Origin of the sequence: uncultured Polaribacter sp. (genome assembly GCF_947501385.1) — a bacterium.
In the GTDB taxonomy this organism is placed as follows: Bacteria; Bacteroidota; Bacteroidia; order Flavobacteriales; family Flavobacteriaceae; genus Polaribacter.
Map to the genome: position 1 here is coordinate 172559 of NZ_CANMVP010000002.1, position 57671 is coordinate 230229.

Sequence of the window (57671 nt, forward strand, 5' to 3'; positions counted from 1 at the left end):
TTGTAATTATTAACTTCTAAAAAGTGAAAAGCTAAACCGATTCCCCATCCAAAAATCGGGAACCAAAACCAGTGAAAACTTGGTGAAAATCTTAAATTTATAAATATTAAAAAAGGAATTACCAAGCAGTAAGATGCTAAATTCTGATAAAATTCTTTTAATTTCTCTACTTTTTCAACTGCTTTTACATAGTTGCTATTTTCTATATTATCTGGATACATCGTATTGTTCATTTTAATTAAGAGAGGTAAACTCACCTTAAATGTTTTGTTATTATTTTCTATTTTTACTCCTTTTTGAGTGATTAATCCATATCTATCAGCAATATTCTGCAAACCTACTTTGGTGCTTTTTCCTATTGCTTCTTTAGGATTGATGTTATTTTCTATTATTAAATACCTATCTTCTTCATAAATATTTATAGTTAAAGGTCTTGATGTTGAAACCACATTGTGCTTTACTGCATTTTCTAATAAAAGCTGTAAGGATAATGGCACAATTTTTAGCTCATTATTACTTATTGCCTCTGGAATGTTAAATTTTACGGCTTCTTCAAAACGCATTCCTAACAATTCCATATAGGTTTTTGCAAATTTTAGTTCTTCGGAAATTGGGACTAAATCTTTATTTCTTTGCTCTAAAACATATCTATAAACTTTAGATAATTTTGTGGTAAACCTTTCAGCTTGTAAAGGATTCTCGCCAATTAAACTCGTTAACACATTTAAACTATTAAATAAAAAATGTGGGTCTAACTGATTTTTTAAAGACTCAAATTTTGCAGTTTCTGTTTTTGCTACAATCTCTTGTTTTGTTGTTTCTTTGGTCATGGCAGTTTTCCAATTCTGCATAAAACCTCTTGCGTGTAAAAAAGTAGAAACTCCTAAGGAAAGAATGATATAGAAAAGATGAATCACAAGAAAATTACCAGAAAAAAAATCGTCTATACTATTGTTATTTAATACGATAAAAACTACATAATCAATCAATAATACAACAGGAATTGTATATAAAATAGTAGCAATAATACCTGCCCAAACTCTTTGGTTTGTCTGTGTAATCCAATCCCACTTAGAAGATAAATAGTTGTTTATAAAACCATTTCCAAAGCCCAATCCAAAAGAATACATTCCAGAGATAATGAAAGACCATACAATGCCTTCTAAAGTTCTTTGCCCGAATATTATACCAAAAATAATTCCGAATAGTATGGTCATTTTTAAACATAAGATTGCGGCATTCTTTAAGCTTCTTATGGTATAAATTTCTTGGTTTTTCATTATCTCTTATTGAATTTCAGCGTAATTTACTAAAATTTAATGTCTAAACTTAAATTTTCATCTTTCATCATAAATTTTGCATTTTCAAAAGAGGGTGGTGCAAAAGCCATTACATTATTAGAAGCACCATAATCTTCTAAAGGCATTCTGTTTGCAGAAAAATCCATTTTATCATTATCGTTTTTATCGTGGTAACATGTAATTGCATATTCACCAGGAGCAACATTTTCGAAAACGATGGTACTTTTACCATTTACAATTTTTCCATTTTTCCCTTGAATGGGTTCTTGCATAAAATTATCTTTATTAAATAATGCAAAACCTACTTTTCCTGAATCTGAAGTTGCATTTACAACAGTTACTGTAATTTTTTTGTTTTGAGCTGTTAACGAATTTGTTATTGTTAACAGTACTACTACTAAAATTGATACTAAAAATTTCATCTTATTTGTTTTTAAGTATTGAAATAAATTCAACACATGTTATTTAATGGTTCAAAGATGCAACACAACCACCCTTTTTAAAATTAAAGAATACCCAACTGTATTTTTTTTAGGACGAACTGTAAAAAAGCAAATAAATAGCTAAAACATTCTTATGATAGATGCACCTAATAATTTACCTAAAACATTATATACAAAATAGATATGCTAATAAATCTATTTCTTAACAAATCAATAATTATTAAAATGTTTTTTTATTAGATTGATAAAAGTTTAAAAAAAAAGTTCTTTTTTTATTGCTGGTCATAAAAATAGTATACATTTACAATATGTTTACTTCAAAAAATAAGACATTTATTATGGTTCCCAGATTGCGCTTCCGCAATACAATTCGCTAATTCTAAACTTTAGCAACAAACTGAGCATCCATAATTTTTTATTTTTTTATCATGTATTACAAAACAAATTTTAAAAGCACACAAAATAACAATATCTTTTTAGATAGCAACAAACCTGTACGCCGCTTTTTCTTGTTCCGCCCTTTGGGTGTGTAATAATCTACGGAATTAGGTGCGTCCAATTCTACATTTAAAAAAACCATTCAAAATACATTCAAACCCGTACTGAATTCATTTCAGTGTTTTTAAAAATCAATACAATGCAAATTGTAATTGCAAATAAATCACATAGTATCTATGCAGAAATTATCTGCAAAACTATAGAAGAAGCTTCAAAAGTTAGAGGAACTGGTATTGCTAAACGTAAACCAGCATACATTATCACTAAAATGGAAAATGGAAATGCTGTGATTGCTCTCGATGGAGATACCTTCGCTGGTTTCTGCTATATAGAAGCTTGGAGTCATGGAAAATTCGTAGCTAATTCTGGCTTAATAGTGCATCCTGAATATAGAAATTTAGGATTGGCTAAACAGATCAAGCAAGTAATTTTTAAGCATTCTAGAACCAAATTTCCGAATGCTAAAATTTTTAGTATTACCACTGGTTTGGCTGTGATGAAATTAAATACAGATTTGGGGTACAAACCTGTAACTTTTTCTGAATTAACAGACGATCAATCTTTTTGGAAAGGTTGCCAGACTTGTAAAAACTATGATGTTCTAACAAGAACAGAACAAAAAATGTGTTTGTGTACAGGAATGTTGTACGATCCAAAATTAAAAAATACTGAAACTCCAAAAGAGGTAAAGGAAAACGTGTTTAAAAGATTAAAAAATATAAAACAGACCTTGTTTTTAAAAAAAGATAAAAATGGCAAAAAATAATAAAAACGAAAAACCTGCTGATTTTCTCCCTTTGGGAGAAACGTCACAAAGTGACAAAGTGGGAGGGAAATTAGTCATCGCATATAGTGGCGGTTTAGATACTTCATATTGCGCAGTGAGCTTGTCTAAACAATATGATGTACATGCAGTAAGTGTAAATACAGGCGGATTTTCTTCAGAAGAAATTAAAAAAATTGAAAGCAACGCTTATAAAATGGGCGTTTCTACCTATAAAAATATCGATGCCGTTGCTACTTTTTATAAGAAAGTAGTAAAATATTTAATCTTCGGAAATGTGTTAAAAAATAACACGTATCCGCTTTCTGTAAGTGCAGAAAGAATTATTCAAGCCATAGAAATTATTGAATATGCAAAAAGTATTAATGCAGAATATATTGCACATGGAAGCACAGGTGCTGGAAATGATCAGGTTCGTTTTGATATGATTTTTCAGACCTTGGCGCCAAATATCAAAATTATTACACCCATTAGAGATGGCAGTTTAACAAGACAACAAGAAATTGAGTATTTAAAAGAAAACGGAGTAGATATGTCTTGGGAAAAGGCAAAATACTCGGTGAACAAAGGTTTGTGGGGAACAAGCGTTGGCGGTTCAGAAACCTTAACTTCAGAAAAAGCATTGCCCGAAACTGCCTATCCTTCTCAATTAGAAAATAAAGGGGAAGAAAAAGTAACGTTGACTTTTAAAAAAGGTGAATTGGTTGCTTTGAATGGTGTGATAAATTCGTCAGAAATTGTGATTGAAAGCTTAAATGATATCGCTTCTAAATATGCCATTGGTAGAGATATTCATGTTGGAGATACCATTGTTGGTATTAAAGGAAGAGTTGGTTTTGAAGCTGCTGCTGCATTAATTACCATTAAAGCGCATCATTTGTTAGAGAAGCACACGCTTACGAAATGGCAATTACAGCACAAAGAATATTTGGCAAGTTTTTATGGAATGCATTTGCACGAAGGGCAGTATTTAGATCCTGTAATGCGAGATATGGAAGCTTTCTTACAAAGTTCACAAACCAATGTTTCTGGTGATGTAACAGTTACATTAAAACCTTATCATTTTTCTTTAGACGGAATTGTTTCCAAGCACGATTTAATGAATGCAAAATTCGGAAGTTATGGTGAAGAAAACAAAAGTTGGACAGCAGATGAAGCCAAAGGATTCATAAAAATTATTGGGAACCAGAATAAAATTTATCAGCAAGTAAATAAGTAGTTTTTCCTGCAAGGTTTCTAAAACCTTGTAGGTATAAAATACATACCTACAAGGTCGGCAAGACCTTGCAGGATAAAAGGTATAATATGAAAAAATTAGAAGTAGGAATTATAGGAGGCGCAGGGTACACAGCTGGTGAGCTAATTCGATTATTATTAAATCACCCGAAAACAAGTATCAATTTTGTGTACAGTACATCAAATGCTGGTAACAAGTTGCATAAAGTGCATCAAGATTTAATTGGAAGTACAGAAATTTCTTTTACTTCAGAAATTAATAACAACGTAGATGTATTATTTTTGTGTTTAGGGCATGGAAATTCAAAAGTATTTTTAGAAAACAATTCGTTTTCTTCAACTACTAAAATCATCGATTTAGGTAACGACTTTAGATTAACTGCTGATAAAAATCTTGAAGATAAAGAGTTTATTTATGGTTTAGCAGAATTACAAAAAGAGGCAATAAAATCAGCGAAGTACATTGCGAATCCTGGTTGTTTTGCAACGGCATTACAATTGGCAATTTTACCGCTAGCTGCTAATAAGTTGCTTACAAATGATGTTCATATCAACGCCGTAACGGGGGCAACTGGTGCAGGAACTTCCTTATCCAAAACCACTCATTTTACATGGAGAGATAATAATTTTTCTCATTATAAAGCATTTACACATCAGCATTTGGGTGAAGTTAATCAGACTGTACACCAATTACAAACCAATTTTAATTCAGACATAAATTTTGTACCAAATCGCGGAAATTTTTCCAGAGGAATATTTGCAACGGTTTATACAAAATACAACGGTAGCTTAGAGGATGCAAAAAAAATATACAAAGCATTTTATAAAGATGCTGCTTTTACCTTTGTTTCAGATGAAGAGATTCATTTAAAACAAGTGGTAAACACAAACAAATGTTTGATTCATTTAGCAAAACACAACAACAAATTACTAATTACAAGCATCATAGATAATTTATTAAAAGGCGCTTCAGGTCAGGCAATTCAGAACATGAATATACTATTTGGCTTTGAAGAAACAGCAGGAATTAACTTAAAAGCGAATTATTTTTAACAAAATAGCCACTCCTAACTTCCCCAAAGGGGAGGAATTCTTACTCATATAAAAGTATGAGTGGTTTCCCCTCCTTTGGAGGGGTTAGGGGAGGATTCAAAATACAGATTCCTGCTTTCGCAGGAAAGACAAATTAAAGAACAAGTTTTCAACTTTGACAATCATATTATGAAAATAGCCATCATAGGAACAGGAAATTTAGGAAAATCTATTGCGAAAGGTCTAATTACCAACAACGCAATCACCTCTTTGTATTTAACTAAGAGAAATTTAACTGAAATCACAGAGTTTGAAGGATACAAAAACGTATTCTTAACAACTGACAATCTAGAAGCTGTAAAAAATGCTGATATTTTAATATTTGCAGTACAACCAGCTCATTTCGAAGGAATTTTACAACAAATAAAATCGCTTTTGACAGAAAAACATGTATTAATTTCTACCATCACAGGATTTTCAATTGCAAAAATTGAAGAGGAAGTTGGTGCAGATAAATACATTATTAGAGCTATGCCAAATACGGCGATTGCTGTTGGGAAATCAATGACCTGCTTGTGCACCAACTCACAAGGTGAAAAAAGAATTGGAATTGCAGAAGCGATTTTTAATAGATTAGGGCATTCTTTGAGTATTCCAGAATCTCAAATGCAAGCGGCAACGGTAGTTTGTGCAAGCGGAATTGCTTTTTGGATGCGTTTGATTCGCGCCACAACACAAGCTGCAATTCAGTTAGGTTTTGATGCGAAAGAAGCACAAGAATTAGCCATGTTTACCAGTGAAGGCGCTGCTAATTTATTAATTACAAACGGCAAGCATCCAGAAGAAGAAATCGACAGAGTTACCACGCCAAAAGGATGTACCATTACAGGTTTGAATGAAATGGAGCACAAAGGTTTGAGCTCTTCATTGATTCAAGGAATGGTGGCTTCTTTCAATAAAATTAGCAATATAAAAAAAGAACAGATTTAATGACTAGCAACGGGTTTCAACCCGTTGAAGTTGAAGAAGAAGAAGAAATACAAGGGGTTTAAACCCCTTGCCCAAAATAAAAAAAATGAGTTTATTTGATGTATATCCGCTATTTAACATCACGCCTGTAAGGGCAAAAGATGTGTATGTTTATGATGAAAACGATAATGAATATCTAGATTTATACGGTGGTCATGCGGTAATTTCTATTGGACATTCGCATCCTACTTACGTGAAAAACATCAGTGAACAAGTTGCAAAAATGGGCTTTTATAGCAATTCTATTCAAAATCCGATGCAAGTGGACTTGGCAAATAAGTTAGAAGCATTATCTGGTTGTAAAAACTATGAATTATTTTTATGCAATTCTGGTGCAGAAGCGAACGAGAATGCTTTAAAACTAGCTTCTTTTCATAACCATAAAAAGAAAATTGTAGCTTTTAAAAATGGTTTTCACGGTAGAACTTCTGCAGCTGTTGCAGCAACGGACAATCCTAAAATTATTGCACCGATAAATGCACAACAAGAAGTCGAAATTCTAGCATTGGGAGATTTGGTAGGTTTGGAAAAAGCGTTGGTAAAAAATGATGTTTGTGCAGTGATTGTTGAGTTCATTCAAGGCGTTGGTGGTTTAGATGAAAGTACTGCAGAATTTTATGAAGGTGCAGATGTTCTTTGTAAAAAATATAATACCTGTTTTATCGCTGATGAAGTGCAGTCTGGTTTTGGAAGAACTGGCGATTTTTTCGCTTTTCAGAAATACAATGTATCTCCAGATATCATTTCCATTGCAAAAGGAATGGGCAATGGTTTTCCTGTAGGTGGCATTTTAATTCATCCTTCAATTAAAGCCTCTTTTGGCCTGTTAGGAACCACTTTTGGCGGAAATCATTTGGCTTGCGCAGCCACTTTAACCGTTTTAAATGTTCTTGAGGAAGAAAATTTAATGGAAAATGCAAAAGAAATATCAGCTTATTTCATTAAAAAATCAAAGGAAATTCCAGAATTAAAAAAATTAAAAGGAAGAGGATTGATGCTAGGATTAGAATTTGATTTTCCGATTGCAGCACTTCGTAAAAATCTAATTTATAAACATAAAATATTTACAGGAAGTGCGAAGAATCCTAATTTAATTAGAATTCTGCCTCCTCTAACCATCCAGAAAAAACATATTGATGTATTTTTTGAGGCTTTGAAAAGTGAGTTGGCAGTTAGTAGTTTGCAATAGGCAGTAAAAAATATTCTGTAAGGTTTCTAAAACCTTTAAGTACGAAGAGTCCTAATTTGATTAGAATTCTACCACCTTTAACCATCCAGAAAAACATATTAATGTGTTTTTTGAAGCTTTAAAAGTGAATTGAAATAATAGCGATCTTGAAACCTCTCGACTGCGCTCGAGGAGACAGACTAATTTTTGTCTAGCAGAAAAGATTAATAAATATCCTACAAGGTTTTAAAAACCTTGTAGGTATAAAGTAAAAATATGAAAAAATACACACATATAAACGATATCGACGATATCCATTCTTGGATTGAAGAAGCAAAAGAGCTCAAAAAAAACCCTTTAAAGGATCTTCAATTAGGGAAAAACAAAATCTTAGGCTTGTTTTTTTTTAATTCGAGTTTAAGAACCCGTTTAAGTACACAAAAAGCAGCATTCAATTTAGGAATGAATCCAATTGTGATGAATGTTTCTGGCGATGCTTGGGGCATTGAATTTGGAGATGGAACCATTATGAATGGAACCACTGCAGAACACATTAAAGAAGCTGCAGCAGTGGTTTCTCAATATTGTGATATAATTGCAGTAAGAGCATTTCCTACTCTAACCGACAAAGAAAAAGACGAAAGTGAACAGGTTTTAGAATCGTTTGTAAAATTTGCTTCTGTGCCTATTATTAGTATGGAAAGTGCTACTTCTCACCCATTGCAAGGATTTACAGATGCCTTAACAATTTCAGAATTTTCTACAAAAAAGAAACCAAAAGTGGTATTAAGTTGGGCGCCACATATAAAAGCGTTGCCGCACGCAGTTGGCAATAGTTTTGTGGAAGCGATGCAAAAGATGGAAGTTGAATTTGTAATTGCAAATCCAGAAGGATATGATTTAAATCCAGAAATCACGAAAGACACAAGAATCTTTCACAATCAAGAAGAAGCTTTTAAAGATGCCGATTTTGTGTATGCCAAAAACTGGAGTTCCTATGAAGATTATGGAAAAGTATTAAAAACTCATTCAGATTGGATGATTACCAAAAATAAAATTGGAACAGCTAAATTTATGCATTGTTTGCCAGTAAGAAGAAATGTAGTGGTAGAAGATGCCGTTTTAGACAGCGATAGTTCTATTGCAATAGCACAAGCAAATAATAGAACGTTTGCCGCGCAATTGGTTTTGAAAAAAATACTAAAACAATGGGTTTAAATCCATTGTCAAAATAAAAAAAATGGAAAAATTATCAATCATAAAAATTGGCGGAAATATTATTGAAGATGAAGCTTCATTAGATGCTTTTCTACAATTATTCTCAAATTTAAAAGGAAAGAAAATTTTAGTACATGGTGGTGGAAAACGCGCTACAAGTATTGCCTCAAAATTGGGTATTGCCTCTAAAATGATTGACGGAAGAAGAATAACCGACAAAGAAACTTTGGAAGTAATTACCATGGTGTATGGAGGTTTGGTCAATAAAAATATGGTGGCAAAACTGCAAGCTTTAGGTATTGACGCAATTGGATTGACTGGTGCAGACATCAACAGTATACAATCTGATAAAAGACCTATAAAAGATATCGACTATGGTTTTGTAGGCGATGTAAAAAAAGTAAATCATAGTGCTATTGATAAATTAATTCAAGCGGATTTTACACCCGTATTTTGTGCCATTACGCATGATGGAAACGGGCAATTATTAAACACCAACGCTGATACGATTACAAGCCAAGTTGCCGTGGGAATGAGTAAAATTCACGAAACATCTATCTATTATTGTTTTGAATTGAATGGTGTTTTACAAGACTTCAATGATAAAGAATCTGTGATTCAAAATATCGATTCAAAATCATACGAAGAATTGCTAAAAAACAAAATAATTTTAGAAGGAATGTTGCCAAAATTAGAAAACTGCTTTGACGCTTTAAAAAATGGCGTACATAAAGTTCACATTGGTAGTACAGCAATGTTAGCAAAAGAAAATAATAACTTTACCACAATTACTTTATAAAAATGGAAATTCAACAATTAACAGAAAATGCGATTTCACTTTTAAAAAAATTGATTGAAACACCTTCTTTTTCATCCGAAGAAGAGTATACAGCAGTTTTAATTGAAAACTGGTTTACAACTCATACGATTCCGTTTAAAAGAACAAAAAATAATGTTTGGGCAACCAATAAATATTTTGACGAAAGTAAACCAACCTTACTATTAAACTCGCATCATGATACTGTAAAACCAAATTCTGCCTATACAAATGATCCTTTTAAAGCGATTGTAAAAGATGGAAAATTATATGGTTTAGGAAGTAACGATGCTGGTGGATGTCTGGTTTCGTTAATTGCCACTTTTACACATTTCTATCAGCAAAAAGATTTAAAATACAATTTGGTCATTGTGGCTTCTGCTGAAGAAGAAAGTAGTGGTAAAAACGGATTGAATAGTATGTTATCTATCATTCCGCATATTGATGTGGCGATTGTTGGCGAACCTACTTTGATGAATTTAGCCGTTGCAGAAAAAGGTTTGGTAGTTTTTGATGCTGTTGTGGAAGGAACGCCAAGTCATGCTGCACATCCGAATACGAACAATTCAATTTACAATACCATTAAAGTTTTAGAATGGTTCAACCATTATACCTTTGAAAGAACATCAGAAGCCTTGGGCGACGTAAAAATGACCGTCACTCAAATTACTGCAGGTTCTCAACACAATGTGGTTCCTGCACATGTAGATTTAGTGGTGGATGTTCGTGTTAACGATGCGTATTCGAATCAAGAAATTGCCGACATTTTACAAAAAGAATCGCCTTGTGCAAAAATTACACCGAGAAGTTTACGTTTAAACTCCTCTTCTATCTCTACCGATCATGATTTGGTAAAAGCAGGAATTGCAATGGGAAGAAAAACCTATGGGTCACCAACATTATCAGATCAATCTGTTTTAAGTTGCGAGTCCTTAAAATTAGGGCCTGGAGATAGCACTCGATCTCATTCTGCCGATGAATTTATTTATTTGGCAGAAATTGAAGAAGGAATTAAAATATACATTGAATTGTTAAATCGTGTAATTCTTTAGGAAAACTGATTTCCTGCAAGGTTTCTAAAACCTTGTAGGTCTTAAACCATGAAAATAGTATATCAATAAGGAATTAAATTATAAAATAATATACCTACAAGGTCTTTAAGACCTTACAGGATAAAAGAAAAAATTATGAAACTTTGGGACAAAGGATTTTCAATAGATAAACAAATAGAAAAATTTACAGTGGGTAACGATCGAGAAATTGACATGCACATTGCAAAATATGATGTGCAGGCTTCTTTAGCGCATGCAATTATGCTAGAATCTATCGGTATTATTACTGTGGATGAATTAAAAAATCTAAAAAGAGGATTGCATGAATTAGCCAAAGATATCGAAAACGGAACTTTCGAAATTGAAGCTTCTTTTGAAGATGTGCATTCTAAAATTGAATGGGAATTGACCAATAAATTAGGTGAAGTTGGGAAGAAAATTCATACTGCTCGTTCTAGAAACGATCAAGTTTTAGTAGCTTTACAATTGTATTACAAAGAGAATTTAGCTATCATAAATAATAAAACAAAAACACTTTTTAATACACTTTTAGGTTTGGCAGAAACACACAAAGCAAGTCTTTTACCTGGTTATACTCATTTGCAAGTTGCGATGCCTTCTTCATTCGGGTTGTGGTTTTCTGCGTATGCAGAATTACTCATTGATGATGTGTATATGCTAAACGCAGTTGCCAAAGTGGTAGACCAAAATCCACTAGGTTCTGCTGCAGGTTATGGAAGCTCCTTCCCTATTGACAGAGAATTAACCACCAAAGAACTGAAGTTTTCAACCTTAAAATACAACGTAGTTGCGGCACAATTAAGCAGAGGAAAAAGTGAACGCTCCATCGCTTCAGCTTTAGGTGGATTGTGCAACACCATGTCTCGTTTTGCGATGGATGTTTGTTTGTATATGAGTCAGAATTTTAATTTTATTTCTTTTCCTGACCAACTAACCACAGGAAGTAGCATTATGCCACACAAGAAGAATCCTGATGTTTTTGAGTTGATTCGCGGAAAATGTAATAAAATTCAGGCTCTGCACACCGAAATGCTACTAATTACCAACAATTTACCCACAGGATATCATAGAGATTTTCAATTGTTAAAAGAAAATATCATCAATGCTTTTGAAGATGTTAAAGACATTTTAGACATCTTTAATTATTCCATTCAACAAGTAATTGTAAAGGATATCGATTTGAATGATGAGAAATATCAATACTTATTTACTGTAGATAGCATTAATAATTTAGTGGTGGAAGGAATGTCTTTTAGAGATGCTTATCAAAAAGTTGGCGGACAAGTGCAAGCAGGAACCTACAAACCCGATTTAGGAAAACAACATACACATATTGGAAGTATTCATAATTTGTCTTTAGATAAAATTAAGGAAAAGTATCCTAAATAATTGATCTTTGACAGACTAAAACTTACATCTTTAAAACAATTGAAACTATCAATTTCCAAAAAGAGCTTGTTGTAGATTATAAAGAATAAAAAAAGCAGTTATTTTAAAATACCTGCCTTTTAACATTATAATAGTTTTAAATCCATCAATAAATTTTATTCATTCAATTCAAAAATATAGATTTACACCAATAGCAGTACTAAAAATATCGTTCAATTTAACTTCTTTAGATGTGATTGCATACCATAAATACGTTTCAACAGTACCTAATTCAAAATAAAAGTCAGCTCCTTTTATCATTTTTGAATTGGGAAATTTTTTATGAATTGAAACTCCTGTAAATAGTGTAAAATGAATTGCATTTGTAATATAGTAACCTTTGGGATATTTTTCTGGCACTTTAAGAAACGAATTGTTTCCTGTTTCAAGACTTGCTGTAAATCCCACAATTGGCGATAAAGTGAAATTAGTACCCATTTCTTTTGTACAAATAGGAAATGTGTTCTTAATAGTAATTAGATGTATTTTTTCTGCTTCTGATACTGATTCTGGTACGTAACCATATAAAAATTCTGAATACCATGCTCTGTGAATAATTTCATATCCTACTCCAACAGAAAGAAGCCCTATATTTCCTGCAAATTGAATTTTGGCATAGTCTGGTAGGTACCAAACACTATCTTTTGCTTTCGTATCATTTAAAAAAGATTTTTGTCCAAAAGAAATAGTAGAGAATACTATTAAAATTATGAACATTAATCTACTGCTGCTTTTCATTACCTATAACGCTATCATTTCTATTGTATAAGATTCATTCTGTACATTCACAATACAATATGTTGATTTTTTGATTGTAGGCACAGTTAAATAATCTACCGTATTTTTTTCATAAAAATAATTGTGAGTATGCCCATGTATGGACAATGAAACATTATTTTCGTACAACAAAGATTTGTATGTTTCTTTCATATCATCATTAAATTGCTCCGTAGAAGGTGGCATATGAGCAACTACAAATATCTGATTAAACATTTTGCTGTTATTCAATTCCATTGATAACCAGTCAAAATCAGGTTCTTTATTGCTTTCCCAGACTGTATTGTCGAAAAGTATAAATTTGTTGTTATTAACTTTAAAAGAATAATTATAATCTCCAAACATTCTTTTATAAATTACACCTCCATTTGATTTATAATCGTGGTTTCCAATAACTGTTAGATAAGGTTTCTCTAGGTTTTTAATAATATCATAAAAAAGCTGATATTCTTTTAACACTCCTTGCTCAGTAATATCACCTCCAACAAGTACAAATAAAATATCTTCTTTTTTATTTATATCATCAATTATGATTTTAAGATTATTATAAAAGTAATGAGTATCGGTAATAAAAGCGAATTTAAAGTCTTGGGAACTTACTTGAATATTGTTTAGTAATTCTAAATTTTTAAAAGTCGTATTTCTATTCTCTTTTGTAACGCTTGCCTCATAAACACTAAATTCAAAAAAAGTGTCACAAGATGAAAAAATACCTATAAGTAATATAATTCTTAGATATTTCATTTGTTTTATTTACATCTATAAATTAAACAAAGTTTATGATGAGCTGTGTGCGTTTATAATAAACTATTGAATTTTAATTCATAATGGGAATCAAGGGTTGAAAATATACACTGGTTATCAATCTATTATGAAACCGTTTTAAGTAATTCTGAATCTTTAAAAACATAAAATATAAAATACTGATATTCAGTGTTAGTTAAAGTTCAACTCTTGATTCGAATTGATAATTAATATATAACTGAAAGTTAAATTTTACAAGTTTTATAGGAACAAATTTAAAAACTTTTAGTGATATTTCAAATAACTAAAAGAATCTGCAAGTGTTAAAAATTTGCTAATTATCTAAATAATAGAGGTATATATCAAATTCATTATCAGAGTAATATCAGGTATAAATTCATAAAAGAATAAGAAGTCATAAAACCAATTGCTGTTGAAAACTAATTAGTTTAAGAAGAGAAAAGGAAAAATATAAGTTGAGTTTATATAATAATTTATAGATATTGTTTAAAATATTTAAAAGGTACAAACAACATTCCAAAACACTGGCTTTCTTCTTTTCCCATATTTTTATGATGAACTTTATGCGCTTTTCTTAAGCCTTTTAAATACCAATTATTTGTATTTTTAAACCATTTAAAACGTTGATGAATTAGTACATCGTGAATTAAAAAGTAAGCAATTCCGTAACATAAAATTCCCAAACCAATAAACAATAAATAGGTATGTGTTGTATAGGTTCCGAACAAAAAAAGTAACATGCTTGGTATTGCAAAAACTATAAAAAAAGCATCGTTTTTTTCAAAAACATTTGGATATCCTGGTTCGTGATGATCTTCATGCAAAAACCAACCAAAACCGTGCATTACATACTTGTGAGTGCACCAAGTTATACCTTCCATAGTTATAAAAACTCCTAAAGTAATTAAAGCATACAGCATCTTAAATCATATTTAATTTATACTTTACATAACTTCTAGCCAACAAATTTATTTTCATTGGGTCTGAAATTCGAATTCTTGTGTCCATAATTTCTTCAGATGGCACATTATTTAATTTCTTCAATAACCTTCTATAATATCTATAGGCCATATAAACACCGAATTTTGCTTCTACAGGCAATTTTAAGATTCCGTTTTTAAAAGCAAAATCAAAATCTGCTTCAATCTCATCTATTATTATTTGTTTAGAAGCTGCGTCTAATTTTCCTAAATCTATGTTCGGAAAATAAGACCTATTTAAAAGTTCAAAATCATCTTTTAAGTCTCTTAAAAAATTTACCTTTTGAAAAGCAGATCCTAAACGCATTGCTGCACCTTTTAATTCGTCAAACTTAGCATCATCACCTTTTACGAAAACTTTTAAGCACATTAAGCCTACAACATCGGCAGAGCCATAAATATATGCATCGTATTCCTCTTTTGTTTGATATGCTGTTTTATGCAAATCGGCTTTCATACTTTTTAAGAAAGCTTGTACCATTTCATCAGGAATATGATATCTATTTACCGTTTGCTGAAACGAATTTAAGATAGGATTCAAACTAATTCCTTCTGATTTTGCATAATAATAATCACGCTCAAAATGCGCCATTAACTCTTCTTTATTATAATCATGAAAAGTGTCTACGATTTCATCAGCAAAACGTACAAAACCATAAATATTGTAAATATCTTGTCTTATTGATGGTGACAACGTATTTACAGCCATCGAAAAAGAGGTACTATATCTTTCAGTAACCAATTTACTACAACTGTTAGAAACACTATCAAATAATTCTTTCATGCTACTATTTGTTTTTTTTAATTAATTCTGATGCTATTTTACCAGAAATTAGTGCTGGTGGAACGCCTGGACCTGGCACAGTTAGTTGTCCGGTAAAATATAAATTATTTACTTTACTACTCTTAATATTTGGTCTTAAAAAAGCAGTTTGTAACAATATATTTGCCATTCCGTAAGCATTTCCTTTGTAAGAATTATATTCTTTTTTAAAATCTTCCACACAGAAAGACCTTTTAAATATAACACTTTTTTTAATTTCTTGCTTGGTTAATTTTTCGAACCTATCTATTATTTTATCAAAATATTCTTCTCTTAATGCTGATGTATCTTCTATTCCTGGTGCCAATGGTATTAAGAAAAAACCAGCTTCTTTACCTTCTGGGGCAGATGTATTGTCTGTCATAGAAGTAAAATTTGCATAAAATAAGGGATCTGTAGGCCACTTAGGGTTATCATAAATCTCTTCTGCATGCAAATCAAAATCGGTATCAAAAAACAAGGTATGATGACTTGCATTTTTAATTTTTTTATCAAAACCTACGTAAAACAGTAAAGAAGAAGGTGCAAATGTTTTTTTGCTCCAATATTTTTCTGAATACTGTCTTAAATTTTCATCTAATAAGGTTTCTGTATGATGATAATCGGCACCACTTAGCACCAAATTAGTATCTATTTTTTGACCATTCACTAGTAGCCCAGAAACGTTTTTATCTTTGTCTGTAATAATTTTCTCAACGTCTGCATCTACCTGAAAATGGACACCTAAAGAGGTTGCCAAAGTAACCATACCTTCAATTACTTTATACATTCCTCCTCTCGGGTGCCAAGTTCCTAAACCAAAATCAGCATAATTCATAAAATTATAAAATGCAGGTGTATTGCTTGGTTTTGCACCTAAAAATAGAACAGGAAATTCTAAAATTTTAATTAATTTAGAACTCTTTATATTTTTTCTTACTTGTTTTCGAATCGTTGAAAAAAATTGCGTTACTCTTGCTATTGTGGTGGTTGTGACTAATTCTAAAGGTGAAATACCAGGTTTATAGACCAAGTCTAAAATAGCAGTTTCATAATTTGATTTTGCCGAATCTAAAAAAGTTTTTAAATGTTTTGCACTTCCTTTTTCTTCTGCTTCAAACATGCTATAGATATCCTCTAAATTATCTGAAATTTTTAAGGAAGAATTTTCGCCAAAATAAACTTCATATCCAGGACTCAGCTTGTCTAAAGTATAATAATCTGAAGGTTTCTTCCCAAAATCTGCAAAAAAACGTTCAAAAACATCAGGCATCCAATACCAAGAAGGACCTAAATCAAACGTAAATCCATCTTTTTTATATTGTCTGGCTCTACCTCCTAACGTATCGTTTTTCTCTAGAACAGTAACATTATAACCTTCTTTTGCCAAGTAACAAGATGCGGCCAAAGCAGAGAAACCAGATCCAATAATATGAATTTCTTTTTTCATGTAATTCTTAATTGTTTAACAAATGTAGTAAAAAATTAAACAATTTATTTAGGGTGAGAAAATCTTATAAAACTTTTAACAAATCTGTCACTTTATCGTAAAAAGATATATCCATTTTATAAGTATTGTCTTTTATTAAAGAGGTCTTTCTACCTATAGCGATAAACTGGTGTTTGGTCTTTTCTAATATACTTTCTATCTCATCAAAATAAGAAGCTATTTTATCATCATAAGGTTGAATTGTTAATGAGGTAATAAAACACAACTCTCTATCATTTTTAAAAAAATAATTCAAATTGTCTAATGGTAAACTTTGCCCTAAATAAATAGTATGATGTCCTCTTAGAACCAATTCATAATTTAGATACAACAACCCTAAATCGTGAATTTCATTTTCTGGTAGAAATAACACATAGGTTTTTTTAGAGTCTGATACGCCATGTTGTAAATTCTCTGTATTGATATGTATTTTTTGTGCAATTAAATTAGAGATAAAATGTTCATGTGCTGGCAAAAGTGTTTCTGTTTGCCAAAGAAAACCAATATGACTTAAGAAGGGTATAAATACTTCTTTAAAAATATCTCTAAAAGTTTTTTTATGAAGCAATCGATCATAAGTTGTATTAAACATTATCTTATCAAATTGCAACATAGACAGTTTAAAAGCATTGATGGCTTCATCATTTATAGCAGTAGAAAAAGCGACTTCTCTAGATTGAAGAAGAATTTCTTCTTCAGACATTTTCGCTATTTTAGATATTTTATAATTGTTTTTGTTTAAGAGGACTACATTTAATAGTTTTTGTAAATTTTTATGAGAATAGTATCGAATATTTGTAGTGGTTCTTTGTGGCTCCAATAAATTGTACCTTTTTTCCCATATCCGTATGGTATGAGCCTTAATTCCTGAAATATTTTCAAGGTCTTTAATCGTGAAATCTTGCTTAATATTGTTCAATTTCTATAATTTATTGTTCAACAAATGTAGCAGTTTTTCATGAAAAAAAATAAATTTTAGCAAAATTGTAACATTTTATACATTTGAGCTACTTATAATGAAACTAACTAAGATCAATTGGAGAAAGATTTAGAGACTAAATTTTTATCGGAATTTGAAGAAAATCAAAACATAGCGCATAAAATTTGTAGGTTGTATACTACAAATAAAGATGCTCATAATGATTTATTTCAAGAAATAACAATACAAGTTTGGAAAAACTACCCAAAGTTTAGGGGAGATTCTAAATTTAGTACGTGGATGTATAGAGTAGCTTTAAATACTGCAATTTCATTGTATAGAAAGTCTACAAGAAGAGTAAAAACACAAGACATTAGTGATTTTGCTTATAAAATTAAAGCTACAGCTTATGATGATACCGAAGAACTGCAACTAAAATCATTGTACAAAGCAGTTCATCAATTGAATGATATTGACAAAGCACTTATATTTTTATACTTAGAAGACAAACCTTATAAAGAAATATCGGAAACACTGGGTATTTCTAGCGTAAATGCAAGAGTAAAAATGAACAGAGCAAAAGAAAAGTTAAAAAATATTTTAAACCCATAACTTATGGATTTATTAGACAATTATAAAAAAGCCTGGGACAATCAACCAGAAGAAGTACATAAATTCTCTACAATAGAAATTTATAAATTGGCGCACTCAAAATCATCATCTATTGTAAAATGGATTTTTATTATTGGTATCGTAGAACTTGCCTTTTGGTTTGGAATTAATCTTTTAATTCCTGACAGTATTTATAAAATTTATGAGGATTTTAATTTGGAAACTGAATTAAAAATATTTATGGTACTTCATTATGTTGTGATTATTATTTTCTTATATTTTTTCTATTTGAACTATAAAAAAATCTCTATTGTTGGAAATACAAAAAAATTAATTCAAGGTATTTTTAAAACAAGAAAGACAATTAAATATTATGTATATTATAATTTAGCGATCGCTTTCTTAGGGAGTTTAGTTATGAACTCTGTAATGCTTAGTGATTCTGATAAGTTGATGGAAATTATGAATCCAGAAAACTTACCTGTAAATGTTAACCAATTAATTACGGTAACTATAATTAGTCAAATAATTGCTCTACTAATTTTTATGGTTTTATTGTGGTTTTTTTATAAATTACTTTATGGAATTTTATTAAAAAAATTAAATAAGAATTACAAAGAATTGGCTAAATTAGACAGCATAAATTAAAGTGTTTTTTATGAAAAAGATTTTATTCAGTTTGGTTTTATGTATTTCATTTGTAGGATTTTCACAAAAATCAGATTTTTGGGATCATGTTCAATATGGTGGTGGTTTTACTGTAGGTTTTGGCAATCAAACAACCATCGGTATTTCACCAAGTGCTATTTACAATTTTGAGAATGGTTTTTCTTTGGGTATAGGTGTAAATTATTTGTATACAGAAATTAATGACTTTACTACAAGCGTGTATGGTGCTAGTTTAATTTCTTTGTATCAAACAAAAATCGGAATTCAGCTTTCTGGTGAACTTGATTATTATTTTGCAAAACAACAAGATCAATTCGATGCTGTAAACACCAATTTCCCTGCACTGCATTTCGGAATTGCTTACAACCAAGGTAGGTTTGCAGTGGGCATTCGTTATGATGTTTTGTATGATAGCAACAAGAGTGTTTTTGCTTCGCCTATATCTCCAGTGGTTCGTTTTTATTTCTAAAAATCTTTCAATTCCTTTAAAAGAATTTTATGCATTGTATTTGTGTAATCTAAATGTGTAACAATTCTAATTCGCCCTTCTCCCATTGGAGTTAACAAAATATTTTTTGTTTTCATTTTATTGATAAAATTGTCTGCTCCTATCTTTTTATCCACATAAAAAATAATGATATTGGTTTCTATGGGTTCAATTTTAGTTACATAAGAAACCGATTTCAAAATCGCTCCGATTTCTTGTGCTTTTAAATGATCATCTGCCAATCTTTCAATATGATGATCTAAAGCATATACTGCTGCAGCCGCTAAAAAACCAACTTGACGCATTGCACCACCAAGTAATTTTCGAATTCTTAACGCTTTTGAGATGTGCTCTTTAGAACCCAATAAAATAGAGCCAATAGGTGCTCCTAAACCTTTAGATAAGCAAATTGAAATCGTATCAAACAATTCCCCATATTGTTTTGGAGTTTCGTTTTTTGCTACTAATGCATTAAACAAACGTGCACCATCTAAATGGAACTCTAAATTATTTTCTTTTGCTATTTTTTGAATTTTCTCTAATTCCGAAAAATCCCAACAAGCGCCACCGCCTTTATTTGTGGTGTTTTCTATACAAACCAACCTTGAATAGGGAACGTGAATATCTGATCTTCCGGAAATAGCTTCTTGCAATTGTGCTGCTGTAAACATACCTCTATTTCCGTCAATTAATTTACAGGTAACTCCAGAATTGAACGCTGCTCCTCCACCTTCATAATTATAAACATGCGCATATTTATCACAAATTAATTTGTCTCCTGGTTGTGTATGCAATTTGATGGCAGTCTGATTTGCCATGGTTCCTGAAGGAAAAAATAAAGCATCTTCCATACCGAACATTTTTGCTGCTTTTTCTTGTAACTCATTTACAGTCGGGTCCATTTTAAAAACATCGTCGCCTACTTTGGCTTGCATCATTGCCTCCAACATTTTTGGCGTTGGTCTGGTTACTGTATCTGAAATTAAATTTATATCCATTTTATTATTTTGTTAACACTAAAATACGTAAATTTATCTAGATAAATAGACGTTAATAATGAAGCAGTTAACTATATTCATTTACTTTTTCTTCCTACTTCTTGTTAATTCATTGGTGGGTCAACAAGTAATTTTCCCAGATTTAATGAATTCAAAACTTGAAACGTATACAAGGGATAATTATCCCGAAAAGATATTTATTCATACCGATAAAACATTTTACACTCCCGACAGTCAAATTTGGTATTCCACATATTTAGTAAATGGCATCTCTCACACTAAATCTAAGAAAAGTACAGTTGTATATGTGGAATTAATTAGTAGCAAAGACAGCATTCTTAATAAAAAAATGCACTACATCTCTGATATTAATGATGCTGGTGATTTTAAACTTCCTAAGAATATAAAACCTGGAAAATATTACCTTAGAGGTTATACCAATTACATGAGAAATACAAATTCACTCCATTTTTTTAAAAAGGAAATATTTGTATTAGCAACCGACAGTATAGCACCAGATGTAAAGCAGAAATCTACTGAACAATTGAGGCAAAAAGAATCAATCTCTCAAAAACCCATTTTAAAATTTTATCCTGAAGGCGGGTATATTGTTCAGGGATTACCGAATAGGATTGCGATACAACTACCCGAAAAGGTATTTAATGATACCGCTGTGGTTGTCCATATAAAAAATAAAAATAAAGAAGTATTATCTACCTTTAAAACCAGAAAGTTCGGTTTAGGAGAGTTTTATCTAGTTCCATTAGAGAACGAAACCTACGTTGCTGAAGTGGATATATATGGTAAAAAGTATCAATATCTACTTCCCAAAATATTACCTAAAGGATATATCATAAATGTGGTAAACAAACCAAACGGGGTGTATATAAATTTGCAATCAAATACCAATAGTGTTTTAAAAAACAGTACATTAGTCATACACCAAAGAGGGAAACCTATCTACAGTAAGCAGATTAAAGAGCGTATCAATACCAAAACTTTAAAAATACCAGTATCTGAACTGGATAGTGGTGTGCTTTCAGTTACATTGTTTAACAGTCATAATCTACCCGTTTGTGAGCGATTGATATATATAGAAAATTCCAAAAAAGGTATTGATGTTGCAATTACTACCCCAAAAGATTATTACTGTAGCCGAAGAAAAGTTAATTTATCAATCAATATAATCGATTTTCAAAAGGAGAATGTACCCAGCAATTTTTCATTAGCGGTAAAAGATAAAAAATCCGATCCTAATTATTCAATTGCTGAAAGCATAAAAACATGGTTGTTATTAAATTCTGATCTAAAAGGGCATATTAAAAACCCCAACTATTTTTTTGAAGATTCAAAAGACTTACTTCGAAAATACTTATTAGATTTAGTAATGCTTACCAATGGTTGGAGAAGATTTACTTGGCAGGAAATTTTAAATAACGAAAATAAAAAATTTGAATTTTTACCTGAAACGGGTATTGTTATTTTGGGGAAAACTTTGGAAATGAAATCGCCTTATGCACCAAAATCATTACCCACTCGACTTACTTTTTTAGGCAAAGAAATTATACAGGAGCCCGTTCAAATTTCAGATGAAAAAGGGCGATTTAAATATGGTCCTTATGTCTTTTTCGATAGCATTCCAATACTTATCGAATCTCGATTAACAAATTTTAAATCAAAGAAAAATAAAGATCGAAATGTATTGATCACTACTGAGAAAGAAAAAAGAAGTCCTGATTTTTTTCTTAAAAACGATAGTATTTACAGCGGTATTGATATAAATCCTTTTATTAAAAAATACCTAGAACATGAAAAATATATTCGTGAAATAGATAGTATATTTAAAAGTCGAGACAATATATTAGATGAAATTTTAATTACTGCAAAACTTGATGATCCCGAAACAATTCGTGAAAACGAAATGAATAGTAGAGCTTCATATGGAAGTACTTTTAATCGCTATGATATAGAAAAAGATTACGACTTTGCAGACCCAAATATTTATAATCTTTTTTACGAAATGCCAAGAGTTAACGTAGAAGACGATACACTTTACGTTGGTCTTGGATCAAATAGTAAAGCACTAATATTGCTAGACGAGAGACAAATTGAAATTGCAGAATTACAGAGCTTAACTGTTGGTGACATCTCTTTTATTGATGTACTACTAGGACCAGATGCATTGATGTTTTCTAGCTCTGGTCCAGTTATTTCTATATATACAAGGAGATTTGGAAGCAGTGTTTCTAGTACCCGAAATATCAAACGGAAACCAGGAATCGTCGATTTCAATGCTATTGGCTTTTATACAGCAAAAGAATTCTATAAAACCGACCATAAAGACGGATTGGAAGAAAAAACGAAACCCGACACAAGAACTACTTTACACTGGGAACCAAAATTAAAATCCGACGCAACTGGAAATGTAAATCTGTCCTTTTTTACTTCCGACATAAAAAATGAATATGTCATTGAAATACAAGGCATTACAAATACAGGAATTCCTTTTTTTAAAACTACTTCAATTTATGTAAAATAATATATTATTCGGTACTGCTTCCAATAGGAGAACCGTCTGGTATTTTTGGTGTAGATTGTTTTTTAAATGCTGAAGGATTGTTTTGAAAATTAGTGATCATGCTAAGCATATGTTGATTCATCATTTTTTGAGTACCCTCACCTTTTAAATCCTTTAAATAAACTTTCACTTCTTCTAACATAAACAGTACAATGGCATTTACCTGTGTATATTGGTTTTTTGTAGCTCCTAAATTAAATAATGCTTCTAACACCTGGATATTAATAGTATTTTGATTTTCCTGATAATAAGCGTCTTTATGTGTTTTTTTTATCGTTCTTGAAATCAATTCGTTTAGCAATTCATCCAGTCCTAACTGATTTTTATGCATACTTTTATAAGCAACTAATCGTGAAGCTCTTTGTGGATGTAACAATAAATGTAAGGTCATTTCACTAGCGGTTTCTGTTGCTGAAATGGCATCAAATGCAACACCTAATTTGCTGTTAAATGACTCTCTTGATCTACCATACCCCATGGCTCTAGGTGGGAATAAGGCTAGTTTTTCTTTAGGAATTGCTAACTCTTCAACTTGTAAAGTTTGTAAAACTGCTTGTAAAGCAATTCTTTCTGTAGTTCCAGAAACTCGTTTTACAACGGTTTGATGATCGCCTTTTACGGCATAGCTATAATCCAATCCGCCAATTAATTTTACAGTGGCTTCTGTTTGATAACGATGGAAAAAATACAGCGGTACAAAAACATCTTCTAACACAGAATAAGGTTCATTTGTTTTAATATTATCTGTAGAAAAATTATGAATTGCTGTTTTTCTTATTTTTAAAACATTGTACAATTCATCATAAATATTGCCTCCATTGTCCCACAAATGAGCAGAAGCACTCGCACTTCCTTGAGATCTGGCATCAGCATCTGATAAATATTTCAGTCCACTTTTAGTCGCATTTTCTAAAATAGATTTTAATTCATTTTCTTCATTTGTATCCGAAGAAAAATCTTGATAAAAATAAGCAACGGTTACTTTATCCCAAGCACCAATTTTAGTGTCATAAGCATCAGAAAAATCAATATTGCCATCTTCTTTTAAAGTAAATTTTGGGTGTGGATAATCCATCACAGAAGCTCTACCATTGGTACTTGCCGCAAAATTATGAGCAAAACCTAAAGTATGTCCTATTTCATGCGCAGATAGCTGTCTAATTCTTGCAACAGCCATTTTTAGTGCAAAATCATCATTAGTTGTATTATTTTTATAGGGAGCTTGCAATGCTTGTGCAATTAAAAAATCTTGACGAATTCGTAAACTTCCCAAACTCACGTGTCCTTTTATAATTTCACCTGTTCTTGGATCAGAAATACTGGCACCATAACTCCAACCACGAGTGGATCTATGCACCCATTGTACCATATTATAGCGAATATCTAAAGGATCTGCGTCTTCTGGTAACATTCTCATTTGAAATGCATCTTTATAACCAATGGCTTCAAAAGCTTGGTTCCACCAGCGTCCGCCATCTAATAAAGCAGAACGAACAGGTTCTGGAGTTCCTCTATCTAAATAATAAATAATAGGCTCCTTTGCTTCGGACATTGCAGCCTCTGGGTTTTTCTTTTCTAAACGATGTCTGTAAATAAAACGTTTTGTAATCGATTCATTCACAGGCGTTGCATAATCTAAATAAGACATCGCATAACCTCCAGAACGCGTATCGAACTTTCTGGGTTGGTATTTAGCATCTGGCAGTTCTATAAACGAATGATGTTGATGCACAGTAACCAAACTCGCATCTGGAGTAACACTTCTTAAATTATATCCTTTTGGTGAACCCTTAAAGGTTAATAAAATATCAAATTCAACATTCTTTGGAAACGCTTTTGTTCTCTCTATATTAAAAGCAGATTTACTTTTGTCTAAACTATAGCTTCCTTGGTTGTTTCTTGCCAAAGTTTTGGAAACTCCATGCGCATCTCTGATAAAAAAAGAAGTCGCATCTACTAAAAACTGTCCGCTTTTTTCTTCTTTGATAGTAAAACCATGTAAAACAGATTTTGCAAATGCTTCTTTTACAGATTGTTTTTCTTCTTTATTATCTGTAATTGCTCTATAATCTTGATTTGGCTGCATCAATAATAACTTATTCCCCGCTTTTTTAAAATGCACAACCACTCCGCTGCCTAGTTGCCCTCTATCTAAACCAATATCGTTAGAACCAATTCCTTCAGAAAGCGAACGCACATAAAGAAATTCTTTGGCTACATCTTTAATCTGGAGAAAAATTTTATCCGTATTTTCATCATAATAAAAATCAAAATAACCTTCGTATTTTGTTATTCCTTTTTGAAAATTATTGCCTGATTTTTCTTTAAAAAATTGTGAAAATCCATTCAAAGAAAATAAAATAAGAAATAGAATAAGTAGTGATTTTTTCATGGTTAGAATATTTTCTATAAATCTATAAAATAAGAATCAGCTTTTAAAAGAAGATATCTTAAAATTTCATTTATTTTTGTGAAGAAATTTATATTAAAAAATTGCCACGAATTCACCAATAAAAAAACGAATTAATTTTATTCGCGAATTTGTGGCATTTATAAATAACTAAGTGTAATTTTTCTTTGTACATGACAAAAATTTATCAAATAGTTTCAAATGTCAGGTCGAGCGCAGTCGAGACCTCATGTTTCTCGGTAATTTCAATAAAAACTACCTCTCGAGAAACTACGTTTTATACTTTCAATCAAAATATATTTTGATTTCAGTAATGCTCGAGGAGACATTTTAAAAAATAAAATAACGAACTATTTTAAAGGCGTTTATAGTTTAAATACTGTTTTTTGTCATGTACTGAAGTAATTTTTATAATTTACCTTTATTAAATCTATGATTACACAAGACCAACTTAAAGATATTGCTACAAGAATTGAGAAATTAAAATCTTATTTAGAGATTGATAAAAAGCTCATAGAAATTGCAAATGAAGAAGAAAAAACGGCAAATCCTGATTTTTGGAATGATCCTAAAAAGGCAGAAGTTGTTATGAAAGAACTCCGTTTTAAAAAGAAATGGGTAGAAGATTATAAAAAAACAATTTCTTTAAATGAAGATCTACATGTGTTGTATGAGTTTTATAAAGAAGGTGAAGTCGAAGAAACTGAAGTAGTTGAACAATTTGAAAAAACAAGCACTTTTTTAGAAGATTTAGAGTTTAGAAATATGCTTTCTGAAGAAGGAGATTCTTTGTCTGCAACCCTACAAATTACAGCTGGTGCTGGTGGAACAGAAAGTTGCGATTGGGTAGAAATGCTCTCTAGAATGTATACCATGTGGGCAGAAAAGCAAGGTTTTAAATTGAAAACACTCAATTACCAAGCCGGCGATGTTGCAGGGATTAAAACAATTACCATAGAAATTGATGGTGATTATGCTTTTGGTTGGTTAAAAGGAGAAAATGGTGTGCATCGTTTGGTGCGAATTTCACCTTTTGATTCTAACGGAAAAAGACACACAACATTTGGTTCTGTCTATGTTTTTCCTGTGGCAGATGATGCTATTGAGATTGATATCAATCCTGCCGATGTAGAAATTGTAACGGCACGTTCAAGTGGTGCTGGAGGGCAAAATGTAAACAAAGTAGAAACCAAGGTTCAACTGACACACAAACCTTCAGGAATTCAGATTTCTTGTTCCAATTCACGCTCTCAACATGACAATAGAGCCACTGCAATGAAAATGCTAAAGTCTCAACTCTATGAAATTGAATTGCAAAAAAAACAAGCCGCAAGAGATGAAATTGAATCTGGTAAATTAAAAAACGAATGGGGAAGTCAAATAAGAAATTATGTAATGCACCCTTATAAATTGGTAAAAGATGTAAGAACTGCGCATGAAACGGGCAATGTAGATAATGTTATGAATGGAGATATTGATCCATTTTTAAAATCTTATTTAATGTTGAATGGGCAGAAAAAAGAGAGCCTATCTTAATCTTCCCAAAGGGACAAAACACGCTTGTGCTTAAAGTAGTATGAAAGATAACAAATTGGTTTTGACAATCAACCTTTCAAACAGTATAAATTAACATGCCATAAACTAAAAGAAATAAATGACTAAAAAAGAAAATTTCTTCCCTTTGGGAGAAAGGGGGCTTATCATATACCACAATCCGCGTTGTAAAAAATCTAGAGAAGGTCTTGCTATATTAGAAAACTCAGGTAAAGAGTTTGAAGTTGTAAAGTACTTAGATGATACTTTGTCAGAAAAAGAGTTATCAGAAATACTTAAACTGTTAAACATCTCTCCTATGGACTTAGTTAGAAAAGGCGAAAAAATCTGGAAAGAAAATTACAAAGGAAAAGAACTATCGGATGCAGAAATTATTTCAGTAATGGTAGAAAATCCGAAGCTAATTGAACGCCCCATTGTCATTAATAATAAAAAAGCAGTTGTTGGGAGACCTCCTTCAACCATTTTAGAAATAATCTAAATAAGGTCATAAAACATTGTTTAACTTTTTTTTAACCCTTTTAAACTAAACTTAAAAGGAACTTTGCAGTCATATAAAAAATCAATACAGTTTTGACGCAAAAAATCTCACTATTCATTTGTTGCTTATTTACAATAACAACATTATTTTCTCAAAGTCCAATAAACGATGCTAATATTATTATCTCTGGAAAAGTTGTAGACGCTAAAACCAATCAGCCTTTAGAATATGCTACCATTATTTTAAAAGATCTTGAGACTCAGAAAATTTCTGGAGGTATTACAGATCTAAATGGAGAGTTTTCTATAAACGCTTCAAAAGCTACCTATGCTATTAGTGTAGAGTTTATCTCTTTTAAATCCGTAAAATTTCCAGCAGAAAATATTACTTCAAACAAAAATTTCGGGATTATAAAGTTAGCAGAAGACACGAATAGTTTAAATGAAGTTGTAATTATAGCTGAAAAAACCACTGTTGATATTCGTTTAGATAAAAAGGTTTTTAATATTGGAAAAGATTTATCAATTAGAGGTGGAAATGCAAGCGATGTGTTGGGCAATGTACCGTCTGTTCAAGTAGATGTAGAGGGTACGGTGAGTTTAAGAGGTAATGAAAATGTAACCATTTTAATTGATGGAAGACCAAGTGCTTTGGTTGGTATGAATGGCGCAGAAGCATTAAGACAAATACCAGCAGAAGCTATAGAAAAAGTAGAGGTAATTACCTCACCATCTGCAAGATACGATGCAGAAGGGACCGCTGGGATCTTAAATATCATACTTCGAAAAAATAAATTAGTGGGTTTTAATGGCTCTTTACAGCTAGATTTAGGAGTTCCGGCAAGAGTAGGAACCGCATTTAATGCAAACTGGAGAACTAAAAAATGGAACTTATTTACAAATACTGGTTTTAGATACAATGAAACTCCTGGGAATGCTTTTAGTGATTCACAATATTTTGAAACAGATACCCAAGATGCAAGGAGAGTTATTGAAAGTAGAAATTTTGGAAGATTAGGCAGGTCTCTATTTACAAGTTTTGGTGCTGAATATTATCTCACCAAAAATTCAAGTATTATTGGAAATATTGTTTTTAATAGTGGTAATGATGATGATGTAAACACAAATAACATTAGTAGATTTGACGAAAATGCCGATATCATTGAAAAAACGCAGAGAATTGAAAGTGAAAGCGAAGATGAAAAACGCATTCAATATACCGTAGATTACGTAAATAATTTTGATGGAAATGGGAGAAAACTATCGGTAAACACTCAATATTCTACAGAAGTCGAAGATATTTTAAATGATATTCCTGAAATAAATTCGCTTACAAATAGTGTAGATGAGATTGAGAAAGTGGTTGAAAATCAAGAAGAAGATCGTGCTTTATTACAAATTGATTATGTACATCCTGTAGGAGAAAATATTCAATACGAAGCTGGTTACAGAGGGAATTATAGAGATATTTTCAACGGTTTTTTTTTAGAAGAAACAAATTTTAAAAACGGTGGAACTCCTGAAGTACTCCTAGACAATTCATTTAATTATAAAGAATATATAAATGCTGCATATTTTCAATATGGACAGAAATTCAATAAAATTTCATTGTTAGCAGGTTTGCGTTATGAATATACAGCTGTGGAAATTGATCAAAGAACTTCTTCTACTCCATTAGACAAAAATTATGGGTATTTATTTCCAACTCTAAACCTTGGTTTCGAATTTAAAGATGGCGAAAATATTACATTAGGATATAATAGAAGAATTAGAAGACCTAGAGGAAGAAGTTTAAATCCATTTCCAAGTAGATCAAGTGAAGCTAATATTTATACGGGAAATGTAGATTTAAACCCTGTTATTACAGATGCTATAGATTTAGGATATTTAAAACGTTGGGATAAATTCACATTAAGCACATCCATCTATTATAATATTAGTGATGATAACTGGGAGAGAATTCAAGAGGAAACAGGTGAATTTACAGATAATGGAGACCAAATTACAAGAAGGTTTCCTGTTAATTTATCTACAGAAGAAAGAGTTGGTTTAGAGTTTACACTAAATTACAGACCTTTCAAAGTGTGGAATATCAATAGTGATTTCAATTTATTTCATGTCACAACAGATGGAGATTATGAAAATCCAGATACTGGTAAAGTAACAAATTTCGATTTTGAAAACACGGCTTTTTTTATCAGATTAAATCAAAAAATTACCTTACCTGGCAAAACCGATTTACAGATCAACATGAATTATAGAGGTGCTTCACAAAGTGCACAAACTGATAGTCAGGGAGTTTTTAGCACAAATTTAGCAGCAAGTAAAGATTTCTTCGATGAAAGGGCATCTTTAAGTTTAAATTTTAGTGATGTTTTTAACAGCTATCGAAGCCAAAGAACAACATTCATTCCTGGGTTTTTAGAACAATATAGTGAGTTTCAATGGAGAGAGCCACAATTTAGAGTAAGCTTCGTATATCGTTTCAATCAGCAAAAGAAAATAGAAAGACAAGAAAGAGAAGATGGTGGTGGAGAAGATTTTGAAGGATAATTATTCTCCATTCAAAATTGCGAAAAACAATTTCGATCTCCCTAAAGGGAAGATAAGTTTAGAGATTATAAAAAAAAATTAAATTTTACTTGTAGGTTTTTTTATAATTTGTGCGTACAAAAGGGCTTTGAGTTTATCTTGAGCATAGTCTAAGTTTTCCAATCTTTTGCTTCATCGTCTCAAGAGGATTTCCTCTTGAATATCTAACAACCTTACATTACCCCATAAAAAAAACTCAATTACAAAAATTGTAATTGAGTTTTTTAATTTTATATCTAAAATTTACGGATGTAAATTATAAAATTACTTTCCTTCAGCAGCTTTTCTTGCTTCTTTCTTTAATTTCATATTTTCCCAAATGGTTCCACCAATCCAATAAGGTACCACAAAAGTTAGTAAGAATATCAACAGCCAAAAACCAGCTGTAAAAATAAACATGAATAAAACTAAACCTGAAAATTGAGAGAAATCTAACATTTGTTTCTATTTGATTAATTAACTATGCAAAAATAAGACATATTTTTAAAAATTGCTATCAAAAATTATTTTTTTTCAACAGTATTTAAAAAGGATTGTTTAGACCGTTTTCGCTTACTTTTTGTAAATTTGTTCAATCTAAATTCAACTTAAAATGTCAACATACAGAATAGAAAAAGATACCATGGGATCCGTAAATGTTCCTGCAGACAAATATTGGGGCGCACAAACAGAACGCTCAAGAAATAACTTTAAAATTGGCGCACCAGGTTCAATGCCTTTAGAAATTGTTTATGGTTTTGCGTATTTAAAAAAAGCTGCAGCGTATACTAATTGTGAATTGGGCGTTTTAAAAGAAGAGAAAAAAGACTTAATTGCACAAGTGTGCGACGAAATTTTAGCAGGAAAATTAGATGACCAATTTCCATTGGTAATTTGGCAAACAGGTTCTGGAACACAATCTAATATGAATGTAAATGAAGTAATTGCAAACAGAGCGCATGAAATTGCAGGAAATGTAATTGGTGAAGGTGAAAAAACCATTCAACCCAATGATGATGTTAATAAGTCGCAATCTTCTAACGATACCTTTCCAACAGGAATGCATATTGCTGCCTATAAAAAAATTGTAGAAAATACCATTCCAGGAATTGAACAATTAAGAGATACTTTAAAAGCAAAATCAGAAAGCTTTAAAGATGTTGTAAAAATAGGGCGTACACATTTAATGGATGCAACTCCCCTCACCTTAGGTCAGGAGTTTTCTGGTTATGTGGCGCAACTAAATTTTGGTTTAAAAGCAATAAAAAACACTTTAGAGCACTTAGGTCAATTAGCTTTAGGAGGTACTGCAGTGGGTACAGGATTAAATACTCCGGCTGGTTACGATGTTTTAGTCGCAAAATACATTGCCCAATTTACAGAACTACCTTTTATTACTGCAGAAAATAAATTTGAAGCGCTAGCTGCTCATGATGCCTTAGTAGAAACACATGGCGCTTTAAAGCAAGTTGCCGTTTCTTTAAATAAAATTGCAAATGATATTCGTATGATGGCATCTGGACCAAGATCTGGAATTGGAGAAATTGTTATTCCTGCAAACGAACCAGGTTCATCAATTATGCCAGGAAAAGTGAATCCAACCCAAGCAGAAGCCCTTACGATGGTTTGTGCGCAAGTGATGGGAAATGATGTTGCTGTAACCGTTGGTGGAACTCAAGGCCATTATGAACTAAATGTTTTTAAACCAATGATGGCAGCAAACGTTTTACAATCTGCTCAGTTAATTGGAGATGCTTGTATTTCTTTTGATGAAAATTGTGCGGCAGGAATTGAACCAAATCACACAAGAATTACAGAGTTGGTAAATAATTCTTTAATGTTAGTTACTGCATTAAACACCAAAATTGGTTATTACAAAGCCGCAGAAATAGCAAACACCGCACACGCAAACGGAACCACTTTAAAAGTAGAAGCGGTACGTTTGGGATATGTAACGCCAGAACAATATGATGAATGGGTAAAACCTGAGGAAATGACTGTAGGGTTGAAATAAGTTGACAGTAATTCAGTTTTCAGTTGCAGTTTTTACTAAGGTCTACGCTGAATTTTGAATATTTAATTTTGAATTTTAAATACAAAGGATGAGTAATCACGAAGAATTTATGAATGAAGCGGTAAAAGCTGCTTTAAAAGGAATGAGTAAAAATGAAGGCGGTCCTTTTGGATGTATTGTTGTAAAAGACGGAGAAATTGTTGGAAGAGGAAATAACAAAGTTACTTCTACCAACGACCCAACCGCACACGCAGAAGTTACAGCCATTAGAGATGCTTGTAACAATTTAGGTTCTTTTCAATTAGATGGTTGTATCGTCTATACTTCTTGCGAACCTTGCCCGATGTGTTTGGGTGCAATCTATTGGGCAAGACCAGATAAAGTATATTATGGTAGCAATCAACAAGATGCTGCAGATATTGGTTTTGATGATGAATTTATTTATAAAGAAATTCCATTACCTTATGAAAAAAGAAGTATCCCTTTCGAACAAGTTGGAAGAAAAATTGCTTTAGAGCCTTTTCAAAAATGGACTAAAAAGCTAGACAAGACAGCCTATTAAATAAAAAAATCCGAAGTTTGCAATAAAGCTTCGGATTTTTTATTTTACAAATACCTTTCTTTTATAATATTTAGATGATGCATTTGGTGGCCCGAAAATAAATACCCTAAAGCTCTTACAGACATTTTATTATTAGAAGCTATTCCTACTCTTAACAATGCGTCGTCAGAAAAACTTTTATATAACTGTATCGTAGATTTTCTTAAAATGTTCATTTCATCTAGTAAGTCAAAGTAGTTTCTTTCATTTGCATTGTCATTTTGCACAAAGACGTCTTGATCAAAACCCGGTAACGGTGTTTGATCATTTCTTGCAAAACATAAGGCTCTGTAACAGAAAACTCTTTCTGTATCGATTGTGTGTTGTATCAATTCTTTTAAAGTCCATTTGCCCTGTTTGTAAGCAAAATTGTGCTTTTCATTAGGTAAAGTTCTTAATAAAGTATCAAAGTCTTTTTGTGAATCTAATAAATATGCTAACAAAGATTTTTCTTTATAAGGAACTAATTGAATATATTGTTCAAAATAAGGTGCATATTCAGTTTCTGATAACATAAAATTTTATTTTTTAGGTTTGAACAGACCAAATAGTTTTCCAAAAAAACCAGTAGGTTCTTCATTTTCGTGATAGCCATAACCATATTTTCCATAACCGTATCCGTAGCCATAGCCATAGCCGTAACCATAGCCATACCCATATTTATTCTTTATGGAAAAATCATTTAAAACATAACTAATATTCGTTACTTCTTTGTTTTTATATTTATCGTCAATCATTCTCATCATTCCTCGTTCTGTGTAATTTTGACGGACAACATAAATTACAGCATCAGAATATTTAAATAACTCTAAAGCATCAGAAACCAGACCAACAGGAGGTGTATCTACAATTATATAGTCATAATCTTGTTTTAGCTGTTTCATCATCTCATCGGTTGCGCTATTTAATAACAGTTCTGAAGGATTTGGAGGAATAGGGCCTGATAAAATTAAGTCTAAATTCGGAATTTTTGTTTGTGTAATGACTTCCTTAAGCGTTTTCTGTTTTATTAAATAATTTACAATTCCAACATTATTTGGCAAATCAAAATCATCATATATTTTTGGTTTTCTTAAATCTAGCCCTAATAAAACCGTTTTCTTACCACTTAAAGCAAATACCGTTGCCATATTTACAGAAACCATTGTTTTCCCTTCTCCACTAACAGAAGAAGTAAGTATTATTGTTTTAGATTCATTTTCATCTGCATTTTTAAATAAAAATTGAATATTCGATCTTAATGCTCTAAAAGATTCTGCTACAGAAGATTTTGGTCTTTTAAAAACAGCTAAATTATTACTTCCGGGATTTCTACCAACAACTCCTAAAACAGGTATTGTATAACTGTTCTGAATTTCTTCTACGGTATGAATTTTATTGTCTAATAATTCTCTTATTATGATGTAAAAAAGCGGAAATATAAAACCTAACATGATAGCCACTAAATAATTAAAACTTGGTATTGGATAGGTTGGGCCATTCCCTAAATCTTTAGCGGTGTCAATAATTTTAACGTCAGAAACATTTGCTGCAATTGCAGTACCTGCTTCATATCGTTTTTGTTTCAAATAATTATAATTGGATTCAGATAATTCATAATCTCTTTGAAAAGTTATTAAACCTTGCTCTTGTTTTGGAAGCTTTTTCTTTTTAGAATTGTAGATATTTAAACTTGAATTTAATTTTCTTAATCTATTGCTATTGACTCTTTGGAGTGAGGAGATATTTTCTAATAAATTATTTTTAATAATCTCTATTTCTCTAGAAATTTGAATAACATCAGGATGGTTATCTTTCACCATATTTCTCAAGCTTTCTCTAAAACTCGATTTGGCGACTAAATTATTTATAAGTTCTGTAATTTTAGCATCCTCAATTTGAAGCGATGCCGGGACAAGGTTATCTTTATTATAACTATTATTAGAATTTAAGTAACTCCTTAGATTTCTTAAATAATCATTATAGCTTAATAGATCTTGTTTCTCTTTTTCTAAAGTAATGGTTTCACCAAATATTTCTGATCCTTGCGTAGATAAGTCAAAAATATTATTTGTTTCTCTGTAGTCACCTAACTCTTTTTCTAATCTTCTTAATCTTTTTTCTTCGGCATTAAAAAGCGTGTCTATATAAGCTCTAGTTTTCACTGCATATTCTATTTTCTGAATTTGTTTTACAGAATCTAAAACTTTAACAGTCGCATTCAAATAATCTTCAATCCTCTTTTTATTACCTCCTTGCTTTTGAAGTTTTAACATCGAAGCAGCATTTGTAATACTGTTTACACTAATATTTCTATTATTACTAACGGTACCATCAAAACTAGAAAATTGAATGACATATTTTTCTCCAACAGTAAACGGACTAATTTGTTGTAATGAGAAATTTAAAAAAGGCGTTTGTATTGTGTCTCTTATATTGTATTCTTTGGAAAAACTTATCTCTCTTGAAGGCAAATTAACGATACTGTTGGTTTTGTAATTTATTAAAGAATTCATTCCTGAATCATCAAAATCAAACGAAATTTTAAAAGTTTCATCACCAGTAAATTCAATATCAATAAACCTATTATACAATTGTGGTTGGTTAACATTTAAATTTACGGTAAAGGGAGCATACCCATATTTATCTTCTTTTCTAAATCGTCCTTCTTGAAGATAATTAATATAAAAATTTAGTCTTTTAACGACTATTTCGTTATGAGATCTAGACTTTAAAATTACTTTTACTGTTTCTAGCTCATCGCTTGATCCTCCCCAGTTAAAAGCGATGTTTGTACCCGTAGAAAATAAAGGGTTGTTTTCTTCTTTTACAGAAATTATAGTTTCTAAACTATAGATTTTCTGTGTATAGCCATTCATAAATTTCGCAACAATCAGCGCAATAACAATGGTTATTAAAAATAATTTCCAGTAGGCTAAAACTTTAAAAACATATTCTTTAACATCTATATTACCAGATGTTGAAGAACCAGAAGAATTTAATTGATTGTTCATCATCTTTTATAAATTTCTTGCTAATATTATAGTAGATGTTACAAGTGATAAAACAGAAATAACAGTAGTTAAACTCTGCAAACCTGTAGTTCCTGTTCCCCAAGATTTTTGTTTTAAAGGAGGTATGTTAATTAAATCATTAGATTTTATATAAAATATTTCAGAATTTAAAGCATCAATATTTGTTAAGTCGATAATATGTTTTTCAGTACCATTAGTTGACTTTCTAATAATTTCTACTGCCTTTCTATTACCTACATCTGTAATATCACCAGAAATAGCAATTGCGTCTATAATGGAAACTCTATTTTGACTAACAATTTTTACTCCAGAATTTGTGATCTCTCCAATAATTGTATATCTAATTCCTGAAAGTTTTACCGAAATAAATAAACTTTCATCTTCATTAATAAATTCTTCTTTAAGTTTATTTTCTATCTTTTCTCTTACTTCTAATTCAGTGTATCCTAAAACATTAATTTCTCCAAGAGTGGGAATTCTTATATTGCCATAATTATCTATACTATAGTCAGAAAAATAAGCTTGGTTATTCTCAAAGTCTCCATTTTGATTTAATCTTGAATTATTCTCCAAATCATTTTTTTGAAAGACAGCGACAATTTCTTTATTATTTGAAGTTATTCTTATATTTAAAATATCATCTATTTGCAATTTATAGGGGATATTATTGATCCTTTTGATCTCAGAATTTGAAACCGGTTTGCCTTGTAAGTAAGTTACTTCTTTATTAGAAATGCAAGAACTTAGAAAAAGAATTAATAAAGCAAAGTATAAGTATATTTTCATTATAAATTTTAATAACAAGAATTACAAATATACTTTTTATAAGTGTAAAGCTATAATTTTATTTTATTTTCGTTTTTCATTTACAAAGCATGTTTTTTCAACAAATAGAATACCTAAAATTTTTATTAAAATCTACAAATCAGCATGGAGTTCATTCCCCTTTTATTTTCAAATTCGTAACAGCTGGTTTGTATAAAAAGAAATCTAAAAAAGATTGGAACTCTTTTAGAAATATCAAAAATCAACTTTTAAAGAACAAAAAAACTATAGAAATCACCGATTTTGGGTCAGGATCTAAGGTCTTTAAAAACAACAATCGTCAAATTTCTAAAATTGCAAAAATTGCAGGAATATCTAATAAAAAGGCAAAATTATTAATTAAAATTGTAAATTATTTTATACCAATTACTATTTTAGAAATAGGAACTTCCTTAGGATTAGGAACTTCAGCGATGCATATCGGCCATCAAGATGCTAAAATAAGAACTTTAGAAGGTTGTGCAGAAACGAGTAAGATTGCGAAAGAGCTGTTTCAAAACAACCATTTTAAAAATATTGAATTGATTACTGGTAATTTTCAAAAAACACTCCCAGCAGCTATTCAAAATAAACAATTCGATTTGATTTATTTCGATGGCAACCACACTAAAAAAGCAACGCTGAGCTATTTTAAAACTTGTTTAACATCTATTCACAACAATTCCATCTTTATTTTTGATGATATTTATTGGAGCGAAGAAATGACGTCAGCTTGGAACGAAATTAAAAAGCATCCAAAAGTAAGGGTAACGGTAGATGTTTTTTATTTTGGAATTGTTTTTTTTAGAAAAGAACAAGAAAAAGAACATTTTAAAATTAGGGTTTAGTAACTTTGAATTTTAAACGCAAAACTTTGAATTCTTAGCATGAAAATATATACAAAAACTGGTGATAATGGAACAACTGCTCTTTTTGGAGGAACAAGAGTAAAAAAATACAATGCCCGAATAGAAAGTTACGGAACTGTAGATGAATTAAACTCTTACATCGGTTTAATAAAAGATCAAGAAATTTCTTCTTCAGTAAAAGAATCATTGCTAAAAATTCAAAATGAATTGTTTACGTTAGGCGCTATGTTAGCAACTCCGCCAGAAAAAGAAACTTTAAAAAGTGGAAAAGAACGTCTAAATATTCCGAAAATAGACGAGAATTCAATTCTTTTTTTAGAAAATGAAATAGATCAAATGGATTTAGAACTTCCTCAAATGACTCATTTTATTCTTCCTGGTGGGCATCAAGCTGTGTCATTCTGTCACGTTGCAAGATGTGTTTGTAGACGAGCAGAAAGACTTTCTGTAGAATTAAATGACCAGGAAAACATAAATGAAGACATTCTAAAGTATTTAAACCGACTTTCTGACTATCTTTTTGTGTTGGCACGAAAGTTGTCTAAAGACTTAGAAATAGAGGAACTTAAATGGATTCCTGAAAAAAAATCATAAGTTCTTTTTTTTATCGATTAGAAGAAGTTGAAAATTTTATTGCAACATAAATCATTGATTTTAAGTAAATAATGAAATTTAAAATTTACTTCACAATAAATTTCTTAAAAAAGACTTGCATAATTCAGCAAAAAAATTATTTTTGCACAAAATTAAACAATAAGAAATGTATTGGACATTAGAATTAGCATCTTATTTAGCAGATGCGCCTTGGCCAGCAACCAAAGATGAGTTAATAGATTACGCCATTAGAACTGGAGCTCCTTTAGAAGTAGTAGAAAACCTACAAGATATCGAAGATGAAGGTGATGCGTACGACTCAATTATAGAGATTTGGCCAGATTATCCAACCGAAGATGATTATCTTTGGAATGAGGATGAATACTAAACATAACAATTAAATTTAAAAAGTCTCATCAGAGGCTTTTTTTTTGTTTTTTTTTAGCCTAGAAAACACCCTTTTTTGGGTTTTTAAAAACCTGATAAACAACCAAATAATACAGCTTTTATTTTAGCTGATAAAAACATATATATAATGAGTATTTTAAATTCAGTAATTAAACTTTTTGTAGGAGACAAACAGCAAAAAGATTTAAAAATTTTACAACCCGTTGTAGAAGACGTAAAGAAATTTGAAGCAGCATTTTCTAAACTTTCTAATGATGAATTAAGAGCAAAAACATTAGAGTTTAAAGAAAGAATTAAAACAGCTACCAAAGAATTTGATGATAAAATTATCGCTCTAGAAGAAGAAGCTGTAGAAGCAAACATCGATAGAAAAGAAGATATTTATACTGAAATTGATGCTTTAAAAGATGAAGCCTACAAAGTTTCTGAAGACACATTATTAGAAATAATGCCCGAAGCTTTCGCAGTAGTTAAAGAAACTGCAAAACGTTTTGTAGAGAACGAAGAAATCGAAGTAACAGCTACTTCTTTTGATAGAGAATTATCTGGAGAAAGAGATCATATTTCTTTAGAAGGCGACAAAGCATTTTGGGCAAACTCTTGGGATGCAGCAGGAAAACCTGTTACTTGGGACATGGTGCATTACGATGTACAGTTAATTGGTGGTTCTGTTTTGCACCAAGGTAAAGTTGCAGAAATGATGACTGGTGAAGGAAAAACCTTAGTTTCTACTTTACCCGTTTATTTAAATGCGTTAACAGGAAACGGCGTGCATTTAGTAACGGTAAATGATTATTTGGCAAAACGTGATAAAGCGTGGATGGGACCTATTTTTGAGTTTCATGGTTTTACTACAGATTGTATCGATTACCACCAACCAAATTCAGACGCTCGAAGAAAAGCATACAATGCAGACATCACTTATGGAACAAATAACGAATTTGGTTTTGATTATTTACGTGATAATATGGCAAGTTCTAAAGACGATTTGGTACAACGCCCACCAAACTATGCCATTATCGATGAAGTAGATTCTGTTTTAATTGATGATGCAAGAACTCCGTTAATTATCTCGGGGCCAGTTCCTCAAGGAGATAGACATGAATTTAACGAATTAAAACCTTTAGTAAGCGATTTAGTTGCGATACAAAGTAAATATTTAATTGGCGTTTTGGCAGAAGCCAAAAAACTAATCGCAAATGGAGATACCAAAGAAGGTGGTTTTCAATTGTTAAGAGTTTATAGAGGTTTGCCTAAAAACAAAGCACTAATCAAGTTTCTATCTCAAGAAGGAATCAAACAAATTCTTCAAAAGACAGAAAATTATTACATGCAAGACAATAACAAATTAATGCCAGAAGTAGATGAAGCTTTGTGGTTTGTTATTGAAGAAAAAAACAATCAAATTGATTTAACCGATAAAGGAATCGCACATTTATCAGAAAAAACCGACAATGATAATTTCTTCGTTTTACCAGATATTGGTGTAAAAATTGGTGAAATTGATAGCGCTGAGATTTCAAAAGAAGAAAAAGCAAAACAAAAAGAAGAATTATACAAAGACTTCAGTATAAAAAGTGAGCGTATTCACACCATGAATCAGCTTTTAAAAGCATACACTGTTTTTGAAAAAGATGTGGAATATGTGGTGATGGAAAACAAAGTAATGATTGTTGATGAACAAACCGGTCGTATCATGGATGGTCGCCGTTATTCAGACGGTTTACACCAAGCCATTGAAGCAAAAGAGAACGTAAAAATTGAAGATGCTACGCAAACTTTCGCAACCGTAACATTACAGAATTACTTTAGAATGTATCGCAAACTTTCCGGGATGACAGGTACTGCGATTACAGAAGCTGGTGAATTGTGGGAAATCTACAAATTAGATGTTGTAGAAATTCCTACAAATAAACCCATTCAAAGAGACGATAAAGAAGACTTAGTATACAAAACTGCACGTGAAAAATACAATGCAGTAATAGAAGATATTGTAAAGTTAGTGGCAGAAAATCGTCCTGTTTTAGTCGGTACCACTTCTGTAGAAATATCCGAATTATTAGGTAGAATGTTGCAAATGCGTAAAATTCCTCATAATATTTTAAATGCAAAATTACACAAGCGTGAAGCAGATGTTGTTGCAGAAGCAGGTAAATCTGGTGTAGTAACCATTGCAACCAACATGGCTGGTCGTGGAACAGATATTAAGCTTTCACCAGAAGTTAAAGATGCTGGTGGTTTGGCAATTATTGGTACAGAAAGACATGATTCTCGAAGAGTAGATAGACAGTTAAGAGGGCGTGCAGGAAGACAAGGTGATGTTGGTTCTACACAATTCTACGTTGCTTTAGATGACAATTTAATGCGTCTTTTTGGTTCTGATAGAATTGCAAAAATGATGGATAGAATGGGATTAAAAGAAGGCGAAGTTATTCAGCATTCTATGATTTCTAAATCTATTGAAAGAGCACAAAAGAAAGTGGAAGAGAATAACTTTGGTATCAGAAAACGTCTATTAGAATATGATGATATTATGAACTCGCAACGTGAGTTTGTCTATAAAAGAAGACGTAATGCTTTAGATGGTAAACGTTTGCAAGTAGATATTGCAAATATGATTTATGATACTTGCGAATCTATCATCAATGGTAACAAAGCCCTTAAAGATTTTCAAAACTTTGAATTTGAACTGATTCGTTTTTCTTCAATGACTTCTCCTTTTTCTGAAGAAGAATTTGAGAAAATGTCTGAAAAAGAATTGGCAGATAAATTGTATGATATTGTTTCTGCACACTATAAAAACAAGATCGAAAGAAATGCCGTTTTAGCATATCCGGTGATTAAAGATGTCTTTGAAAATGAAGGTGATAGATATGAGCGAATTGTAGTTCCTTTTACAGACGGAATAAAATCTCTGCAAGTAGTTACAAATCTTAAAGAAGCCTATGAAAGTGAAGGAAAAAGTTTGGTCACAGACTTCGAGAAAAATATTACGTTAGCAATTATAGATGAAAATTGGAAAGAGCATTTACGTAAAATGGACGAGTTAAAACAGTCTGTTCAAAATGCCTCTTACGAACAAAAAGACCCTTTGTTAATTTACAAGTTTGAAGCTTTTGAATTATTTAAGAAAACAGTCGACGAAATTAACAAAGAAGTATTGTCTTTCTTATTTAAAGGAGAATTGCCAACACAAGATTCAAATCAAATTTCTGAAGCTAGAGATCAAAGAAGAGAGCGTTTAAATACAAGTAAAGCAGCCGTACAAAACTCTAGTGAACAAGCTATCTCTAGCTCTCGTCAGCAACAACAAGAACCGGTTGAAACCATCGTGAGAGAACAGCCAAAAATTGGTAGAAACGAACGTATTACTATTAAAAATGTAATGAGTGGTGAAGAAAAAGAAGTGAAATTTAAACAAGCCATTCCTTTGATTGAAAAAGGAGAATGGGTTTTAGTGAATAAGTAAAATATTTTTATCTGTCATTCCTGTGACAACAGGAATCCATAATAGTCAAATTTAGATTCCTGTTTTCACAGGAATGACGAAACGTTTAAAAATTATATCATAAAAAATCCGTTTAGAAAATTTCTAAACGGATTTTTAAACTAACTCAAATAATTTTTATTTTTTCCTCAAATAAATATTCCCCAAACCTGCATTCAACTTCATTGTTACTTTCCCTGAATTTAATTTTAATTTCATTTTTTGCAAGCCTTCCACTTCCTTTTCATCTTGCACATTAAAATCAATATCACTAAAAATATCACTTGCGGTTGCATCTAAATTTAAACTAGAATTAGAAGGAATTGTAATGTCTATAAAACCATTGTTAGAATACACAGAGTATAATTTCCTAGGTGTTTTTTTATCGAATTCAATGGTTATGTTTCCTCCTATTGAATTGATAGAAACAGGCCCCGTAACATCTACTAAACGCATGTTATTTAAAGAAGTTGATATTTCTACTTCACCATTAAAATTAGATAAAGAGGAAGCTTTAGAATTGAAGAAAACATATTTTCTTGTATTTTCTTTTTCCTTTTTACAGCCATTTGTTTCCCAGTTCAATTTTAAAGTATTCGGAATTTTAATCTCATACTGCTCGTTTGCAATCATAACATATTGATTTTCTGTATCGTCTTTAAAAACCAATTCATCTCCAATTCTCTCAATGATAAAATATATGCCTAATTCTTTATTTTCATTCTCTTTACCTAACTTCTTTAATCCTTTTTTACGATTGCTATCTGTACTATAAATAATAAAATTATTTTTTTCTGTACTATCTAAAACCCTTCCAAATCCTCTATATAATTTATTCATTCGAGTCGAATCAGTTCTTACTTGGTAATTGATAGAAGAACTAATAGCAGACCCTTTCAACCTTTTTCCTGTTCCTACTTGAGGATACCTTAAATTGTTCCGACTTCTAAAAAAATGACTCGTGCTTTTATCATGAATGCTTTTAATGATGACTTCATCACCGTCATAACCTTTTACCGAAAAGTTTTTAGACGAACAGATTTTTAAAGTTCCTTTGTTAAATTTTATCTTTTTCTCTTGTGCATTGACGTTTAAAAACGAAAATGCAATTGCTAAAATGAATGTATATTTTAAATTTTTCATGTTGTTATTGGTTTATTTCTACCATAGCTAAAGTTGCATTGTTCTTTACTATTGGATAGGTTTGTTCATTATTTATGATCTTTTCAAGAGGTTTTCGTGCACGATTTTCCCTTAAAATGCTCAATGCTTTTATCAATTTAATTTGTACTAGTGGTGTTGTTTCGTTTTCTAAAGCTGTTATTAAATTCTTTCTTATTTTTTCATTCGACGGAAATTTTAAAAGTGCATCTACCGTTGCAATTTTTACATTTGCATTTTCGTCTTTGTGTAAAATGGTAAGCAATCTATTGATGATTTTCTCGTCTTCTTTTTCATACTCATCATTAAATTTATAGACACCTTCTAATCTTTTTCCAGCAGAATCTGCATTTAAATTGGCTAACAATGCTGTTTTATCATTATGAGATACTTCAGAATTTTGAACCCAAAAAAGTGAGGCAATGATCACTGCAAAGCAAGCTGCAACAGCAATGTATTTTAAATAATAGACTGTCTGTTTTTTTGGTGGATGTAATTTTTCCTTCAACAACTTCTCAAAAGCAACTGTTGCTTTATTAGGCATTTTTTCTTCTCGAAAAGATGCTTTGTTTTTTTGTATGAATTCTTCTAATTTCATTCTTCCTTGTTTTTTAACAACGCTAAAAGTTGCTCTTTTCCTCTTTTGTATTGGTTTCTAACCGTACTTTCTTTTAAATCTAATAAAGCTCCTATTTCTCTATGATTATACTCTTCAATCATATATAAAACAAGAATAATGCTGTATTTTTCTTTTAATTTATGGATGCATTCCTTTACAAATTCAACTGAAATAGTTGGCACTATATCATCTTCAATAAGTATATTTTCTTGTTCTAAAAGCAACGTTTCTTCCACCCAAATCATCTTTTTTTTATGCCTTACAACATCTAAAGATTTGTTTATGACTATTCTTTTTAACCAAGCTCCTAAATTGGCATCATCATCAATCTGATGTATTTTCTCAAAACCTTTTATAAAACAATCGTGTACAATATCTTCTGCTTCTTCCCTACTCTTTACGATTCTTAGAGCGCTACCAAACATCATGTTTTTATATGCATGATATACTTCCAATTGAGCGGAGTATTCATTCTTTTTACAATTTTGTATGATATTTTTCGAATTCAAAAAAAGCTTGGTTGGTTTTCTCTTACAATATAAGAACGTAAAAGTTTTAAAAGTGTCTCAAAAAAATTTGTTTTATTTTGATTTTGTATTTCTGAAAGCTAGCTGTGACAGGAAAGTGGGCTTTTTCAAGCTTTCAAAATTTTGGTAAAAAAATCACTCAATTAAAAAATATGATCATTTTAAATAAATGAAGAGCTAAAAACACGCAGTATGTTTTCTTATTTTGCGTAGAAGTAAAAAAACAAAAACCCGTTCTGAAGATTTCAAAACGGGTTCTAATAATATAAATCCTAAAGTTTAGAATTTTGTATCCATTTGTAAATATTGTAAAAATTCTTTTCTAGTTGTTTTCTCTTTAAACTTCCCTCCAAATTCTGAAGTTACTGTAGAACTCTCGATGTCTTTAATTCCTCTTGAATTTACACATAAATGCTTTGCGTCAATAACACAGGCCACATCTTGTGTTCCTAAAGCCTCTTGCATTGCTTGCACAATTTGCATGGTTAAACGCTCTTGTACTTGTGGTCTTTTAGAAAAATACTCTACAATTCTATTCATTTTAGAAAGCCCAATTACCTTTCCACCAGAAATATAAGCAACATGTGCTTTTCCAATAATTGGTAATAAATGATGCTCGCAGGTAGAATACACCACGATGTTCTTTTCTACCAACATTTCACCATAATTATAATTATTGTCAAACGTAGATGGTTTTGGCATATTTTTAGGGTTTAAACCCATAAACATTTCATTTACAAAAGCTTTGGCAACTCTTTTAGGCGTCCCCTGCATGCTATCATCCGTTAGATCCATTCCTAAAGTGATCAAGATTTCTTTTACACTTTCTTGGATTCTATTAATTTTTTCTTCATCAGAAATATCAAAAGCATCGTCTCTCACTGGATTTTGAGCAGAAGTTGCCACGTGGTTTTCACCTATTTCGTCAATTCTTTCGTCATTCATTTTGCTGTTCAGTTCAAACATTTCAATCGTTTATTAAAGTGCAAATTTACGGGTTTACAATGTATTATTATAATTTTTGCATCAATTATAATTATACTTCAATAAACTTCGGCAAGCTTAATTACAACATCTAGAATGTTCATTATACGAACCTCTACCTGTCCCGATATTTTGAAAGACTATTTTAATTTCGCTATTAATTCTGATAATGAACAATTTGTTTGCTCGCCAGAAACCATATTTTTTAAGGTAAATTCTTGTTTTTCTATTTCTTCCGACCCCACAATAACAACAAATTCAATTTTACGCTTGTTCGCATAATTCATCTGTTTTTTCATTTTTGCGGCATCCGGAAATAATTCTGATTTGATATGCTGTTTTCTCAATTTAGAAATTGCTTTCATTGCATACATTGCTTCTTCTTCACCAAAATTCACAAAGAGTACTTTTGGTTTTGGCAAATCGACCGTTTTAAACAGACCTAATTCCTCTAACACCAAATAAATTCTATCCAATCCGAATGAAATTCCAACACCCGAAACGTCTTTTAAACCAAAAATGCCTGTTAAATCGTCATATCTTCCGCCACCACCAATAGAACCCATTTTTACGCCTTCTGGTGCAGCAACTTCAAAAATGGCACCTGTGTAATAGTTTAAACCTCTTGCTAAGGTTACATCTACTTCTAAATTAGTAGATTTTAATTCCAATTCTGAAATTGAACGAATTACAAAACGTAATTCTTCTACGCCTTTTTTTCCTTCTTCGGAAGTTTGCAACATACTTTCTAAAGAAGCTAATTTCTCTACATTAGATCCTGAAAAATCAAACAAAGGTTGTACTTTTTCAATCGCATTTGCTGTAATTCCTTTAGCAAGCATTTCTTTGACAACACCTTCTTTACCAATTTTATCTAACTTGTCTAGAGCGACTGTAAAATCGATGAGTTTGTCTTGCGCACCAATTACTTCTGCAATTCCAGATAGTATTTTTCTATTATTAATTTTGATGGTGGTTCCCGCCAAACCTAAATCGGTAAAAACAGTATCATACAATTGTATAAACTCTACTTCTTGCCATAAAGATGTACTGCCAACAACATCTGCATCACATTGAAAGAACTCTCTAAAACGCCCTTTTTGTGGTCTATCTGCTCTCCAAACGGGCTGAATTTGATATCTTTTAAAAGGAAAGGTAATTTCGTTTTGGTGTTGTACCACATATCTTGCAAACGGAACTGTAAGATCGTAGCGCAATGCTTTTTCGGAGATTTGAGAAGTTAGTTTTAAACTATCCTTTTCTGATAATAATTTTTCATTAGCTTTTGATAAAAAATCTCCAGAGTTTAAAATCTTAAAAATCAACCGATCCCCTTCATCACCATATTTCCCCATTAAAGTAGAGGAGTTTTCAAAACTTGGCGTTTCAATTGGCTGAAAACCAAAAGTTTCAAAAGCCGTTTTAATCGTGTTCATAATATACGTACGATTGGCAACTTCTGTTGGCGAAAAATCTCTGGTTCCTTTTGGGATGCTTGGTTTCATAAATTACTGTTTTTTAATGTGTCTCCTCGAACGGAGTCGAGCGATTTATTAAAATCTCGACTTGGCAGGAATGACAAACACAGCAAAAAGGCAAACTTTCACAAGAGTGAAATACCTAAACGCTCTGCGCGGACAAATATCGTGAAAAAGTTATAATTTTTTAGGAGTTACAAAGGTTTTATTTCGTCTTCTTAAAGAGTAAATTGTAGCATTTAATTCAAAACCTAAAAGTAAAATAATGGCATTTAACCAAATAAAAAGCATCAATATTAAAAGTGTACCAATGGAGCCATATAGCTCATTGTATTTTGCAAATTCATTTACGTAATACCCAAAAAGATAAAATGTTAAGATTGATAAAATAGTCGTAAATACAGCTCCTGGAGAAAAGAATCCTGAATGTTTTCCTTCTTTAACACCATAATGATACAGCATAGAAACGGTCAAAAAAATCATGATTAAAAACATAAGACCTCTGGCTAACTGTATCCAAATTAAATTGTCTTCTAACCAGCCTAAAGTAACCATATCTTTTAAAACCAATTCAAAAAATATAATTAAAAGTACGGTCACCAACAGAAATAAAACAATTACAATAGAAACCAACATGGCAACAAAGTAAGATCTAAAAACGTTTCTCACTATTTTTACGTGGTACGAATATTCAAAACCACCAAAAATGGCATTCACACCATTTGTCATTAAAAAAATAGAGCCTATAAAACCAAAAGAAAGCAAACCACCGTACTGATTTTTAATAATATCTACCAACACAGAATCTACGGCATCAAAGGTTTTTGGAGGTAAAATATCTGAAATTATAGAGAGTAAACTTTCTTGAACTCCTGGTATGGGCATAAAAGGAATTAACGTTAATACAAACAACAAAAAAGGAAAAATTGCCATAAAGAAACTGTATGCAATTCCGCCTGCTCTTGTAGTGAGTGCACCTTCTATAATTCCTATAAAATACATTTCTAAAAGGTCATATAAAGACATACCTTCTAGACCAGGAACTTTCATTTTCTTCCCAGTTCTTACCAAAACATTTACGATTGGTATTTTGTCTAAATTGTCTTCTACTTCTTTTGTCATTGTTTGAACTACAAAGTTAAATTTAGTGGCAAAGTAACTAAGTTTTTAAAAATATTATTCGATATGAATTTTATTCATCTCTAAAAAGATTCCTTTAAAAATCAATTCTTTATCATTTGTTGAAACGGAATCTTTTAAAAATAAAAAATCAGCGCCATAAGCTAAACTTGCTAAAAGACCATATTTTGAATTGAAAACCAAAGATCTATCCTGTTCTTTACTATTTTTTGATTGGTACATTTTAAAGTTTAAACTTTTAGAGTCATAACTTTTGTCAATGTGCTGGAAAGTATCTAATTCTAAAATCAGAACATCAATTTCAGGATTATATTTTAGAAAAATCTCTTTGACTGTATCTTTTTCGTGAAGATATTCAAAATTTATTTGGTTCTCTTTTTCATTAATACCTAATTTTAATTTTTGAACTCCCTCTTTCTGTAGCTTGTAAGAAAAAATGGGAATATTACTTTTATTTCGATCACAAGAGAACATAAAAAAACTTAATAATAGCACATAAAAACTTACTCTTTTCATTCAATACTAATTTTATATTCAGATAGCAATCCATCAATAGCAACACGCTAAAGCGAATTGCTATTCATGGGTGTTACGTTTATCTGCCTTTTTTTATTATTTTTCATTTTCATTTTCAGCCAGTTAAAGCTGGATGCTATTGAAATTTTTAAATCCTTTTTCTAAACGGCTTTCAAACTCAAATCTAAATTATAAACCGAATGTGTTAATGCCCCAGAAGAAATAAAATCGACCCCACATGCTGCGTATTTTCTAATTGTTTTTTCATTGATTCCTCCAGAAGATTCTGTAAGACAGGTATCTCCAATTAAAGAAACTGCTCTTTTGGTATCTTCATAATTAAAGTTATCAATTAAAATTCTATAAACACCTTTATTAGACAAAATTTCTTTGATTTCATCTAAGCTTCTCGCTTCTACAATGATTTTAATATCCAAATTTTTTTCTGCTAAATATTGCTTTGTTTTGGTGATTGCTGCAGTAATTCCGCCCGCAAAATCAATATGATTGTCTTTGATCATCACCATATCATACAACGCAAAACGATGGTTTTCTCCGCCACCAATTTTTACCGCCCATTTTTCTAAAGCTCTAATTCCTGGAGTGGTTTTTCGGGTATCTAAAACTTTGGTTTTTGTTCCTTTTAACAAATCAGCAAAAGATGCGGTTTTTGTGGCAATTGCAGACATTCGTTGCATTGCATTCAACACCAAACGCTCTGCCATTAAAATAGATTGCGATTTTCCTGAAACATGAAAGACAATATCTCCATAAGCAACTTTTTCACCATCATTGATAAACGTTTCGACCTCTAAATCGGCATCCACATAGGCAAAAACTTGTTTTGCGAATTCAACTCCAGCAATAATTCCTTCATCTTTTACCAATAATTTTGCTGTTCCTTGCGCATCGGCAGGAATGCAAGAAAGTGATGTATGATCTCCATCACCCACATCTTCTCTAATGGCATTCGCAATAATTAATTCTAATTCTTTTTCAAATTGTGTTTTTGATATCATATTTGTTCTAATTCTGATGTAAAAATAACAATGATTTTCAATTTTATGTAAGTTCTGATGATTTTATGTTTTAAAACAAATAAATTTGTAACGACAATGATTGTCACCTCGAGCATTATTGAAAACTGAAATATATGTAAGTTTGAAGATAAAAGCGCCGCTTGTGAGAGGTTTTTAAAAAGGTTTCGACTGCGCTCAACCAAACATAAAAAATGAAAATTAAACTACTCGCTATTGGTAAAACGGACAATAAGAACCTAATTCAATTAATTGAAGCATATCAAAACCGTCTAAAACATTATATAAAGTTCGAATTAGAAATCATTCCAGATATTAAAAATGTAAAGCATCTAAGCGAGGTTCAGCAAAAAGAAAAAGAAGGTGAACTCATTTTATCGAAACTACAAAACACAGACCAGTTGGTTTTATTAGACGATAAGGGAAAAGAGTTTACTTCGATTCAATTTTCTCAATATTTACAAAAGAAAATGAATTCTGGAATCAAGCAACTGGTTTTGGTGATTGGTGGTCCTTATGGATTTTCTGATGCGGTTTATAAAAAAGCAACTGGGAAAATTTCATTGTCTAAAATGACCTTTTCTCATCAAATGATTCGTTTATTTGTTGTAGAGCAGCTGTATAGAGGTTTTACGATTTTGAAGAATGAACCGTATCATCATGAGTAATTTCTAAACTGACTCTTTTAGAACTAAGCCAACTCTATAGATTAATATGATTTCAAAAATTTCTACGATAAATTGTGTCACCACACCAATTGGAGATAAAATAACGGCTAACAAACAAATTCCTGTAATAATTTCAAGTATTCCAGTCCATTTTGCCAAGTCTCCAAAATCTACCAACCTTCTGATAGCAATTCCCAATAAAATACTTAAAACACCATAGGCAATAAGTTTTGCCATTCCGAAAACACCTAAAAATTCTTCCCAAACATATAATGAAGTTACATCTAAAACTGAAAAGAAAAAGACAAAAACAATGATTAAGAATGCGCTTATTTGTAATAAATAATTTTTAAACATTGCCCCTATTATCACAAAACCTCTAAAAAATAGAAATAGAGAAATAATTGATAGTGTTTTAATTGCGATGTAAATACTTTTAAAAATACTACTTTCTTTTTCAAAACTTAAAAACTCAGCACCAACTTCAAAAAAACCAACTATAAAATAAACAATTCCAAAAATCATAGCAATGTTTAATTGCTTATAAATATTGTTTTTATCGATTCCTAAAATGGTATCAAATTTTCCAGGAATGTATTTTTTGTCAAAAATTTCTGAATAATCAAAACCTAGCACTTCTAAAATAGCTTTTATGGTATAACTTCTGGGGGCAACATCACCAGCTTCAATTCTCTGAATTGTACGAACATTAATATTGCATTGTTCTACCAATTCTTCTTGAGTAAATCCTTTTTGTTTTCTTAGTTCTAATATTTTTTGTCCTAATTCTGGCTGTTTCATAATATGTTGATTTTTAAATTCTATACAATGTTAGTGTTGTAAATTAAGTTGACAAATTTTTTGAAGCCTTTTTAACCCGACATTTTCACGACAAATCAATGATATCAATAGTTTTAACGTTTTTAAATTTTTACAATTTACGGTATCATTTTAATCTATTGAGCTTAAAAAACAATAAAATAACATTTATAAAATGATTACATTTGTGAAAAATCAACTTATTTTTAATGAAACTTGTCTTTGCCACCAACAATTTAAATAAATTAAAAGAAGTACAAGAAATGCTATCCAATTCTATAGAAATATTGAGTTTAAAAGACATTGGTTGTTTTGATGATGTTGAGGAAACGGAAACTACTTTAGAAGGCAATGCAAAATTAAAAGCAGATCACATTATCCAAAAATTTGGTTACCATTGTTTTGCTGATGATACAGGTTTAGAGGTAGAAATTTTAAACGGAAAACCAGGAGTGTATTCAGCTCGTTTTGCTGGCGAACCCGCAAATGCTGAAAATAATATGCAAAAATTGCTTTCGGAATTAAGTGATAAGAAAAATAGAAAAGCACAATTTAGAACTGCTGTTTGTTTAAATTTAGACGGAAAACAGTTTTTATTTGAAGGAATTTGCAAAGGTGCAATTCTAAAGAAAAAAGAAGGCGAAAAAGGTTTTGGGTACGATCCAATCTTTCAACCCGAAGGATACCATCAATCTTTTGCAACCATGAATGCTGAAGAGAAGAATAAAATTTCTCATAGAGGAATTGCAATTCAGAAATTGGTGGCTTTCTTAAAAGATGATAAGTAATTTCTCTTTGAGCGTTCAGAACCTTCGGAAGAGAACTGTAATTAGGTTTCGACTGCGCTCAACCAGACATACATAAAACAAATAGATTCTTGTTTGTGCAGGAACAATAGGATGGAACAACAATCATACAAAAAACATTTTATATTACTGTCAATTTTATTGGTGGTTTTATTTTTTATAAACATTAGCTTGGGTTCTGTTAGTATTCCTTACAGAGAAATACTTAATACCTTATCTGGAGGCATTCCCTCCAAAGAAAGTTGGCAAACCATTATTTTGCATTTTAGATTGCCAAAAGCAATTACCGCCATATTAGTAGGTTCTGGACTTTCAGTAGCAGGTCTGTTGATGCAAACTTTTTTTAGAAATCCGCTTGCAGGCCCTTTTGTTCTGGGGATTTCCTCAGGTGCAAGTTTAGGTGTCGCCTTATTAATCTTAGGTTCGTCTCTTTTTGGTGGGTTTTTCTTAACAAACTCAATTTCAAGTTGGTCTTTACCAATTGCATCTAGTTTGGGTGCTTTTTTGGTTTTATCTGCCGTAATTATTGCTGCCAATAAAGTAAGGAATACCATGTCTATTTTAATTATTGGTTTGATGTTTGGCTCTTTAACGGCTGCCGTGATTAGCGTTTTGGCTTATTTTAGTGAAGCTGCTCAAATTCAACAATACTTATTTTGGAGTTTTGGAAGCTTAGGAAACCTTTCTTGGAACGAACTGCTTGTTTTTATAGTTATTTACACAAGTGGAATGTTGGCAACACTTACCATTATAAAACCTTTAAACAGCCTATTGTTAGGAGAAAATTATGCAAAGAGTTTAGGAATCAATGTAAAAAAAAGCAGAAATTTCATCTTATTAATTACAAGTGTTTTAACAGGAGTTATTACGGCTTTTGCGGGGCCGATTGCCTTTATTGGATTGGCAGTGCCACATATTGCAAGAATTATTTTTTCAACTTCTAATCATAAAACATTAATACCCGCCGTGGTTATTTTAGGAGGCATTATTATGTTGATTTGTGATAGTATTGCGCAATTGCCAACAAGTGAATTTACCTTACCCATAAACGCAATTACCTCATTATTTGGTGCGCCCATTGTTATTTGGTTGTTGGTTCGGAAAAAGAAAATATTTGTTTAGATAAATTGAAAATATAAAAACTGACCACATAGGAGCATAGAAAACATAGAATTCTCAAAACTTTGAAACTTTGAAACTTTGAAACTTTGAAACTAAATTAAAATAAAATCGAAAATAAAAAGAAACATATCATCCTAAAAACCGAACAGCTCACCATTGGTTATCAACAGAAAAAGCAAGACAATATTGTTCTTTCTAACATAAACCTATCCATAGAAAAAGGAAAACTAATTTGTGTTTTAGGTAAAAATGGTATCGGAAAATCGACGCTGTTAAGAACCCTTTCTAAAGTGCAAAAACCAATTGCTGGCAGCATTCATTTTGATGGTAAAAATCTTGATGCTTATTCAGAAAATGAACTTTCTAAAAAACTAAGCTTGGTGTTAACAGAACGTTTGCCAGAAAGTCAATTAACCGTTTTTGAATTGATTGCACTAGGAAGACAACCCTACACAAATTGGATTGATAAACTTGCCGAAGAAGATCTTCAAAAAATACATCTAGCGATTGAACAAACAGCAATCGCCCATTTAAAAAACAATCGTTTTTATGAGTTGAGTGACGGCCAATTGCAACGTGTTTTAATTGCAAGAGCTTTGGCACAAGATACAGCAGTAATTATTTTAGACGAACCCACGGCGCATTTAGACATGCATCAGACCATAAATATCTTTTCTTTACTTCAAAAATTAGTAAAAGAAACCGATAAAACCATTATTATTTCTTCTCATGAAGTAAATTTGGCATTGCAACTTGCAGATGAAATTATTTTACTCACAGAAAATAAGGTGCAATTTGGTACTACAGAAGCCTTAATTTCTAAGAATGCTTTTGAAAATCTATTCCCTAACAATTTGTTAAAATTTAACAAATCCTTACAACAATTTGTGATTCACAAAAACTAATTTTGAATTCCCTGTAACTTTTTGTTACTTTTGAATACTTATCAATAAACAAAATACTTTTTTAATCGATGAAAAAAATACTTTATGTTGCTAGTGCAGTCGCTTTTATGGCCTGTGGTTCTAGTAAAAACGCATCTAATGATGATGCAAACGTAGATCAGGCTGCAAAATATGCTGCAACAATTACTGCAAAAGATTTAGGCGCTCATTTATTTACCTACGCTTCAGATGAATTTGAAGGAAGAAATACTGGTGAACCAGGTCAAAAAATGGCTGTGGAATACATCAAAAACTTCTATGTTTCTGAAGGAATTGTTTCTCCACTAGGTGGCGATGATTATTTTCAAGAAGTTCCTGCAGAATTTCTAAATAAAAGAAAAAGAAGAACGCCTTTAAAAGCCTCTGAAAATGTAGTTGCTTTTATCAAAGGAACTGAAAAACCAGATGAAATTGTGGTAATTTCTGCACATTTAGACCATGAAGGTATTAAAAATGGCGAAATTTATAACGGAGCAGACGATGATGGTTCGGGTACCGTTGCGATGTTAGAAATAGCGCAAGCGTTTCAAATGGCAGCAAAAGCAGGAAAAGGACCAAAACGTTCGATCTTGTTTTTACATGTTACTGGTGAAGAAAAAGGGTTGTTAGGTTCTAAATATTACACAGATGAAGACCCTATATTTCCTTTGGCAAACACGGTTTGTGATTTGAATATCGACATGGTGGGTAGAATTGACGACAGACACAAAGCAGATCCGAATTATGTCTATTTAATTGGTTCAGACAAGTTGAGTACAGAATTGCACAACATCTCTGAAGCAGTAAATACAAAATACATGAACATTAATTTAGATTATAAATACAACGATGAGAACGATCCAAATAGATTCTATTACAGATCAGATCATTACAATTTTGCAAAAAACAATGTGCCAATTATTTTCTATTTTAATGGTACACATGCAGATTACCACAAACCTTCAGATACTCCAGACAAAATTAACTATGAGTTGTTAGAAAACAGAACACGTTTGGTTTTTCATACCGCTTGGGAAGTTGCCAATATGGAGGCAAGAATTATTGCTGACAAAGCAGAAATAAAGAAAGAAGAAACCGGTAAATAATTTTTTCTTTTTAGAAATATTGAAAACCTCACTCCCGAAATTTTGGAATCGTGAGGTTTTTTTTGTTTTAAAAATAGGTATTTATACGTGTTTGCATTCTCCTAAAAAAATTTAGCTTAGCTAACTACTGATAAAAATCTTTAAAACGGAATTATACTATTGTTAACTTTAAGTATAATTAATTCCCAAAATAAACAATGAGTCATTTAATATGGGTTTTGTTGCTTAGCCTAAAGCTTTTACCTAAGTCTGCCATTTTTTTTATTTAACTTTAAAATAAAAATTTTGGTTAAGTGATTAATTGGAAGCTTATAGCTTTTAATTCCATTACTAAACATAGCTGAAAAGTTAGCGAAATCATAAAAGTATACTTTAATGATTCCCTTTCTTCAATAACTCTGGAAACTTCTCTTTAAATCGATTTAATCTTGGTACCGAAACTGCTTTTACATAGCCTTGGTTCGGATTTCTACGTTCAAAATCTTGGTGGTATTCTTCCGCTTTGTAAAACTTTTTTAATGCAGCAACTTCGGTGGCTATTTTTCCGTCATAAATTTCTGTATTCAGTTTTTTAAGAGCGGCTTGTATTGTTTTTTGTTCTGCTGCTGTTTTATAAAAAGCAATAGATCTGTATTGAGAACCATAATCTGGATGTTGCCCATTTACGGTTGTTGGGTCATGAGAGCCAAAAAATACAGTCACTAAAGTTTCAAAAGATACTTTCTCAGGATTGTAATACACCGCCACTGCTTCTGCATGTCCTGTTTGTCCTGTTCCTATTTTTTCATAGGTTGGGTTTAAAGTATTTCCGCCAGCATATCCAGAAACGGCTTCTTCTACGCCATGTACGCTTTCAAAAATGGCTTCTACACACCAAAAACAGCCGCTTGCAAAATAGGCTACTTTTGTATCTGCTTGCGGCACATAGATGGCAGATTCGGTTTGCTGTTTCTTGCCTGAAACACCAAAACAAGAGAATAATAGCATAGAAAAACTAAGCAATGCAACAGAGGTTATAATTTTCATAAATATTTTATCATTTTAATATTAAAAATTGCACCAAGTATCTGATAATGAACGCGAGGTGCAATTTTCTGAACTTCTAATTCGAAACTAACTACTCGAACTATCTATTCAGTCGTAAAATTACGTATCTTTTTACAGTTGTTTACAACTTTAGCATTTTGTTAAGAAACCTTTTTGTGTAGAAGGCTTTAGATGGCTATTTTTGTTCAACAATTATTAAAATAATGAATGGCTCTTTGAGTACCTAGAAATCGAATTTAATTTTGATGGAAAAACTCGAACAGACATCCTAATATTCAACTTGATTCACTAAATGGAGCATTTTATAGTATCAGCGCGTAAATACCGTCCTAAAAATTTTGAGGATGTTGTAGGGCAAAAAGCCATTACAAATACGTTAGAGAGTGCTATAAAAAACAATCATTTAGCACAAGCATTGTTATTTACAGGCCCACGTGGTGTTGGTAAAACTTCTTGTGCTCGAATCTTAGCGAAGAAAATTAACCAACAAGATGCAGCAAATGCAGAAGAAGAAGATTTTGCTTTTAATATTTTTGAGCTAGATGCCGCTTCTAACAATTCTGTAGATGACATTCGAAGTTTAACAGACCAAGTTCGGATTCCGCCACAAACAGGAAAATACAAAGTTTATATTATTGATGAAGTGCACATGCTGTCTCAGGCGGCCTTTAATGCATTTTTAAAAACGTTGGAAGAACCACCTGCACATGCTATTTTTATTTTAGCAACTACAGAGAAACATAAAATTATTCCTACGATTTTGTCGCGTTGTCAGATTTTCGATTTTAAAAGAATTGGTGTTTTAGATGCTAAAAATTATCTAAAAACCATCTGTGAGAAAGAAAATATTACGGCAGAAGATGATGCTTTGCACATTATTGCCCAAAAAGCAGATGGTGCCATGCGAGATGCATTGTCCATTTTTGATAGAGTGGTTAGTTTTTCTGGAAAAAACTTAACCAGAGATGCTGTTACCGAAAATTTAAACGTATTAGATTACGACACCTATTTTGGAATGACAGATTTGTTGTTAGCCAATAAAATTCCTGAAGTTTTAAATGCGTTTAACGTCGTTTTAGCAAAAGGATTTGAAGGGCATCATTTTATAAACGGTTTGGCGAGTCATTTTAGAGATTTACTAGTTGCAAAAGACAAAGCCACTTTAGAACTGTTAGAAGTTGGCGACAATGCCAAAAAGAAATACCTAACGCAAGCCACCAAGGCAAGCATTCCTTTTTTAATGCAAGCTATTGGCAAAGCAAATGACTGCGATTTGAATTATAGAGCTAGTAAAAACCAACGTTTGTTGGTAGAATTAAGCTTAATGCAGATTGCCTCTATCACTTTTGATGGAGAAAAAAAAAAACCAGCTAACTACATAATTCCGGCTACCTTTTTTCAAGCACTTTCTCCTGCAAAAAAACAGGTTATAAAACCGGTTGAAAAGAAGATTGAAACGGTAAAAATCAGCCAAATTGTTGAACCACCAAAACCAGCAGCTGCAAAGCCTGTATTAAAAAATAGAGGGCGCTCTAATAATCAACCCAGTAAATTTTCTTTAAAAGGATTCAATCAACAAAATAATAAAAAGAAAGTAGTTGTAGAAGAAAATTTTGACAATCATCCAAAAGCTGATTTTACAGAGAAAAAACTACAGTCTTTATGGAAAGAGTACACAGCACAACTGAATAAAAAAGGGGAAAGAAGTATGGCTTCTATTGTAGGAACAGACATTCCTAAATTGGAAGCAGGCTTTAAAATTTCATTTACGGTTCCCAACAAATTAATGCAAGACCAGTTTAAAAAAGG

The 57671-nt window shown here is 31.3% G+C and carries 52 protein-coding genes (2 of these 52 running past the window's edge); 28 read left to right on the forward strand and 24 right to left on the reverse strand.

The genetic code is table 11. The features are described 5' to 3' along the window. Together Q0998_RS02290 and Q0998_RS02295 are read right to left on the reverse strand one after the other, a co-directional pair. Window positions 1-1280 carry the 5' portion of a 2TM domain-containing protein gene (locus tag Q0998_RS02290; RefSeq protein WP_299665652.1) on the reverse strand. It extends 82 nt beyond the left edge of the window, so only the first 1280 of its 1362 coding nucleotides appear in the window; its start codon is at window positions 1278-1280; its stop codon lies off the left edge, out of view. Window positions 1281-1309: 29 nt separating this feature from the next. Beyond that, entirely contained in the window at window positions 1310-1723 is a 414-nt protein-coding gene (locus Q0998_RS02295; protein WP_299665654.1) for a DUF2141 domain-containing protein, read from the reverse strand. A gap of 658 nt (window positions 1724-2381) precedes the next feature. Here Q0998_RS02295 and Q0998_RS02300 point away from each other — a divergent pair. From Q0998_RS02300 to argH, 9 genes are all read left to right on the forward strand, one after another. Next, window positions 2382-3008: a GNAT family N-acetyltransferase gene (locus Q0998_RS02300; protein WP_299665657.1), complete on the forward strand. Its 627-nt coding sequence runs from the start codon at window positions 2382-2384 to the stop codon at window positions 3006-3008. Then, complete coding sequence (locus Q0998_RS02305) at window positions 2995-4245, forward strand: argininosuccinate synthase domain-containing protein (RefSeq protein ID WP_299665660.1); 1251 nt, start codon at window positions 2995-2997, stop codon at window positions 4243-4245. The genes Q0998_RS02300 and Q0998_RS02305 overlap by 14 nt, the downstream gene beginning before the upstream one ends. A gap of 86 nt (window positions 4246-4331) precedes the next feature. Continuing rightward, window positions 4332-5315 carry an N-acetyl-gamma-glutamyl-phosphate reductase gene (gene argC / locus Q0998_RS02310; RefSeq protein WP_299665663.1) on the forward strand — a complete coding sequence of 328 codons (984 nt, stop codon included), beginning with the start codon at window positions 4332-4334 and terminating at the stop codon, window positions 5313-5315. 168 nt (window positions 5316-5483) lie between these two features. Beyond that, the gene (proC, locus tag Q0998_RS02315) at window positions 5484-6284 is read left to right on the forward strand and encodes a pyrroline-5-carboxylate reductase (RefSeq protein WP_299665666.1); all 801 of its coding nucleotides are present in this window, start codon (window positions 5484-5486) and stop codon (window positions 6282-6284) included. Between the two features lie 85 nt (window positions 6285-6369). Continuing rightward, complete coding sequence (locus Q0998_RS02320; RefSeq protein WP_299665669.1) at window positions 6370-7512, forward strand: aminotransferase class III-fold pyridoxal phosphate-dependent enzyme; 1143 nt, start codon at window positions 6370-6372, stop codon at window positions 7510-7512. Between the two features lie 255 nt (window positions 7513-7767). After that, a complete protein-coding gene (locus tag Q0998_RS02325) occupies window positions 7768-8709 on the forward strand; it encodes an N-acetylornithine carbamoyltransferase (protein ID WP_299665671.1) in 942 nt (313 codons plus the stop codon). 22 nt (window positions 8710-8731) lie between these two features. Next, window positions 8732-9508, forward strand: coding sequence for an acetylglutamate kinase (argB, locus tag Q0998_RS02330; protein WP_299665674.1), 777 nt, complete (start codon window positions 8732-8734; stop codon window positions 9506-9508). Window positions 9509-9510: 2 nt separating this feature from the next. Beyond that, window positions 9511-10578 carry a M20 family metallo-hydrolase gene (locus tag Q0998_RS02335; protein ID WP_299665677.1) on the forward strand — a complete coding sequence of 356 codons (1068 nt, stop codon included), beginning with the start codon at window positions 9511-9513 and terminating at the stop codon, window positions 10576-10578. A gap of 135 nt (window positions 10579-10713) precedes the next feature. Then, window positions 10714-11988, forward strand: coding sequence for an argininosuccinate lyase (gene argH / locus Q0998_RS02340; RefSeq protein ID WP_299665680.1), 1275 nt, complete (start codon window positions 10714-10716; stop codon window positions 11986-11988). 168 nt (window positions 11989-12156) lie between these two features. On the opposite strand, the gene Q0998_RS02345 is transcribed toward argH, so the two are convergent. From Q0998_RS02345 to Q0998_RS02370, 6 genes are all read right to left on the reverse strand, one after another. Continuing rightward, window positions 12157-12744, reverse strand: a complete 588-nt coding sequence (locus tag Q0998_RS02345) for a hypothetical protein (protein ID WP_299665683.1) — start codon at window positions 12742-12744, stop codon at window positions 12157-12159. Between the two features lie 24 nt (window positions 12745-12768). After that, window positions 12769-13548 carry a metallophosphoesterase gene (locus tag Q0998_RS02350; protein ID WP_299665686.1) on the reverse strand — a complete coding sequence of 260 codons (780 nt, stop codon included), beginning with the start codon at window positions 13546-13548 and terminating at the stop codon, window positions 12769-12771. A 494-nt stretch (window positions 13549-14042) separates the two neighbouring features. After that, the gene (locus Q0998_RS02355) at window positions 14043-14489 is read right to left on the reverse strand and encodes a sterol desaturase family protein (protein WP_299665689.1); all 447 of its coding nucleotides are present in this window, start codon (window positions 14487-14489) and stop codon (window positions 14043-14045) included. 1 nt (window position 14490) lies between these two features. Beyond that, window positions 14491-15333, reverse strand: coding sequence for a phytoene/squalene synthase family protein (locus Q0998_RS02360; RefSeq protein ID WP_299665692.1), 843 nt, complete (start codon window positions 15331-15333; stop codon window positions 14491-14493). Window positions 15334-15337: 4 nt separating this feature from the next. Then, the gene (gene crtI, locus Q0998_RS02365; RefSeq protein WP_299665695.1) at window positions 15338-16801 is read right to left on the reverse strand and encodes an NAD(P)/FAD-dependent oxidoreductase; all 1464 of its coding nucleotides are present in this window, start codon (window positions 16799-16801) and stop codon (window positions 15338-15340) included. Between the two features lie 64 nt (window positions 16802-16865). After that, entirely contained in the window at window positions 16866-17759 is an 894-nt protein-coding gene (locus tag Q0998_RS02370; protein ID WP_299665698.1) for a MerR family transcriptional regulator, read from the reverse strand. Window positions 17760-17876: 117 nt separating this feature from the next. Between Q0998_RS02370 and Q0998_RS02375 the strand changes: the two genes are divergently transcribed. Genes Q0998_RS02375 through Q0998_RS02385 form a run of 3 tightly spaced genes read left to right on the forward strand, consistent with a single transcriptional unit; the run spans window position 17877 to window position 19509 of the window. Continuing rightward, window positions 17877-18371, forward strand: coding sequence for an RNA polymerase sigma factor (locus Q0998_RS02375; RefSeq protein ID WP_299665701.1), 495 nt, complete (start codon window positions 17877-17879; stop codon window positions 18369-18371). A 3-nt stretch (window positions 18372-18374) separates the two neighbouring features. Further along, window positions 18375-19019 carry a hypothetical protein gene (locus tag Q0998_RS02380; protein ID WP_299665704.1) on the forward strand — a complete coding sequence of 215 codons (645 nt, stop codon included), beginning with the start codon at window positions 18375-18377 and terminating at the stop codon, window positions 19017-19019. 10 nt (window positions 19020-19029) lie between these two features. Beyond that, the gene (locus Q0998_RS02385; RefSeq protein WP_299665707.1) at window positions 19030-19509 is read left to right on the forward strand and encodes a hypothetical protein; all 480 of its coding nucleotides are present in this window, start codon (window positions 19030-19032) and stop codon (window positions 19507-19509) included. Here the strand turns inward: Q0998_RS02385 and Q0998_RS02390 are convergent. Further along, a complete protein-coding gene (locus Q0998_RS02390) occupies window positions 19506-20525 on the reverse strand; it encodes a GntG family PLP-dependent aldolase (RefSeq protein WP_299665710.1) in 1020 nt (339 codons plus the stop codon). The genes Q0998_RS02385 and Q0998_RS02390 overlap by 4 nt on opposite strands. 145 nt (window positions 20526-20670) lie before the next feature. Here Q0998_RS02390 and Q0998_RS02395 point away from each other — a divergent pair, with 145 nt between their 5' ends. Beyond that, window positions 20671-23064: a hypothetical protein gene (locus tag Q0998_RS02395; RefSeq protein ID WP_299665713.1), complete on the forward strand. Its 2394-nt coding sequence runs from the start codon at window positions 20671-20673 to the stop codon at window positions 23062-23064. A 4-nt stretch (window positions 23065-23068) separates the two neighbouring features. Here Q0998_RS02395 and Q0998_RS02400 read toward each other — a convergent pair whose 3' ends face one another. Beyond that, a complete protein-coding gene (locus Q0998_RS02400) occupies window positions 23069-25495 on the reverse strand; it encodes a zinc-dependent metalloprotease (RefSeq protein ID WP_299665717.1) in 2427 nt (808 codons plus the stop codon). 450 nt (window positions 25496-25945) lie between these two features. Here Q0998_RS02400 and prfB point away from each other — a divergent pair, with 450 nt between their 5' ends. The 3 genes from prfB (at window position 25946) to Q0998_RS02415 (ending at window position 30100) form a co-directional block, all read left to right on the forward strand. After that, window positions 25946-27049, forward strand: a complete 1104-nt coding sequence (prfB, locus tag Q0998_RS02405; RefSeq protein WP_299665720.1) for a peptide chain release factor 2 — start codon at window positions 25946-25948, stop codon at window positions 27047-27049. A 118-nt stretch (window positions 27050-27167) separates the two neighbouring features. Further along, a complete protein-coding gene (arsC, locus tag Q0998_RS02410; protein ID WP_299665723.1) occupies window positions 27168-27548 on the forward strand; it encodes an arsenate reductase (glutaredoxin) in 381 nt (126 codons plus the stop codon). A gap of 92 nt (window positions 27549-27640) precedes the next feature. Then, window positions 27641-30100, forward strand: a complete 2460-nt coding sequence (locus Q0998_RS02415) for an outer membrane beta-barrel protein (RefSeq protein WP_299665726.1) — start codon at window positions 27641-27643, stop codon at window positions 30098-30100. 303 nt (window positions 30101-30403) lie between these two features. Here Q0998_RS02415 and Q0998_RS02420 read toward each other — a convergent pair whose 3' ends face one another. Further along, on the reverse strand, window positions 30404-30577 hold the full coding sequence (locus Q0998_RS02420) for a hypothetical protein (protein WP_176397543.1): 174 nt from the start codon (window positions 30575-30577) through the stop codon (window positions 30404-30406). A 154-nt stretch (window positions 30578-30731) separates the two neighbouring features. On the opposite strand from Q0998_RS02420, the gene fumC reads away from it, so the two are divergent. Together fumC and Q0998_RS02430 are read left to right on the forward strand one after the other, a co-directional pair. Further along, window positions 30732-32132 carry a class II fumarate hydratase gene (gene fumC / locus Q0998_RS02425; RefSeq protein ID WP_299665738.1) on the forward strand — a complete coding sequence of 467 codons (1401 nt, stop codon included), beginning with the start codon at window positions 30732-30734 and terminating at the stop codon, window positions 32130-32132. An 88-nt stretch (window positions 32133-32220) separates the two neighbouring features. Then, window positions 32221-32694, forward strand: a complete 474-nt coding sequence (locus tag Q0998_RS02430) for a nucleoside deaminase (RefSeq protein ID WP_299665741.1) — start codon at window positions 32221-32223, stop codon at window positions 32692-32694. A 44-nt stretch (window positions 32695-32738) separates the two neighbouring features. On the opposite strand, the gene Q0998_RS02435 is transcribed toward Q0998_RS02430, so the two are convergent. The 3 genes from Q0998_RS02435 to Q0998_RS02445 are packed head-to-tail and all read right to left on the reverse strand — an operon-like array spanning window position 32739 to window position 36533. Next, complete coding sequence (locus Q0998_RS02435) at window positions 32739-33248, reverse strand: DinB family protein (RefSeq protein ID WP_299665744.1); 510 nt, start codon at window positions 33246-33248, stop codon at window positions 32739-32741. Window positions 33249-33254: 6 nt separating this feature from the next. Continuing rightward, complete coding sequence (locus tag Q0998_RS02440) at window positions 33255-35729, reverse strand: polysaccharide biosynthesis tyrosine autokinase (protein WP_299665747.1); 2475 nt, start codon at window positions 35727-35729, stop codon at window positions 33255-33257. A gap of 3 nt (window positions 35730-35732) precedes the next feature. Beyond that, entirely contained in the window at window positions 35733-36533 is an 801-nt protein-coding gene (locus Q0998_RS02445) for a polysaccharide biosynthesis/export family protein (protein WP_299665750.1), read from the reverse strand. An 89-nt stretch (window positions 36534-36622) separates the two neighbouring features. On the opposite strand from Q0998_RS02445, the gene Q0998_RS02450 reads away from it, so the two are divergent. From Q0998_RS02450 to secA, 4 genes are all read left to right on the forward strand, one after another. Beyond that, window positions 36623-37399, forward strand: coding sequence for a class I SAM-dependent methyltransferase (locus Q0998_RS02450; protein WP_299665753.1), 777 nt, complete (start codon window positions 36623-36625; stop codon window positions 37397-37399). A gap of 39 nt (window positions 37400-37438) precedes the next feature. Then, window positions 37439-38014 (forward strand): cob(I)yrinic acid a,c-diamide adenosyltransferase, encoded by a 576-nt coding sequence (locus Q0998_RS02455; protein ID WP_299665756.1) that lies wholly within the window; start codon window positions 37439-37441, stop codon window positions 38012-38014. A 166-nt stretch (window positions 38015-38180) separates the two neighbouring features. Continuing rightward, window positions 38181-38402: a DUF2795 domain-containing protein gene (locus Q0998_RS02460; RefSeq protein WP_015479930.1), complete on the forward strand. Its 222-nt coding sequence runs from the start codon at window positions 38181-38183 to the stop codon at window positions 38400-38402. Window positions 38403-38549: 147 nt separating this feature from the next. Continuing rightward, window positions 38550-41891, forward strand: a complete 3342-nt coding sequence (gene secA / locus Q0998_RS02465) for a preprotein translocase subunit SecA (RefSeq protein ID WP_299665760.1) — start codon at window positions 38550-38552, stop codon at window positions 41889-41891. Window positions 41892-42047: 156 nt separating this feature from the next. Here secA and Q0998_RS02470 read toward each other — a convergent pair whose 3' ends face one another. The 8 genes from Q0998_RS02470 to nadC form a co-directional block, all read right to left on the reverse strand. Continuing rightward, window positions 42048-43052: a hypothetical protein gene (locus tag Q0998_RS02470; protein ID WP_299665763.1), complete on the reverse strand. Its 1005-nt coding sequence runs from the start codon at window positions 43050-43052 to the stop codon at window positions 42048-42050. Between the two features lie 4 nt (window positions 43053-43056). Further along, window positions 43057-43668 carry a HEAT repeat domain-containing protein gene (locus Q0998_RS02475; protein WP_299665765.1) on the reverse strand — a complete coding sequence of 204 codons (612 nt, stop codon included), beginning with the start codon at window positions 43666-43668 and terminating at the stop codon, window positions 43057-43059. Further along, window positions 43665-44198, reverse strand: coding sequence for a sigma-70 family RNA polymerase sigma factor (locus tag Q0998_RS02480; RefSeq protein ID WP_299665767.1), 534 nt, complete (start codon window positions 44196-44198; stop codon window positions 43665-43667). The genes Q0998_RS02475 and Q0998_RS02480 overlap by 4 nt, the downstream gene beginning before the upstream one ends. Before the next feature lie 297 nt (window positions 44199-44495). Beyond that, the gene (gene folE, locus Q0998_RS02485; protein WP_299665770.1) at window positions 44496-45182 is read right to left on the reverse strand and encodes a GTP cyclohydrolase I FolE; all 687 of its coding nucleotides are present in this window, start codon (window positions 45180-45182) and stop codon (window positions 44496-44498) included. Between the two features lie 158 nt (window positions 45183-45340). Next, window positions 45341-46705 (reverse strand): histidine--tRNA ligase, encoded by a 1365-nt coding sequence (hisS, locus tag Q0998_RS02490; RefSeq protein WP_299665773.1) that lies wholly within the window; start codon window positions 46703-46705, stop codon window positions 45341-45343. Between the two features lie 150 nt (window positions 46706-46855). Further along, window positions 46856-47800, reverse strand: coding sequence for a YihY/virulence factor BrkB family protein (locus tag Q0998_RS02495; RefSeq protein ID WP_299665776.1), 945 nt, complete (start codon window positions 47798-47800; stop codon window positions 46856-46858). Between the two features lie 54 nt (window positions 47801-47854). Beyond that, on the reverse strand, window positions 47855-48334 hold the full coding sequence (locus tag Q0998_RS02500) for a hypothetical protein (RefSeq protein WP_299665780.1): 480 nt from the start codon (window positions 48332-48334) through the stop codon (window positions 47855-47857). Between the two features lie 161 nt (window positions 48335-48495). Continuing rightward, window positions 48496-49353: a carboxylating nicotinate-nucleotide diphosphorylase gene (nadC, locus tag Q0998_RS02505; RefSeq protein ID WP_299665783.1), complete on the reverse strand. Its 858-nt coding sequence runs from the start codon at window positions 49351-49353 to the stop codon at window positions 48496-48498. 212 nt (window positions 49354-49565) lie between these two features. Between nadC and rlmH the strand changes: the two genes are divergently transcribed. Then, on the forward strand, window positions 49566-50039 hold the full coding sequence (gene rlmH, locus Q0998_RS02510) for a 23S rRNA (pseudouridine(1915)-N(3))-methyltransferase RlmH (RefSeq protein ID WP_299665786.1): 474 nt from the start codon (window positions 49566-49568) through the stop codon (window positions 50037-50039). 3 nt (window positions 50040-50042) lie between these two features. On the opposite strand, the gene Q0998_RS02515 is transcribed toward rlmH, so the two are convergent. After that, window positions 50043-50840, reverse strand: a complete 798-nt coding sequence (locus tag Q0998_RS02515) for a helix-turn-helix transcriptional regulator (protein ID WP_299665789.1) — start codon at window positions 50838-50840, stop codon at window positions 50043-50045. A 227-nt stretch (window positions 50841-51067) separates the two neighbouring features. On the opposite strand from Q0998_RS02515, the gene Q0998_RS02520 reads away from it, so the two are divergent. The 4 genes from Q0998_RS02520 (at window position 51068) to Q0998_RS02535 (ending at window position 54815) form a co-directional block, all read left to right on the forward strand. Further along, on the forward strand, window positions 51068-51646 hold the full coding sequence (locus tag Q0998_RS02520; protein ID WP_299665792.1) for a non-canonical purine NTP diphosphatase: 579 nt from the start codon (window positions 51068-51070) through the stop codon (window positions 51644-51646). 111 nt (window positions 51647-51757) lie between these two features. Next, the gene (locus Q0998_RS02525; RefSeq protein WP_299665794.1) at window positions 51758-52786 is read left to right on the forward strand and encodes an iron ABC transporter permease; all 1029 of its coding nucleotides are present in this window, start codon (window positions 51758-51760) and stop codon (window positions 52784-52786) included. Window positions 52787-52986: 200 nt separating this feature from the next. Further along, the gene (locus tag Q0998_RS02530) at window positions 52987-53691 is read left to right on the forward strand and encodes an ABC transporter ATP-binding protein (protein WP_366943590.1); all 705 of its coding nucleotides are present in this window, start codon (window positions 52987-52989) and stop codon (window positions 53689-53691) included. Between the two features lie 68 nt (window positions 53692-53759). Further along, complete coding sequence (locus Q0998_RS02535) at window positions 53760-54815, forward strand: M28 family metallopeptidase (protein ID WP_299665796.1); 1056 nt, start codon at window positions 53760-53762, stop codon at window positions 54813-54815. Between the two features lie 372 nt (window positions 54816-55187). Here Q0998_RS02535 and msrA read toward each other — a convergent pair whose 3' ends face one another. Further along, window positions 55188-55841 (reverse strand): peptide-methionine (S)-S-oxide reductase MsrA, encoded by a 654-nt coding sequence (msrA, locus tag Q0998_RS02540; RefSeq protein ID WP_299665799.1) that lies wholly within the window; start codon window positions 55839-55841, stop codon window positions 55188-55190. Between the two features lie 313 nt (window positions 55842-56154). Between msrA and dnaX the strand changes: the two genes are divergently transcribed. Further along, window positions 56155-57671, forward strand: partial view of a DNA polymerase III subunit gamma/tau gene (dnaX, locus tag Q0998_RS02545; RefSeq protein WP_299665802.1) — the 5' portion only. Its footprint extends 184 nt past the window's final position; the window shows 1517 of its 1701 coding nt (coding positions 1-1517); its start codon is at window positions 56155-56157; the stop codon falls past the right edge of the window.

Bases quoted from the DNA above. Each gene is read 5' to 3' on its own strand.
- Q0998_RS02345 (WP_299665683.1), bottom strand. From the start codon at position 12,744: ATGTTCATAATTTTAATAGTATTCTCTACTATTTCTTTTGGACAAAAA.
- Q0998_RS02470 (WP_299665763.1), bottom strand. From the start codon at position 43,052: ATGAAAAATTTAAAATATACATTCATTTTAGCAATTGCATTTTCGTTT.
- Q0998_RS02515 (WP_299665789.1), bottom strand. From the start codon at position 50,840: ATGAAACAGCCAGAATTAGGACAAAAAATATTAGAACTAAGAAAACAA.
- rlmH (WP_299665786.1), top strand. From the start codon at position 49,566: ATGAAAATTAAACTACTCGCTATTGGTAAAACGGACAATAAGAACCTA.
- Q0998_RS02355 (WP_299665689.1), bottom strand. From the start codon at position 14,489: ATGCTGTATGCTTTAATTACTTTAGGAGTTTTTATAACTATGGAAGGT.
- msrA (WP_299665799.1), bottom strand. From the start codon at position 55,841: ATGAAAATTATAACCTCTGTTGCATTGCTTAGTTTTTCTATGCTATTA.
- Q0998_RS02300 (WP_299665657.1), top strand. From the start codon at position 2,382: ATGCAAATTGTAATTGCAAATAAATCACATAGTATCTATGCAGAAATT.
- Q0998_RS02420 (WP_176397543.1), bottom strand. From the start codon at position 30,577: ATGTTAGATTTCTCTCAATTTTCAGGTTTAGTTTTATTCATGTTTATT.
- folE (WP_299665770.1), bottom strand. From the start codon at position 45,182: ATGTTTGAACTGAACAGCAAAATGAATGACGAAAGAATTGACGAAATA.
- Q0998_RS02435 (WP_299665744.1), bottom strand. From the start codon at position 33,248: ATGTTATCAGAAACTGAATATGCACCTTATTTTGAACAATATATTCAA.
- Q0998_RS02445 (WP_299665750.1), bottom strand. From the start codon at position 36,533: ATGAAAATATACTTATACTTTGCTTTATTAATTCTTTTTCTAAGTTCT.
- Q0998_RS02440 (WP_299665747.1), bottom strand. From the start codon at position 35,729: ATGATGAACAATCAATTAAATTCTTCTGGTTCTTCAACATCTGGTAAT.
- Q0998_RS02535 (WP_299665796.1), top strand. From the start codon at position 53,760: ATGAAAAAAATACTTTATGTTGCTAGTGCAGTCGCTTTTATGGCCTGT.
- argC (WP_299665663.1), top strand. From the start codon at position 4,332: ATGAAAAAATTAGAAGTAGGAATTATAGGAGGCGCAGGGTACACAGCT.
- Q0998_RS02325 (WP_299665671.1), top strand. From the start codon at position 7,768: ATGAAAAAATACACACATATAAACGATATCGACGATATCCATTCTTGG.
- Q0998_RS02525 (WP_299665794.1), top strand. From the start codon at position 51,758: ATGGAACAACAATCATACAAAAAACATTTTATATTACTGTCAATTTTA.
- Q0998_RS02385 (WP_299665707.1), top strand. From the start codon at position 19,030: ATGAAAAAGATTTTATTCAGTTTGGTTTTATGTATTTCATTTGTAGGA.
- Q0998_RS02380 (WP_299665704.1), top strand. From the start codon at position 18,375: ATGGATTTATTAGACAATTATAAAAAAGCCTGGGACAATCAACCAGAA.
- Q0998_RS02500 (WP_299665780.1), bottom strand. From the start codon at position 48,334: ATGAAAAGAGTAAGTTTTTATGTGCTATTATTAAGTTTTTTTATGTTC.
- Q0998_RS02320 (WP_299665669.1), top strand. From the start codon at position 6,370: ATGAGTTTATTTGATGTATATCCGCTATTTAACATCACGCCTGTAAGG.
- Q0998_RS02460 (WP_015479930.1), top strand. From the start codon at position 38,181: ATGTATTGGACATTAGAATTAGCATCTTATTTAGCAGATGCGCCTTGG.
- Q0998_RS02520 (WP_299665792.1), top strand. From the start codon at position 51,068: ATGAAACTTGTCTTTGCCACCAACAATTTAAATAAATTAAAAGAAGTA.
- fumC (WP_299665738.1), top strand. From the start codon at position 30,732: ATGTCAACATACAGAATAGAAAAAGATACCATGGGATCCGTAAATGTT.
- argH (WP_299665680.1), top strand. From the start codon at position 10,714: ATGAAACTTTGGGACAAAGGATTTTCAATAGATAAACAAATAGAAAAA.
- Q0998_RS02450 (WP_299665753.1), top strand. From the start codon at position 36,623: ATGTTTTTTCAACAAATAGAATACCTAAAATTTTTATTAAAATCTACA.
- Q0998_RS02305 (WP_299665660.1), top strand. From the start codon at position 2,995: ATGGCAAAAAATAATAAAAACGAAAAACCTGCTGATTTTCTCCCTTTG.
- crtI (WP_299665695.1), bottom strand. From the start codon at position 16,801: ATGAAAAAAGAAATTCATATTATTGGATCTGGTTTCTCTGCTTTGGCC.
- Q0998_RS02400 (WP_299665717.1), bottom strand. From the start codon at position 25,495: ATGAAAAAATCACTACTTATTCTATTTCTTATTTTATTTTCTTTGAAT.
- proC (WP_299665666.1), top strand. From the start codon at position 5,484: ATGAAAATAGCCATCATAGGAACAGGAAATTTAGGAAAATCTATTGCG.
- Q0998_RS02350 (WP_299665686.1), bottom strand. From the start codon at position 13,548: ATGAAATATCTAAGAATTATATTACTTATAGGTATTTTTTCATCTTGT.
- hisS (WP_299665773.1), bottom strand. From the start codon at position 46,705: ATGAAACCAAGCATCCCAAAAGGAACCAGAGATTTTTCGCCAACAGAA.
- prfB (WP_299665720.1), top strand. From the start codon at position 25,946: ATGATTACACAAGACCAACTTAAAGATATTGCTACAAGAATTGAGAAA.
- Q0998_RS02335 (WP_299665677.1), top strand. From the start codon at position 9,511: ATGGAAATTCAACAATTAACAGAAAATGCGATTTCACTTTTAAAAAAA.
- Q0998_RS02475 (WP_299665765.1), bottom strand. From the start codon at position 43,668: ATGAAATTAGAAGAATTCATACAAAAAAACAAAGCATCTTTTCGAGAA.
- argB (WP_299665674.1), top strand. From the start codon at position 8,732: ATGGAAAAATTATCAATCATAAAAATTGGCGGAAATATTATTGAAGAT.
- Q0998_RS02360 (WP_299665692.1), bottom strand. From the start codon at position 15,333: ATGAAAGAATTATTTGATAGTGTTTCTAACAGTTGTAGTAAATTGGTT.
- Q0998_RS02390 (WP_299665710.1), bottom strand. From the start codon at position 20,525: ATGGATATAAATTTAATTTCAGATACAGTAACCAGACCAACGCCAAAA.
- Q0998_RS02495 (WP_299665776.1), bottom strand. From the start codon at position 47,800: ATGACAAAAGAAGTAGAAGACAATTTAGACAAAATACCAATCGTAAAT.
- secA (WP_299665760.1), top strand. From the start codon at position 38,550: ATGAGTATTTTAAATTCAGTAATTAAACTTTTTGTAGGAGACAAACAG.
- Q0998_RS02430 (WP_299665741.1), top strand. From the start codon at position 32,221: ATGAGTAATCACGAAGAATTTATGAATGAAGCGGTAAAAGCTGCTTTA.
- Q0998_RS02455 (WP_299665756.1), top strand. From the start codon at position 37,439: ATGAAAATATATACAAAAACTGGTGATAATGGAACAACTGCTCTTTTT.
- Q0998_RS02295 (WP_299665654.1), bottom strand. From the start codon at position 1,723: ATGAAATTTTTAGTATCAATTTTAGTAGTAGTACTGTTAACAATAACA.
- arsC (WP_299665723.1), top strand. From the start codon at position 27,168: ATGACTAAAAAAGAAAATTTCTTCCCTTTGGGAGAAAGGGGGCTTATC.
- Q0998_RS02395 (WP_299665713.1), top strand. From the start codon at position 20,671: ATGAATTCAAAACTTGAAACGTATACAAGGGATAATTATCCCGAAAAG.
- nadC (WP_299665783.1), bottom strand. From the start codon at position 49,353: ATGATATCAAAAACACAATTTGAAAAAGAATTAGAATTAATTATTGCG.